45 protein-coding genes, 3 pseudogenes and 1 riboswitch (2 of these 49 only partly in view) are annotated in these 57,671 nt (G+C 63.5%); of the genes and pseudogenes, 28 read left to right on the top strand and 20 right to left on the bottom strand.

The features are described 5' to 3' along the window. The 4 genes from dnaE to MPSD_RS11820 form a co-directional block, all read right to left on the bottom strand. Positions 1-2,135: the 5' portion of a DNA polymerase III subunit alpha gene (dnaE, locus tag MPSD_RS11835; RefSeq protein WP_020787720.1), read on the bottom strand. It extends 1,408 nt beyond the left edge of the window; only the first 2,135 of its 3,543 coding nucleotides appear in the window; it begins with the start codon at positions 2,133-2,135; its stop codon lies beyond the left edge, outside the window. 66 nt (positions 2,136-2,201) lie between these two features. Beyond that, complete coding sequence (locus tag MPSD_RS11830) at positions 2,202-2,633, bottom strand: type II toxin-antitoxin system Rv0910 family toxin (RefSeq protein WP_086084705.1); 432 nt, start codon at positions 2,631-2,633, stop codon at positions 2,202-2,204. Positions 2,634-2,752: 119 nt separating this feature from the next. Then, positions 2,753-3,556, bottom strand: a complete 804-nt coding sequence (locus tag MPSD_RS11825) for an SDR family NAD(P)-dependent oxidoreductase (RefSeq protein ID WP_012394116.1) — start codon at positions 3,554-3,556, stop codon at positions 2,753-2,755. Positions 3,557-3,560: 4 nt separating this feature from the next. Continuing rightward, positions 3,561-4,577, bottom strand: a complete 1,017-nt coding sequence (locus tag MPSD_RS11820; protein ID WP_086084706.1) for an SDR family NAD(P)-dependent oxidoreductase — start codon at positions 4,575-4,577, stop codon at positions 3,561-3,563. A gap of 238 nt (positions 4,578-4,815) precedes the next feature. Between MPSD_RS11820 and MPSD_RS11815 the strand changes: the two genes are divergently transcribed. The 3 genes from MPSD_RS11815 (at position 4,816) to MPSD_RS11805 (ending at position 7,009) form a co-directional block, all read left to right on the top strand. Beyond that, on the top strand, positions 4,816-5,226 hold the full coding sequence (locus tag MPSD_RS11815; protein ID WP_011739673.1) for a group I truncated hemoglobin: 411 nt from the start codon (positions 4,816-4,818) through the stop codon (positions 5,224-5,226). 83 nt (positions 5,227-5,309) lie between these two features. Beyond that, entirely contained in the window at positions 5,310-5,945 is a 636-nt protein-coding gene (locus MPSD_RS11810; RefSeq protein WP_015356027.1) for a lysozyme inhibitor LprI family protein, read from the top strand. A gap of 338 nt (positions 5,946-6,283) precedes the next feature. Then, on the top strand, positions 6,284-7,009 hold the full coding sequence (locus tag MPSD_RS11805; protein ID WP_165601442.1) for a class I SAM-dependent methyltransferase: 726 nt from the start codon (positions 6,284-6,286) through the stop codon (positions 7,007-7,009). A 7-nt stretch (positions 7,010-7,016) separates the two neighbouring features. Here MPSD_RS11805 and MPSD_RS11800 read toward each other — a convergent pair whose 3' ends face one another. Then, the gene (locus MPSD_RS11800; RefSeq protein ID WP_020787725.1) at positions 7,017-7,928 is read right to left on the bottom strand and encodes an RluA family pseudouridine synthase; all 912 of its coding nucleotides are present in this window, start codon (positions 7,926-7,928) and stop codon (positions 7,017-7,019) included. 14 nt (positions 7,929-7,942) lie between these two features. After that, on the bottom strand, positions 7,943-8,533 hold the full coding sequence (gene lspA, locus MPSD_RS11795) for a signal peptidase II (protein ID WP_020787726.1): 591 nt from the start codon (positions 8,531-8,533) through the stop codon (positions 7,943-7,945). A 75-nt stretch (positions 8,534-8,608) separates the two neighbouring features. Here lspA and MPSD_RS11790 point away from each other — a divergent pair, with 75 nt between their 5' ends. Continuing rightward, on the top strand, positions 8,609-9,565 hold the full coding sequence (locus MPSD_RS11790; RefSeq protein ID WP_036427383.1) for an asparaginase: 957 nt from the start codon (positions 8,609-8,611) through the stop codon (positions 9,563-9,565). On the opposite strand, the gene MPSD_RS11785 is transcribed toward MPSD_RS11790, so the two are convergent. Next, positions 9,530-10,942: a DNA polymerase IV gene (locus MPSD_RS11785; RefSeq protein WP_086084708.1), complete on the bottom strand. Its 1,413-nt coding sequence runs from the start codon at positions 10,940-10,942 to the stop codon at positions 9,530-9,532. The two genes, MPSD_RS11790 and MPSD_RS11785, sit on opposite strands and share 36 nt — an antisense overlap. Before the next feature lie 66 nt (positions 10,943-11,008). Between MPSD_RS11785 and MPSD_RS11780 the strand changes: the two genes are divergently transcribed. Continuing rightward, positions 11,009-11,581 carry a class I SAM-dependent methyltransferase gene (locus MPSD_RS11780; RefSeq protein WP_164497857.1) on the top strand — a complete coding sequence of 191 codons (573 nt, stop codon included), beginning with the start codon at positions 11,009-11,011 and terminating at the stop codon, positions 11,579-11,581. Positions 11,582-11,636: 55 nt separating this feature from the next. Then, a pseudogene (locus tag MPSD_RS11775) lies at positions 11,637-12,688 on the top strand (hypothetical protein). Between the two features lie 4 nt (positions 12,689-12,692). Here MPSD_RS11775 and ileS read toward each other — a convergent pair. Beyond that, entirely contained in the window at positions 12,693-15,893 is a 3,201-nt protein-coding gene (gene ileS / locus MPSD_RS11770) for an isoleucine--tRNA ligase (RefSeq protein WP_086084709.1), read from the bottom strand. A gap of 444 nt (positions 15,894-16,337) precedes the next feature. Here ileS and MPSD_RS11765 point away from each other — a divergent pair, with 444 nt between their 5' ends. The 5 genes from MPSD_RS11765 to MPSD_RS11745 all read left to right on the top strand — a co-directional run bounded on the left by MPSD_RS11765 (position 16,338) and on the right by MPSD_RS11745 (position 21,555). Further along, a complete protein-coding gene (locus MPSD_RS11765) occupies positions 16,338-16,604 on the top strand; it encodes a hypothetical protein (protein ID WP_015356035.1) in 267 nt (88 codons plus the stop codon). Beyond that, positions 16,592-18,100 (top strand): condensation domain-containing protein, encoded by a 1,509-nt coding sequence (locus tag MPSD_RS11760; protein WP_036426667.1) that lies wholly within the window; start codon positions 16,592-16,594, stop codon positions 18,098-18,100. Before MPSD_RS11765 ends, MPSD_RS11760 begins: the two co-directional genes overlap by 13 nt. 14 nt (positions 18,101-18,114) lie before the next feature. Then, entirely contained in the window at positions 18,115-19,488 is a 1,374-nt protein-coding gene (locus tag MPSD_RS11755; protein WP_012394103.1) for a hypothetical protein, read from the top strand. Positions 19,489-19,551: 63 nt separating this feature from the next. After that, on the top strand, positions 19,552-20,796 hold the full coding sequence (locus tag MPSD_RS11750) for a glycosyltransferase (protein ID WP_020787734.1): 1,245 nt from the start codon (positions 19,552-19,554) through the stop codon (positions 20,794-20,796). Positions 20,797-20,820: 24 nt separating this feature from the next. Beyond that, positions 20,821-21,555: a GAP family protein gene (locus MPSD_RS11745; protein WP_012394101.1), complete on the top strand. Its 735-nt coding sequence runs from the start codon at positions 20,821-20,823 to the stop codon at positions 21,553-21,555. A 117-nt stretch (positions 21,556-21,672) separates the two neighbouring features. On the opposite strand, the gene MPSD_RS11740 is transcribed toward MPSD_RS11745, so the two are convergent. Beyond that, positions 21,673-22,422: a glycosyltransferase family 2 protein gene (locus tag MPSD_RS11740; protein WP_012394100.1), complete on the bottom strand. Its 750-nt coding sequence runs from the start codon at positions 22,420-22,422 to the stop codon at positions 21,673-21,675. 164 nt (positions 22,423-22,586) lie between these two features. Between MPSD_RS11740 and MPSD_RS11735 the strand changes: the two genes are divergently transcribed. Continuing rightward, positions 22,587-23,195 carry a class I SAM-dependent methyltransferase gene (locus MPSD_RS11735; protein WP_020787735.1) on the top strand — a complete coding sequence of 203 codons (609 nt, stop codon included), beginning with the start codon at positions 22,587-22,589 and terminating at the stop codon, positions 23,193-23,195. A 45-nt stretch (positions 23,196-23,240) separates the two neighbouring features. On the opposite strand, the pseudogene MPSD_RS11730 reads toward MPSD_RS11735, so the two are convergent. From MPSD_RS11730 to MPSD_RS11715, 4 genes and pseudogenes are all read right to left on the bottom strand, one after another. Further along, positions 23,241-24,022: pseudogene (locus MPSD_RS11730) on the bottom strand (glycosyltransferase family protein). A gap of 242 nt (positions 24,023-24,264) precedes the next feature. Then, the gene (locus tag MPSD_RS11725) at positions 24,265-24,498 is read right to left on the bottom strand and encodes an Rv1535 family protein (protein ID WP_011739657.1); all 234 of its coding nucleotides are present in this window, start codon (positions 24,496-24,498) and stop codon (positions 24,265-24,267) included. A 285-nt stretch (positions 24,499-24,783) separates the two neighbouring features. Beyond that, positions 24,784-24,953, bottom strand: a riboswitch (M-box (ykoK) riboswitch). A gap of 177 nt (positions 24,954-25,130) precedes the next feature. Continuing rightward, complete coding sequence (locus tag MPSD_RS11720) at positions 25,131-26,264, bottom strand: nitronate monooxygenase (RefSeq protein ID WP_086084710.1); 1,134 nt, start codon at positions 26,262-26,264, stop codon at positions 25,131-25,133. Positions 26,265-26,396: 132 nt separating this feature from the next. Beyond that, a complete protein-coding gene (locus MPSD_RS11715) occupies positions 26,397-26,960 on the bottom strand; it encodes a carboxymuconolactone decarboxylase family protein (protein ID WP_020787739.1) in 564 nt (187 codons plus the stop codon). 333 nt (positions 26,961-27,293) lie between these two features. On the opposite strand from MPSD_RS11715, the gene pks2 reads away from it, so the two are divergent. The 3 genes from pks2 (at position 27,294) to MPSD_RS11700 (ending at position 36,178) form a co-directional block, all read left to right on the top strand. After that, positions 27,294-33,509, top strand: coding sequence for a sulfolipid-1 biosynthesis phthioceranic/hydroxyphthioceranic acid synthase (gene pks2, locus MPSD_RS11710; protein ID WP_232022876.1), 6,216 nt, complete (start codon positions 27,294-27,296; stop codon positions 33,507-33,509). Positions 33,510-33,562: 53 nt separating this feature from the next. Then, positions 33,563-34,219: a class I SAM-dependent methyltransferase gene (locus MPSD_RS11705; protein WP_086084712.1), complete on the top strand. Its 657-nt coding sequence runs from the start codon at positions 33,563-33,565 to the stop codon at positions 34,217-34,219. A 339-nt stretch (positions 34,220-34,558) separates the two neighbouring features. Further along, positions 34,559-36,178 carry a hypothetical protein gene (locus MPSD_RS11700; RefSeq protein ID WP_036426671.1) on the top strand — a complete coding sequence of 540 codons (1,620 nt, stop codon included), beginning with the start codon at positions 34,559-34,561 and terminating at the stop codon, positions 36,176-36,178. On the opposite strand, the gene MPSD_RS11695 is transcribed toward MPSD_RS11700, so the two are convergent. Genes MPSD_RS11695 through rfbH form a run of 3 tightly spaced genes read right to left on the bottom strand, consistent with a single transcriptional unit; the run spans position 36,145 to position 39,004 of the window. After that, the gene (locus MPSD_RS11695; RefSeq protein ID WP_020725029.1) at positions 36,145-36,645 is read right to left on the bottom strand and encodes a GtrA family protein; all 501 of its coding nucleotides are present in this window, start codon (positions 36,643-36,645) and stop codon (positions 36,145-36,147) included. The genes MPSD_RS11700 and MPSD_RS11695 overlap by 34 nt on opposite strands. Beyond that, positions 36,642-37,658, bottom strand: a complete 1,017-nt coding sequence (rfbG, locus tag MPSD_RS11690; RefSeq protein ID WP_012394086.1) for a CDP-glucose 4,6-dehydratase — start codon at positions 37,656-37,658, stop codon at positions 36,642-36,644. Before rfbG ends, MPSD_RS11695 begins: the two co-directional genes overlap by 4 nt. 2 nt (positions 37,659-37,660) lie before the next feature. Further along, entirely contained in the window at positions 37,661-39,004 is a 1,344-nt protein-coding gene (rfbH, locus tag MPSD_RS11685) for a lipopolysaccharide biosynthesis protein RfbH (RefSeq protein WP_020787744.1), read from the bottom strand. A 177-nt stretch (positions 39,005-39,181) separates the two neighbouring features. On the opposite strand from rfbH, the gene rfbF reads away from it, so the two are divergent. The 7 genes from rfbF (at position 39,182) to MPSD_RS11650 (ending at position 46,852) form a co-directional block, all read left to right on the top strand. Next, on the top strand, positions 39,182-39,958 hold the full coding sequence (gene rfbF, locus MPSD_RS11680; protein WP_015356050.1) for a glucose-1-phosphate cytidylyltransferase: 777 nt from the start codon (positions 39,182-39,184) through the stop codon (positions 39,956-39,958). A gap of 8 nt (positions 39,959-39,966) precedes the next feature. After that, positions 39,967-40,911, top strand: coding sequence for a glycosyltransferase family 2 protein (locus MPSD_RS11675; RefSeq protein WP_020787745.1), 945 nt, complete (start codon positions 39,967-39,969; stop codon positions 40,909-40,911). After that, positions 40,908-42,728 (top strand): thiamine pyrophosphate-binding protein, encoded by a 1,821-nt coding sequence (locus MPSD_RS11670; RefSeq protein ID WP_020787746.1) that lies wholly within the window; start codon positions 40,908-40,910, stop codon positions 42,726-42,728. Before MPSD_RS11675 ends, MPSD_RS11670 begins: the two co-directional genes overlap by 4 nt. 165 nt (positions 42,729-42,893) lie before the next feature. Next, positions 42,894-43,697: an aldolase/citrate lyase family protein gene (locus MPSD_RS11665; RefSeq protein WP_223161481.1), complete on the top strand. Its 804-nt coding sequence runs from the start codon at positions 42,894-42,896 to the stop codon at positions 43,695-43,697. A 137-nt stretch (positions 43,698-43,834) separates the two neighbouring features. Next, the gene (locus MPSD_RS11660) at positions 43,835-44,524 is read left to right on the top strand and encodes an SDR family NAD(P)-dependent oxidoreductase (protein WP_015356054.1); all 690 of its coding nucleotides are present in this window, start codon (positions 43,835-43,837) and stop codon (positions 44,522-44,524) included. An 11-nt stretch (positions 44,525-44,535) separates the two neighbouring features. Further along, entirely contained in the window at positions 44,536-45,603 is a 1,068-nt protein-coding gene (locus MPSD_RS11655) for a 3-dehydroquinate synthase (RefSeq protein WP_223161484.1), read from the top strand. Further along, the gene (locus MPSD_RS11650; RefSeq protein WP_020787748.1) at positions 45,575-46,852 is read left to right on the top strand and encodes an FGGY family carbohydrate kinase; all 1,278 of its coding nucleotides are present in this window, start codon (positions 45,575-45,577) and stop codon (positions 46,850-46,852) included. The genes MPSD_RS11655 and MPSD_RS11650 overlap by 29 nt, the downstream gene beginning before the upstream one ends. Positions 46,853-46,904: 52 nt before the next feature. Here MPSD_RS11650 and MPSD_RS11645 read toward each other — a convergent pair whose 3' ends face one another. Next, on the bottom strand, positions 46,905-48,473 hold the full coding sequence (locus MPSD_RS11645; RefSeq protein ID WP_036426673.1) for a glycosyltransferase family 87 protein: 1,569 nt from the start codon (positions 48,471-48,473) through the stop codon (positions 46,905-46,907). Between the two features lie 518 nt (positions 48,474-48,991). Continuing rightward, positions 48,992-50,194, bottom strand: a complete 1,203-nt coding sequence (locus tag MPSD_RS11640; protein ID WP_420811904.1) for an ISAs1 family transposase — start codon at positions 50,192-50,194, stop codon at positions 48,992-48,994. 308 nt (positions 50,195-50,502) lie between these two features. On the opposite strand from MPSD_RS11640, the gene MPSD_RS11625 reads away from it, so the two are divergent. After that, positions 50,503-51,198 carry a WbqC family protein gene (locus tag MPSD_RS11625; RefSeq protein ID WP_036450817.1) on the top strand — a complete coding sequence of 232 codons (696 nt, stop codon included), beginning with the start codon at positions 50,503-50,505 and terminating at the stop codon, positions 51,196-51,198. A 105-nt stretch (positions 51,199-51,303) separates the two neighbouring features. On the opposite strand, the gene MPSD_RS11620 is transcribed toward MPSD_RS11625, so the two are convergent. Further along, entirely contained in the window at positions 51,304-51,597 is a 294-nt protein-coding gene (locus tag MPSD_RS11620) for an antibiotic biosynthesis monooxygenase family protein (protein WP_012394074.1), read from the bottom strand. A 219-nt stretch (positions 51,598-51,816) separates the two neighbouring features. On the opposite strand from MPSD_RS11620, the gene MPSD_RS11615 reads away from it, so the two are divergent. The 4 genes and pseudogenes from MPSD_RS11615 to MPSD_RS11600 all read left to right on the top strand — a co-directional run. Further along, positions 51,817-53,703, top strand: a complete 1,887-nt coding sequence (locus tag MPSD_RS11615; RefSeq protein WP_020787753.1) for a DCC1-like thiol-disulfide oxidoreductase family protein — start codon at positions 51,817-51,819, stop codon at positions 53,701-53,703. Positions 53,704-54,034: 331 nt separating this feature from the next. Further along, positions 54,035-54,670 (top strand): class I SAM-dependent methyltransferase, encoded by a 636-nt coding sequence (locus MPSD_RS11610; protein WP_174524145.1) that lies wholly within the window; start codon positions 54,035-54,037, stop codon positions 54,668-54,670. Further along, positions 54,667-55,332 (top strand): acetyltransferase, encoded by a 666-nt coding sequence (locus MPSD_RS11605; protein ID WP_036426678.1) that lies wholly within the window; start codon positions 54,667-54,669, stop codon positions 55,330-55,332. Before MPSD_RS11610 ends, MPSD_RS11605 begins: the two co-directional genes overlap by 4 nt. 141 nt (positions 55,333-55,473) lie before the next feature. Continuing rightward, positions 55,474-56,061 (top strand): annotated as a pseudogene (locus MPSD_RS11600) (aminotransferase class I/II-fold pyridoxal phosphate-dependent enzyme); the annotation flags it as partial. A gap of 2 nt (positions 56,062-56,063) precedes the next feature. Here the strand turns inward: MPSD_RS11600 and MPSD_RS11595 are convergent. Beyond that, positions 56,064-57,266, bottom strand: a complete 1,203-nt coding sequence (locus MPSD_RS11595; protein ID WP_420811903.1) for an ISAs1-like element IS2404/ISMul1 family transposase — start codon at positions 57,264-57,266, stop codon at positions 56,064-56,066. A gap of 171 nt (positions 57,267-57,437) precedes the next feature. Here MPSD_RS11595 and MPSD_RS11585 point away from each other — a divergent pair, with 171 nt between their 5' ends. After that, positions 57,438-57,671 carry the 5' end (the start) of a DegT/DnrJ/EryC1/StrS family aminotransferase gene (locus MPSD_RS11585; protein WP_020787759.1) on the top strand. Its footprint extends 327 nt past the window's final position, so only the first 234 of its 561 coding nucleotides appear in the window; its start codon is at positions 57,438-57,440; its stop codon lies off the right edge, out of view.

The following is a 57,671-nucleotide window of genomic DNA, read 5'->3' as shown; positions in this document are numbered from 1 at the left end:
TAGACGATCAGACCGTAGGTCTCCGAGAGGATTTCGCGCAGCGGCTCCTCCAGCTCGGGGTGGATCGGCTTGACCGCCTGGCGATTGTTCTTCCGGTCGGCATAGTCGTTGTGGGCGTTCATGCCCATCGGGCCTGGCCGGTACAGCGCCAGGACAGCGACGATGTCATTGAACTCGGTGGGTTGCATGCGACGCAGCAGGTCGCGCATCGGCCCGCCGTCGAGCTGGAAAACGCCCAGCGTCTCACCGCGTCCCAACAGCTCGTAGGTGGGCTTGTCGTCGAGCGGCAGCGATTCCAGGTCGAGGTCGATTCCCCGGTTGGCCTTGATGTTCTCGATCGCGTCGCCGATGATCGTCAGGTTTCGCAGGCCCAAGAAGTCCATCTTCAACAGGCCGATCGCCTCACACGACGGGTAGTCCCAGCCGGTGATGATGGCCCCGTCTTGAGGCCGCTTCCACAGCGGAATGGCCTCCGTCAGGGGTTCGCTGCTCATGATCACCGCACACGCGTGCACGCCCGCATTACGGATCAGGCCTTCCAGCCCGCGCGCGGTCTGGTAGATGGTGCGGACGTCGGGGTCGGTCTCGATGAGGCCGCGAACCTCCGCGGCCTCCTTGAACCGCTCGTGGGCCGGGTCGGTGATGCCGGACAGCGGAATGTCCTTGGCCATGATCGGCGGCGGCAACGCTTTGGTGATTCGGTCGGCGATCGCGAACCCGGGCTGGCCATAGTGGATACGCGCGGAATCCTTCAGCGCCGCCTTGGTCTTAATGGTGCCGAAGGTGATGACCTGGGCGACTCGATCCTGGCCCCACTTGTCGGCGGCGTAGCGCACCATCTCGCCGCGACGGCGGTCGTCGAAGTCGATATCGATATCGGGCGCTGACGGGCGCTCCGGGTTGAGGAACCGCTCAAACAGCAGACCGTGCGGTATCGGGTCGATGTTGGTGATGCCCATCGCGTAGGCCACCAGCGAGCCGGCCGCCGAACCACGCCCCGGTCCCACTCGAATGTCGACCGACCGCGCATAGTTGATCAGGTCGGCCACGATCAGGAAGTACGACGGGAAACCCTTGTCGCAGATCACCTTGATCTCGTACTCGGCCCGGTCGATGTAGTCCTGGCCGAGACCGGACGGGAAACGTCGCCGCAGGCCCGCCATCACCTCGTGATGCAGCCACGACGCCGGATCGTGCCCCTCGGGCACCGGGAAGATCGGCATCCGGTCACGCGGGGTCCATATGTCGGCATAGGACTGCACTCGCTCCGCGATCAGCAGGGTGGAGTCGCAGGCGCCCGGGATGTCGTCGTCCCAGAGTTGGCGCATCTCGGCGGCGGACTTGAGGTAGTACCCGTCACCGTCGAACTTGAACCGGTTGGGGTCCGAGAGCGTCTTGCCGGTCTGAACACACAGCAGCGCCTCGTGGTTGTGCGCGGCGTCGCGAGTGACGTAATGGCAGTCGTTGGTGGCCAGCGGTGGAATGTCGAGCTTGCGGCCTATCTCGATCAGACCCTCACGGACGCGGCGTTCGATGGACAGTCCGTGATCCATCAACTCGAGGAAGTAGTTGTCGGCGCCGAAAATCTCCCGCCACTTGGCGGCCGATTCCAGCGCTTCGCGGTCATGGCCCAGCCGCAGCCGGGTCTGCACCTCACCGGAGGGGCAGCCGGTGGTGGCGATGATGCCCTCGGCGTGCTCGGCGACAAGTTCGGCATCCATGCGCGACCACTTACCGAGCTGACCCTCGAACGAGGCCAGTGACGACAGCTTGAACAGGTTGCGCAGGCCGGTCGCGTTCTCGGCCACCATCGTCAGGTGGGTGTAAGAGCCGCTACCGGATACGTCGTCGCCCTTCTGGCTGGGATCACCCCAGGTGATGCGACGGGTATCGAAACGAGAGCCGGGAGCTACATACGCCTCGACGCCGATGATCGGCTTCACCCCGGCCTTGGTTGCCGAGTTGTAGAACTCGCTGGCGCCGAACATGTTTCCGTGGTCGGTCATCCCGATCGCAAGCATGTCCAGCCGTTCCACCTCGGCCAGCATGGGGGTGATCTTCGCCGCACCATCCAGCATCGAGTACTCGGTGTGGTTGTGCAGGTGAACAAAGGACCGCGAAGAAGAACCGCTCATAGGCACGCCAGTCTAGGACCGACCACCGACAGCGTTCGGGCGTGTCGCCAACGTGTCGTGTGGCAGCTATCCATACAGCTCGACAAACTGCTTCAGCGACTGCTCGACATCCCCCTTGACGGCGCGCGCCGCAGCCGACCCGAGCGGACCGAACAACGCGCCCCCGCCCAGCTCGAGGCGCAACCCGAGGGTGGACCCGTCCGCGTTTGGCTCGACGGTGAAGCTTACGCCGTACTTGGCTCCGCCCTTGCCCGATCCTGACATCGTGACCTCGCGCGGCGGATCCCACTTCGTCACCGTCCACGTCACCCGGTTGCGCATGCCCTTGGCACGGGCCACACCCTCGATCTCGACGCCCTCACTGAGCTGCTCGGGTAGCTCGCTGCGCCACCCCTCGTGGATCACGAGCCATTCGCCCAACTCCGACAGATCCGAAACATGGCCCCAGGTGTCCTGCGGAGGGATCGGGACATCGGCGGTCATCTCAACGGAAGCCATCGCATGAGCCTAGCCGTGCGGCAAGGCACGGCCGCGCGAAGCACCACCCGCGCAAAGCACGCCGGCGCCCCGGGCATTGGCGTGCCGCAACCAACACCGCGGGGCCGTCGACACGGCGGTCAGTGGCTGGGACCGCCGCGCAGTTTGTTCCCGATCCGGATCGCGGGCAGCAGCACGCTGCGTGGTAGGTACCTGCCGCTGGTGCTGACGAACTTGGGCACCACGCCGGGCACGACGGTGCGCTTGCCGGTCAGCATCCCCTCGATCGCGGCTTCGGCGACGTCGTGCGGAGACACCTGCGCCAAGGGAATGCTGAACCGCTCGGCACTGGCGATCTCGGCCCACTCGGTGGGCACCGGTCCCGGGCACAGCGCGGTGACCGAAACTCCCGTACCGTGCAACTCCTCCTGAACGGCTTCGGAGAAGGTGAGCACGAAGGCCTTGGAGGCCGAGTACACCGCCATGAAGGGAATGGGCTGGAAGCCGGCAATGGATGCGATGTTGAGCACCGCACCGGCACCGCGCTCCACCATGCCGGGTAACGCCGCGCGGGTGAACTCCATGAGGGCCAGCGCGTTGAGCGTGACCTGCTCGCTTTCGCGTTCGGGTGGCAGCTCGCAGAAACGGCCGCTGGTGCCGAAGCCGGCGCTGTTACACAAACCGGCGATCGAATCGCTGCGGAGCCGGTCAGCGAGCTGAGTTCTGGCTTGCGCATCGGACAGATCGAGGGGCAACACCTCAACGGCGATCGAGAACTTGTCCCGTAGATCGTCGGCCAGTTCCTCGAGGCGCTCACGGCGCCGCGCGACCAGCATTAGCGGAAAGCCCCGGCCGGCAAGGCCGCGGGCCAACTCGACACCGATGCCGGATGAGGCGCCGGTTATTACGACAGTGGCCTGTTTGTTTGGTTTCGGAAGGCTCATAGTCTCACCAATGTATCCCTCGGGTCGCCTGGACGAATGTTTCGCTTCTCTTATCGAGTTCTGTTGTACTAGACTGCGATTCACTGCCCTTGGCGGCAGAGGAGTCACTGAACATGCCGAACGCGCGGTTGCGCACCCGGTCCATGACGGCCAGGTTGACGGCGTCTGCCACGGCCGCGAATTGCCCGAACGGCGAGCTGGCCCGCCGCGGCCGATGCACGATCGCGTCGGTGATGACCCCGGCGGCCTGCTCGGGCGTCAGGGTCGGGAATTTGTCGTAGATCGTCGTCGGGCTGATCATCGGCGTCCGCACCAGCGCCATGTGCACGGTGGTGAAGCGAACCCCTTCATTGATGGTCTCGGCCTGCAGCGCGTCGCAGAGGCTGTCCAATGCCGCCTTGCTCGCGATGTAGGCGCCAAAGCGCGGTGCGCGGGTCTGCACACCGACCGAGGAGACGTTGATGATGTGCCCAAACCCGCGTTCCCGCATCCCGGGGATGAACTTGAGGATGAGCTGCACCGCACCGAGGTAGTTCAGCTGCATGGTCCGCTGATAGTCGTGAATCCGGTCGTAGGACAGCTCCAGCGAGCGTCGAATCGAGCGGCCCGCGTTGTTGATCAGGATGTCTACACCGCCCAGATCGGCCAGCACCTGATCGGCCATCGCCGCGATGGCGTCCATGTCGGACAGATCGCACGGGTAGACATGCGCCGCACCGCCACCGGCCCGAACGTCATCGGCCACCTTTTCCAGGTTTTCCCTGGTGCGCGCGACCAGCACCACCGTGCCGCCCGCTTCGGCGATCTTGTGCGCGGCCGCCTCGCCGATCCCCGATGACCCACCGGTGATGAGCACGACCTTGCCCTCTACCGCGTCGCCGAGTTTGCGGCCCTGGACGACGTCGAGCAAATTCCTTAAATAGAAGGGCCGATAGCGCCCCGCCGAGTTGGGCGTGTTGACGATGTTCGACATCGCCGCGAACGGCTTCTCGACCAGGTTGGTGAGGTCACCTAGCTTCATGTGAAGTTGCTCCTGAGGGCGGTGTGGATAGTGTGACGTGGGTCATAAAGCAAACCTAGGACATCCATCCTCGAATAGATACGACTTGCCGTGACGCGAGCGCCGCCACGGGCCGGCCGGCCGAGACCCAGCAAACGCCTGGATCCGCGGTCGATGAGCAATCTGCTTGTTACCCGAGGCAATGCGCGCGTGACGGCACTCTAATCGATGCGCAACTGCCCCATGCTGCCCTTGCAACATGGGACTACTGTCACGCTTTCGTAAACGTGCGCCGGTCAGCATCTACGACAAGATCGGCGGGTATGAGGCGATCGAAGCCGTCGTCGAAGACTTCTATGTACGTGTGCTCGCCGACGATCAACTCGGCGGCTTCTTCACCGGAACGAATATGAACCGCCTCAAAGGCAAACAGGCCGAGTTCTTTGCGGCAGCCCTCGGCGGACCCGAGCCCTACACCGGCGCACCGATGAAACAGGTCCACCAGGGCCGCGGAATCACCATGGCGCACTTCAGCTTGGTAGCCGGGCATCTGGGCGACTCACTGACCGCAGCAGGGGTCCCTTCTGAGACCGTCACCAACATTCTCAAGCTCGTGGCACCGTTGGCCACAGACATCGCCTCGGGCGAGACCACGACCGCGGGAGTCTGATCCCCCGCCGGAGCCCGCAGGAATTGCGCCCGGTCTGGCGTGTCGCGCTTTGCACGCCCTCCGCAATCCGGTAGTCAGCACATATGAGACTTATCGCCCTCATCGGGGCCGCCTTGGCGTTGAGCGCCTGCAGTTCAGCAACAACGCATTCGACTCCCGATTCGCCGGCCGGCACCACGAGCGGCTCGCAGCCGACATCGACGGCCGCACCGCTGCTCGACTGCACCAACCCCGAAGATGACACCCAGCGACTGGTCTGCAACGACCCCCAGTTGACCGAACTCGATCGCCGGCTCGACACCGCCTACCAGCAGGCGCTGGACCGTCCCGGCACCGACAAAGCGGCGCTGACGCTGGCCCAAGGTCACTGGGCGGAGACGCGTGACCAATGTGCGCAGAACCCTGACATGCGCACCTGTCTGCAGGAGTCCTACCAGACCCGGTTGGCGCAGTTGGCCATCGCGGACCCGGCCACCGCGGCTCCGCCCGTGATCAGCTACCGGTGCCCCGCGGAGGACGGCCCATTGACTGCACAGTTCTACAACGAACTCGATCCCAAGACGGCGGTGCTGACCTGGCGAGGCGACCAGTACATCCTGTTCGTGCAGCTATCGGGCAGTGGTGCCCGGTACGGCCGTCAAGGCGTCGAGTACTGGGAGCACCAGGGCGAAGTGCAGCTCGATTTCCACGGCACCAAATTTGTCTGCACCACGACCTGAGGCCCCTCACGCCCGGCGCTAGGCCGCGGGCGGGCCGGGCGCCCGATCCGGATCACCGCTCGTGGTCGACGGCACGGGTTGCTTGCGGCGAAAATGCCTAGCATGCGCCGTGCATTCAAAGTCCCGGCGGCAGAGGCCGGGCGGGCCCCCGTGCCCGACCGGGATTTCTCCCGCCCGCACGGACGCCCGTGCGCCGCCGTCGAATCGTGGCCACCGCATGCCGCGCTGGCATCCAGACGCCGGCATCCGCGCGGCACGCTCGTCGAGGCCCGCATGCCGCAACGGCGGCCCCGGTGACGGCCGCCCAACGCTCATTTGAGGAACTCGTGGCCGAAGCCATGGCGGCGCCGGTCGTGGGATGGGATTTCTCCTGGCTAGAAGGCCGAGCGACAGAAGAACGACCGTCGTGGGGGTACCAGCGGCTGATGAGCCAGCGATTGGCCCGCGCGTCGGCCGCCCTGGACATCCATACCGGTGGCGGCGAGGTGCTGTCCGGCGCGCCGAAGTTTCCACCGACCATGGCCGCGACCGAATCGTGGCCGCCGAATGCGGCGCTAGCCACCCAGCGGTTGCGCCCGCGCGGCGTGGTGGTGGTCGCAACGCGCGATGAGCCGCCGCTGCCGTTCGCCGATGAAGCGTTCGACCTGGTGATCAGTCGCCATCCCATCACCGTGTGGTGGAGTGAGATTGCCCGGGTGTTGCGTCCCGGCGGCACCTACCTCGCGCAGCACCCCGGGCCGGCGACGGTAGCCGAACTCGTGGGACACGTCATCGGACCGCCGCCCCAGCTGTGGGAGCGGCTAGAGCCCGCGGCTCAGCGTGCCCAGGCCCAGGCGGCCGGGTTACAGATCGTGGAGCTGCGCATGGAGCGGCTCAGGGCTGAATTCTTCGACATCGGCGCGGTGGTGTACTTCCTGCGCAAGCTGATTTGGACGGTGCCGGATTTCACGGCAGAGCCGTACTTTCAGCGACTGGTCGAGTTGCATGAACGCATCCAGGTCGACGGACGCTTCGTCACCCACCCGACGCGGGTGTTGGTGGAAGCGCGAAAGCCGACCGAGTGAGCATCGCTCACCCCTCGTCGCGGAGCACATCCAGGGCGTGCTGCAGATCTGGCGGATACGGACTGACAATCTCCACGCGCCGGCCATCGGCGGGATGCGCGAAGGCCAGCGATCTCGCATGCAGCCATTGACGTTGCAGACCCAACCGTTTGGCCAGTTTCGGGTCGGCCCCATAAACGAGGTCACCACAGCACGGATGATGCAATGCCGCGAAATGCACCCGGATCTGATGAGTGCGCCCGGTTTCCAAATGCACGTCAAGCAGGCTGGCCGCCACGAAGGCCTCGACGGTGCCGTAGTGGGTGAGGCTATGCCGGCCGTTCTTGGTGACCGCAAACTTCCACTCGCCGCCGGGATGCCGACCGATCGGTGCGTCGATGGTTCCGATGGATGGATCTGGATGTCCTTGCACCAGAGCGTGATAGCGCTTGTCGACGGTGCGTTGTTTGAAGGCCCGCTTGAGAACCGTGTAGGCGCGTTCGGACAGCGCGACCACCATCACCCCGGACGTCCCGACGTCGAGGCGATGGACAATGCCCTGCCGCTCATGTACGCCGGACGTGCTGATCCGGTAGCCGGCCGCCGCCAGGCCACCGAGCACCGTGGGCCCCGTCCAGCCCACCGACGCATGTGCTGCCACCGCGGCCGGCTTGTCGACGGCGACAATGTCGTCGTCGGAGTACAGGATCGTCATGCCCTCGATCTCGACGGGGGTGTTCTCCGGCGGCGGCGGCGCCTCCGGCAGCTGGACGTGCAGCCAGGCCCCCGCGGTCAGCCGATCGGATTTGCCCGCCGGCACACCGTCGAGTTCGACACCACCGTTCTCGGCGATGACGGCCACCGCGCTGCGGGACAGACCCAGCAGACGGGCCAGCCCCGCATCAACACGCATTCCTGCCAATCCCTCCGGAACCGGCATCGAGCGATCGCCCGTCAACGCTCATCGGCCTTTCGCCGGCCCACGGTGTCGAAGTCGAAGCCGAAGATCGATAGGATTACCAGCAGGATGGCGCCACCGACCACCGACGGATCAGCGACGTTGAACACCGGCCACCAACCGACCGAAAAGAAATCGACGACGTGCCCGCGCAGCGGCCCGGGCGCCCGGAAGAAGCGGTCGACCAGGTTGCCCATTGCGCCGCCCAGGATCATCCCGAGCCCCACGGCCCACCAGGGCGACACCAGCCGCCGGCCCATCCAGAAGATTCCGACCACCACGCCCGTCGCGATCAAGGTCAAAACCCAGGTGTAGCCGGTCGCCATCGAGAAAGCGGCACCCGAATTGCGCACCAATGTCCAGGCCACCGTGTCACCGATGATCGATACCGGTTGGCCGGGAGGCAGCAGCTTGACGGCCAGCACCTTCGTCACAACGTCCAGCGCCAGCACCACCGCCGCGACCGACAGCAATAGCCGCAGCCGCCGTGGCGGCGGCTCCGGCGCGGAAACCTTGGGTTCCTCAGTCACCCCGGTCTCTCCCGCTGTCGTCAGTGGATCGGCTGATCCGGTTGGTTCGTCAGACACTCCCCCATCATCCCTCAGCTTTGTACCGGTACCCACATGCGGATGCCGATGACATGGGTGCGAGATGATCCCACCATGGCCCGCCTCACCGTTATCGCCACCGGAGGAACGATCTCGACCAGCACGGGCACCGACGGAGTGCGCCGACCGTCTCGTAACGGTGCGCAGCTCACCGCTGCCGTGAGCGGGGATCTGGATGTCGAAATTGTCGACTTGATGGCGCTGGACAGCTCGCAGCTGGTGCCGGCGGACTGGGATCGCATCCGCGCCGCCCTGCACGCCATCACCGGGCGCGGCGCCGACCGCCCCAATGGGCCCGATGGGGTGGTTATCACCCACGGCACAGACACGCTTGAAGAGACCGCGCTGTGGTTGGACCTCACCTATTCCGGCAGCACCCCGGTGGTGTTGACCGGGGCCATGCGCAGCTCCGATGCCGCCGATGCCGATGGTCCAGCCAACCTGCGTGACGCGCTTATCGTGGCCGGCGATCCCGCGGTACGCGACTGTGGGGTATTGGTGTGTTTTGCAGGTCGGGTGCTCGAGCCGCTAGGACTTCGCAAGGCGGCAACCGATGACCTGAGCGGATTCGCCGGCGAACTTCTGGGCACCGTCACCGACGAGGTGACGCTGCGGCGCGCGAAATCGCGGCCATATCTCGGCGACGTTCTGGCCGCCGATGCACCCCGGGTCGATATCGTCGCGGTCTACCCCGGAAGCGACGCTGTAGCACTGGACGCATGTGTGGCCGCCGGCGCGCGCGCCATCGTGCTGGAGGCCCTGGGGTCGGGCAATGCCGGCGCGGCCGTGATCGACGGGGTGCGGCGGCATTGCGGCAACGGGGTGGTGATAGCGGTCTCCACCCGTGTTGCCGGCGCTCGGGTCGGCGCCGGCTACGGCCCTGGCCATGATCTGGTGGCCGCGGGCGCGGTGATGGTGCCACGGCTGCCGCCGTCGCAGGCGCGGGTGCTGCTGATGGCCGCGCTGACAGCCGAGCTACCCATCGTCGAGGTCATCGACCGCTGGGGTTGAGGTGTCAGCGGCATTCTCGACCCGCAACTGGCCGACAAAATCCGGCCAATCCAGGCTGTCCACCGGGTTGGCGGCGGTGATGTCGCTGGTCTCGATGGGAAAGGTCCGCGCTGGCCCGGGGCCTGAACCACGAGTCTCGAACCTCACGGTGACCACTCCGTGACCCGCTCCTTGTACCCAGCCGTGACCAAGCTCCCGGTGGGTGACGTCGTCGCCGATTCGCCACACGGCACCGGCTGGGGTGCTCGACAACGCACCATGCGAGGGGTAAAAGTCCTGATGGGCTTCTTCTGACGTCTCCGCCGCCAGGTCCAGATCCGGGAACAGCGATTCCTGGCGTACCTCGCTCAGCCCCGAGAAACCCACGCCCAGCAGGCGAATGGGCCCGATCTGGACCGGATCCAGCAGCAGCCGGCGGGCCAGCGCCAACAGTGCTCCCACATCGGTTGTCGCATAGGGCAAGGTCGCCGAGCGAGTCAACGTGCCCATGTCAGCCTTCTTCAGCTTCACCGTGACGGTGCGAGACCCGCGACCGTCGCGCAGCAACCGCTGATGAGCGTGCTCGGCAATCGGATCAAGCGCGTCGCGGAGCTGATCGAGAGTGGTCAGATCGATGGCAAAGGTCGACTCCGCGCTGATCTGCTTGGCTTCCGCGCGCTCGGCAACCGGCCGGTCGTCGATGCCGCGCGCCAGCCGGTGCAGCGCGGGCCCGACGGTCGCGCCAAGGATGTTGGCCACTTCAGCGTCGGCCAGCGCCGCCAACTGTCCGACCGTCTCGATCCCGAGGCGATGCAGCTTCTCCTCGGCAACTGGACCGATGCCCCACAACCGGCGCACCGGCAAGCCGCCCAGCAGCAGCTGTTCTTCCTTACGGGCGACGACCCGGATGCCGTCGGGCTTGGCCAGTCCAGAGGCGATCTTGGCAATTTGCTTACCCGAGCCGGCACCCACCGAGGCGATCAGGCCGGTTTCGTCGCGCACCCGTCGCCGCAGGTCTTCGCAGAACTGTTCCACCTCCGCCGTAGCGGCCCCACCGAGTTGTGGTGGTTCCCCGAAGGCCTCGTCGAACGACAGCTGCTCGACGACGGGAACCAGGCCTCGCACGGTGTCGAACACCCGGCGACTGGCCACCCCGTACACGGCGCCGCGCGGCGGCAACACCACTGCGGTCGCACCGATCAACCGCCGAGCCTGGTGCATCGGCATGGCCGAACGGGCCCCGAAAACGCGCGCCTCATAGCTGGCGCCGGCGACCACACCGCGCCCACCCATACCACCCACCAGCACCGGCCGGCCCATCAAGGTTGGTCGGGTGAGCTGCTCAACCGAGGCGAAGAACGCGTCCATGTCCAGGTGCAGCACCCAACGGGACTCCACAACCGGCAATACTATTCGGGACTAGTCGGGGCCCGCCGGAGGCGATCTCGACTAACGTCGGTCAGTATGGCAATGAACCTTGTGCATAGGTTGTGCTGCGACTCTGACCGCTGGGCAAATGAGGTCAAGGGCCAGGTATTGCCCTGGGTTCTCGCCGATGTGGACCTCGGTGACAACGCCCTCGAGATCGGGCCGGGCTACGGAGCCTTTCTTCGGGTGCTGGTGGACAAGACGCCAAAGCTCACAGCGGTCGAAATCGACCCAGCCATGGCGCGGCGTCTACAAGAGCGCTATGGGGAGCAGGCACGCATCATCAACGGCGACGGCACCGACACCGGGCTGCCCGCCGAAGAGTTCAGCTCGGTGGTGTCTTTCACCATGCTGCATCACGTCCCTACCACTGAACTGCAGGATGAACTGTTCGCCGAGGCCTATCGTGTGCTGCGCCCCGGTGGTGTCTTCGCCGGGAGCGACGGGATTCCTTCATTACTGTTCAGCATCTTGCACTTTCGCGACACCTGCAATCCGATTCCACCGACGGACCTCCCGGATCGCCTGCGCGCAGCGGGATTTCACGATGTCGAAGTTGAGGTTCAGGCCGGCAGGCAACGCTGGCGTGCACAGAAACCCAAAGCCTGACTTATATCGAAAAGATATGTCAAATAAGGGTATTGAGAAACGGTAAGGAACCACGGTGTGTCCGTCCGATAGCGAGTCAACTACCTTCGGCCGGTCCGGTGATGACTTCGTGGCAGGAATCTGTCAGCAGGTCCAGGCCTGGAGCACTCAGCCCGCTCTGACGGAATTGGTCGAAATGTTCGGCGGCTCCCCACCCGCCGGCGACCTCCCGACTCGACTTGCGCTGCTCGACGAATTCAGCAAGGTGTGGGACTACCGGGGCGGGCCCGGGCCTCCGCCACCGGCCGGTTACACAGTCAGGACGCGGCCGGCGCGGTCAGATGGCTGATCCCGCGCCTGGACCTGCCCGCCACCCAACTGGAACAGATCACGGCGTTGGCCAGCGAACTGGGTCTGGTCACAGCCACCACGCCCGAGGGCGCGGACTTCGATCACCTCTTGGTGATCGGCGGTGGACGCTATACCAACCAGCTGCGGGTGGGCTACGCACGAGAGATGGCTACCGGCCGGCGCATCGGCCAGGTGGTGCTGGCGGCAGCATCACGCCAGCTACTGGAATCCGAACTGGATGCGGTAGCCGTCTGCGCGCCGGGGGCACGCACGGAGTTCGAGCTCCTGGTGGCAGCAGCAAAGGACGTACTGGGGCTGGACACCGGTGAGGTGACCGCGCACATACGACAACGGGTGGATAACCCGCAACGCGACCGGGCGGTGTGGAGTTTTCCACCGGAGGGCAACGGCCTCGGCGTGCCGGTCATGTTGTTGGAAACCCCGTCGCCCGACCCGGACAACCGTCGAGCCAACTCCGCCGATACCTACACCTTCGCCGCCCAGACGGCGCGCATGCACCAGTCGACCTGCCTGCTGGTGACCGGCCAGCCGGTGGTGCCCTACCTGCACTTCGAGGGGCTCCGCACGCTGGCTCTACCGTTGCGGATTCACCTGGAGTCAGCGGGGTTCGGCATCGACCGCTACAACCGGCTCAGCAACCTGGACCAACAGCATCCGGCCAAACTGCTGCAGGAGGTCCGCTCGACGATCCGGTCCGCCCGCGCCCTGATGGATCGGGTAGCGATCACAGGGCGCGGCCCAACCAGCGCCGGCTGACGTCTTAGGCCTGCTCGCGCCCGGACACCCCTGCTCCGCCAGATTTCGCGATTGCCACCCGCACCCCGTCTCCGATCTCGACGCCATCGTCGGGTTCACCGAATTCGAAAGTGGTGGCCAGGATTTCGCCGGCAATCAGATCGCGGTGAGTGCGCGCCCACTCGGCGCGCTCCCCCGGTACCGAGATCAGCACCTGGATGCGGTCGGAAACGTCGAGCCCGGTGGACTTGCGCAGCTCCTGCAATTCCCGGATGCGGTCCTTGGCCCAGCCCTCGGCCTCGAGTTCGGGTGTGACGGTTCCGTCCAGCACCACTAGGCCCGCACCGCCCGGCAAGGCCGCCGTGAATTCCGGGTCGGCGGCCACCAGCCGGGAGCTGTACTCCTCGGGCTGCAACACCGCCGGACCCGCCGTCAGGGTGCCGTCGGAGTTGACAACCCCTTCGCCGGCTTTGACCGCCTTGATGGCAGCTTGCACGTCCTTGCCCAGCCGGGGACCGGCAACCCGAGCGTTGACGGTCAGTTCGAACCGGCCGTAGGTGCCGATCGCATCTGTCAACTCGATCTGCTTGACGTTGAGTTCGTCGGCGATCAGGTCGGTGAACGGCTTTAGCGCTTGTGGATTCTCGACTGCCACGGTCAATTTCAGCAGCGGCAAACGTACCCGCAGCTTCTTGGCCTTGCGCAGCGAAGACGCGGCCGAGCACACTTCACGGACCTGGTCCATCGCGGCCACCAGTTCTGCGTCCGCGGGGACCTCGCCAGCCTGCGGCCAGTCCGTCAAATGCACTGAGCGCTCGCCGGTTAGCCCACGCCAGATCACCTCGGTGACCAGCGGCAGCAGTGGTGCCGCCAACCTCGCGGTGATCTCCAGCACGGTGTGCAGTGTGTCGATGGCATCGACATCTTCCTGCCAGAACCGCGAACGCGACCTTCGGACATACCAATTCGTCAAAGCCTCGGCGAACTGGCGCAGCTGTTCACAAGCCCCCGAAATATCGCAGACCTCCATGGCCTGGGTGAGGTCATCGCGCAGCACCGCGAGCTTGGCCAGGATGTAGCGATCCAGCACATGATCCGAATCGGTGCGCCAGGTACCGACTTTCGGTGCGTACAGAGCCAAGAAGCTATAGGCATTCCAGAATGGCAGCAGCACTTGCCGTACGCCCTCGCGGATGCCCTGTTCGGTGACGATCAGATTGCCGCCGCGCAGAATCGGCGATGCCATCAGGAACCACCGCATGGCGTCGGAACCATCCCGGTGGAACACTTCGGCGACGTCCGGGTAGTTGCGCAACGACTTGCTCATCTTTTGGCCGTCAGAACCCAGCACAATGCCATGCGCTACACAGGTTTTGAACGCCGGTCGATCAAACAACGCGGTGGCCAGCACGTGCAGGGTGTAGAACCAGCCGCGCGTCTGTCCGATGTACTCGACGATGAAATCGCCCGGGTAGTGGGCGCCGGCGTCGCCGGCCGCCCCGCCCAAGAACCAGTCCCCATTCTCGAACGGGTAGTGCACCTGTGCGTACGGCATCGATCCCGAGTCGAACCACACGTCGAGCACGTCAGGAATGCGTCGCATCGTGCTCTGCCCGGTGGGATCGTCGGGATTGGGACGGGTGAGTTCGTCGATGTAGGGCCGGTGCAAGTTGGTGGGCCGGACGCCGAAGTCGCGCTCCAACTCATCCAAGCTGCCGTATACATCGATCCTTGGATACGCGGGATCATCGGACTTCCAGACCGGGATCGGAGTGCCCCAATACCGGTTTCGTGAAATGGACCAGTCCCGGGCACCCTGCAACCACTTACCGAACTGACCGTCTTTGACGTGCTCGGGGTAGCAGGTGATCTGCTGGTTGAGTTCAACCATCCGCTCCCGGAATTTAGTCACTGTGACGAACCACGAGGACACGGCGCGATAGATCAGCGGGTTGCGACACCGCCAGCAATGCGGATACGGGTGCTCGTAGGTCTCATGGCGGATCAGCACCGCACCGTTGGCCGCCGCCGGACCGCTCTGATTCTTCAGGTCACGGATGATCTGGGCGTTGGCATCAAAAACGTGTTGCCCTTGGTAGTCGGGCACTGAGGAGTCGAAGCGGCCCTTGGCATCCACAGGTGTCACCGGCTCGATGCCGACCGGGCTGGTAACCGCCATGTCGTCCTCACCATAGGCGGGTGCCATGTGCACGATGCCCGTACCGTCTTCGGTGGTCACGAATTCGCCCGCCAACACCGCAAACGCGTTTGGCGAATCCACGAAATACGCAAACGGCGGCAGATAGCGTATGCCCAAGAGGTCGGCGCCACGATAGCTGCCAATCACCTCCGGCTCTTCGCCGAGTTCGCGCGTGTAGGCCGCTAGACGCGCCTCGGCCAGCACAAGGCGGCGATCCCCCACGCGTACCTGCACATACGTCACATCCGGGTGCACGGCCACGGCGAGGTTCGACGGCAGAGTCCACGGCGTGGTCGTCCACACCAGCAGGTAGGCCCCGGCCAGCTCCCCCTGCGGTTCGCCGTCAACCACCTTGAATCCAACCGTAAGCGCCGGATCCTGGCGGCTTTGGTAGACGTCGTCATCCATCCGGAGCTCGTGATTGGACAACGGGGTTTCGTCACGCCAGCAGTAGGGCAACACCCGGTAGCCCTCGTAGGCCAGCCCCTTGTCCCAAAGTTGCCGGAACGCCCAGATCACCGACTCCATGTAGCCGAGATCGAGCGTTTTGTAGTCGTTGTCGAAGTCGACCCACCGAGCCTGGCGAGTAACGTACTGCTGCCATTCGTCGGTATAGCGCAAAACCGACGCGCGGCAGGCATCGTTGAACGCGGCAATCCCCATCGCGTCGATCTGGGATTTGTCGGTAATTCCCAGCTGACGCTCGACCTCGAGTTCGGCCGGCAGCCCGTGGGTGTCCCAGCCGAAACGGCGCTCCACTTTGAATCCACGCATGGTTCGGTACCTCGGAACGATGTCCTTGACGTAACCGGTGAGCAGGTGACCGTAATGGGGCAGGCCGTTAGCAAATGGGGGCCCGTCGTAGAAGACATACTCGGGCGCGCCGTCGCGGCGCTCGATACTGGCCCGGAAAGTTTCGTCACGTACCCAGTAATCAAGCACCTGGGTTTCCAGTTCCGGAAAGTCCGGAGAGCCGCCACGGTGGTCGGCGCCCAGGTTGCTGCGCGGATAAGTGCTGTCAGCCATCGGTCTCCTGTGCCAGAAATCACACGGCACGGGGACGACGGCGCGCTCAGTGCGCGAGCGCCGCGGTACCACCCCGCTTGCCGCACCTGAGTGCGGCCGCTCAATTTGGGCTGTAACGGACCCAACCGTTCGGTTCTACTGGGCTTTTAGGCTGTTCTTCCGAAAGCTAACCGGTGATAGCCGGATCAACGCTGTTGCGGCAATACTACCTGATCGCAGGCGCGCCGATGCTGGGCCCGACGCATAAATCCCCGCACTTGGCACCCAGTTCAATCCCAATGCAGCGAAAACCGAAATCTAACGCCCGCCTATCAACTAGGCTCTGCTCTACCAGCGTTTAACAAGTAAATACCCAGATGAAGGGTCCACACAGCGTCGGCGTAGTTATACCGACGGCAGAGTGGTCGTGCCTTTGCAAAGGCGCAGCCAACTAAGAGGGGGCATGTGAACACAACATTACCTGGCACGTCGAGTGCCGTCACCACCCCAGTCGGTTGGCCGGTATTGGGGGCCGGCCAAACCGACACGTCGCGGGTGATGTTGCAGCGTGGCAACACCGACTCGAGCCCAAGCGACCAAAGCCGCTATCTGAAGCCCGGCTCAACGGGGCCCCTGCAAACATCACAACCGTTTCAGGTTTTGTGGACCACCTGCAGCTCTCCGGTGCACCGCAACCTGCTGGGCGACTTGGAGGAGAAATGGTCAGAGTAGGGAAGGTCGAAGCTGGGACAATCAGCGACTGGCATCCTGAGCCGGGCACGTTGGTGTCGTGGCAGCCATCGCGTGGCTCGCTCGCCAAGGCCGCCAAAGCGCCGATAAGCCCGATGCCGCCCAGCTACATGCAGGCCCATCACCTTCGCAACTTCCGGTCCTACCGCGAGCGCGGACTGGAAATGTCGCGGTTGCTCATTTCCTCCTGGGACATCCCCGGAATTTGCGACATCCGCACCATGACGCACGTCGTCAACGCACACATGCGCCGTCACGACACCTTCCGCAGCTGGTTCGAGCACACCGAGGGCGATCACTTCGTGCGCCGGACCCTCGAGCGGCCCAACGACATTCAGTTCGTCGCCGTCGAACACGGTGAGCTGACCACCCAGAGTCAATGGCGCGAGCATCTGTTGGCCACCCCGAGTCCGCTGGAGTGGGGGTGCGTGCGCTTCTCGATCATTCAGCGTGCGGACCACTTCACCTTCTGCGTGGCCATTGACCACCTTCACTGTGACGCGATGTTCGTCGGCGTGGTGTTTGCCGAGATTCACCTGATGTACCTGGCCCTCGTCAGCGGCGGAGCTCCGCTGCGGTTGGCCGAACCGGGCAGCTACGACAACTACTGCAACCGGCAGCGTGAGCACATCTCCGGTCTCACCCTGGATTCCCCGGTCATGAACAAGTGGACCGAATTCTTCGACAACAACGACGGCTCCCTTCCCAAATTCCCACTGCCGCTTGGCGATACCTCCGCGCAGTGCGAAATGATGGGCGTCCGTCTAATGGACGAGCGCCAGACCCTGGCTTTCGAAGCCGCCTGCATGTCGGCGGGGGCCCGGTTCTGCGGGGGCGTGTTCGCAATCTCGGCCGTGGTCCAGCACGAATTGACCGGAGCCGACGAGTACTACGCGATTGTCCCAATCGACATCCGCCGCACCGAAGAAGACTTCATGACGACCGGATGGTTCACCGGCTTCGTGCCGATCACCGTTCCGACCGTGGGATCGTCGTTCGGCGAGATCGTCAAGGCAGCCCAGGGATCCTTCGACTCCGGTCGCGACCTGGCGGAGGTGCCCTTGGACTGCGTGATGGAGCTGGTGCCGTGGCTGCGTGAGGGGCAGTGGGGAGCACCCTTGCTGTTCTACTTGGACGCCGGCATTCCGCCGCTGTCCGCTATGGCGAACTCCCATGTGGAAGGTTTGCGCGCCCGCCTCTGCCACGATGGCGGCATGATGGGTCAGATTGACATCCGGGTGAACCGGCTCGAGAAAGAGACCCAGCTGACGGTGTTGTTCCCGAACAACCCGGTGGCCCGTGAGTCGGTTACCCGCTACGTCGAGGCGCTGAAGTCCGCGTTTGTTCGGGTGGCCGAAGGACGCGACGTGATACCGGCGCCCTCGCGCACCGGCAGTCAGCTGCACCTCGCCTACAGCCGGCGTACCTACGAACCCCCTGCGACGGTGTCCCCTTTGACGTCATGGCGTACCGGCTAGGCGGAAAACAAGGGGTGCTCAACGAGTCTCGGACCCGCAGCTCGTCGGCCATGACGGATAACAGGATCGCCTTTCTCGACCAGGCGGCTTTCCTGAGGCTGCGGGCTACCGGTTTCGAAACGGTCGGTCAGACTTTGTGGATTTATGACCGCGAAGCGGACATGGACGGGTTGCGGCGGTTCAACGAGAACCTTGGCTATGGGCTACTGGGGCGCCGGATCGAGCGCTCTCCGTTGCCTTTCGGTCGTCCTCGATGGGTCGCCTACCACGAAGCGCCTGACATCGACGTCGCCGCGACGCCCCGGCCGCGAAGCGAAATTACGGCGTGGTTGGACGAACGCGCACAGATTCCAGTTGACCCCGAGTATGGGCCCTGCTGGCATTTGGGGGTCCTTCCGCTGCAGGACGGCGGCACGGCGGTCAGCGTGGTCATCACCCACTCGGTGGTGGACGGTGTCGCCGGTGGCCTCGCCGTCTTCGAGGCCATCAACGGCATCACCCGGGACTTCGGATATCCGCCGCCGGGATCGCGCGGCCGGATGGAAGGCCTGCTCGTCGATCTATGGGATGCCCTTCGTGGATTGCCAGAGGTCTTCCGGGCCCTGCTCGCGTTGATCCTCATCGTGCTCAGACGCGATACCGGAGCAGCAGGCCAAACCGGCAAGCCGCCGACCGTGTCGGACGGCGCCGATGAACCGATCGTGACTCCATCGGTGACGGCGTTCTGCGATCTGGAGACCTGGGATTCCTGTGCTCTCGATCTGAGCGGGTCCAGTGGTTCGCTGTTCGTGTCCTTTGCTACCCGACTTGCCCAACTCATGGGCCGGGTGCGGGCGACAGATGGCGCCGTCACGATAATCATGCCGGTCAGCGAACGCACCAACGATGACACTCGGGCGAATGCTGTCACGGCGATCACCTTCGATCTCGACCCCGATCGCGCGCGAACCGATTTGCAGTTCATCCGCAACGAGACGAAACAAAGCCTGTCCGCGCTGAAAGACACCCCTAACGAGCTGCTCAAGCCTCTTCCACTGGTGCCCTACACACCGAAATGGTTGGCCCGGAAAATGGAAGTGCTGGCCATGGGAACGTCGGATCTGCCGGTGGGTTGTTCCAATCTTGGCGAGCTCAGTCAGGCTCTGACCCGGGTCGACGGAACCGGGGCCCGGTATTCCTCCGCGCGCATGTTCAACCGGGGAGCCACCAGACAACGCTTTGAACGGGAAAGCGGCGAGCTATATCTGTTTTCCGGGCGGCTCGAAAACTCGGTATTCATCAGCGTATCGGCTTACCAACCCGGCGCCGAGAACTCGAACCAGTACCTCAGAGGACTGGTGGAGCAAACACTTGCCGACTATTCGCTCAAGGCGGAGTTACTCGGATGACTGGGGCCGGGTAGCTGGGTCGATTGGGGTTTTAAGGACGGAAGAAGTGGTTGGGGGCCGCTGATGAAATTTGCACTGGCGATAAACGGCACGCGAGGCGATGTCGAACCGTGCGCTGCACTCGGGCGGGAACTATCGCGCCGAGGCCACGAAGTACGCGTCGCAGTACCCCCCAACCTGACCGGCGTGGCCGCGGCAGCGGGCTTGGAGGCGGTGCCCTACGGCCCCGACACCGACGAGCTGCTCAACGACGAGGACAACCTCCAGGAATTCTGGAAGCCGCAAACTTCGATCAAGTTGGTGCGCGAGGGCATATCGGATCTGCGCCAGGCCTGGTCCGACATGGCGGGAACCCTGAAAACGCTGGCAGACGGCGCCGACCTGGTCCTGACCGGCATGATCCACCAGGGCATCGCCTTGAACGCCGCGGAGTATTACGGGATTCCGCTAGCAACGATGCACTTCCTCCCGTCGCGGGTGAACAGCCGGGTCATTCCGATCTTGTCGCCGCGCTTGAACCGCTCGGTCATCTCAGCGCTGTGGTGGGTGCATTGGCGCGTGACCAAAAATCCCGAGGAAGCGCAACGACGCGAGCTTGGTATGGCCAAGGCGTCCTCATCCTCGACTTCGCGAATTCTGAAAGGCCGCTCACTCGAGATCCAAGCCTATGACGAGCTTTGCTTTCCCGGGCTGGCCGCCGAGTGGGCGGAATGGGGCGATCGCCGACCGTTTGTCGGTGCCCTGACCCTGGAAATGCCGACAGAATCCGACAACGAGGTGCTGTCGTGGATCGCTTCCGGAACGCCGCCGATCTACTTCGGCTTCGGCAGCATGCCGGTGGAATCGCCCGCCGCAACAATCGCCATGATCAGCGCGGCGTGTGCGGAGTTGGGCGAACGTGCATTGATTTGCACCGGTTCGAATGATCTGGGCGGCTTGCAGGCCCCCGAAAACGTGAAGTTGGTCTCCGGGGTATCGCACGCCGCGGTATTTCCGGCGTGTCGCGCAGTCGTGCACCACGGCGGGGCCGGAACAACCGCAGCGGGTATGCGGGCTGGCATCCCGACCCTGATCCTTTGGATCTGGATAGAACAACCGATCTGGTTGGCGCAGATCAAACGGCTAAAAATTGGCTCTGGACGTCGTTTGGCGTCGACCACAAAAGAGACATTGGTCAGCGATCTCCGCTGCATTTTGGGTCCCGATTACGTCGCCCGCGCCCGCACGATTGCAAATGAGATGAGCAAACCTGGCGAAAGCGCCACGCGGGCAGCAGATCTTCTGGAAAATGAGGTGTCGGTTAGCTGAGTCGGCGAGGGGAAGGAGGGGAAGATGTGGACCACGGTACTGATCCTGGCGGTGATGACGGCGACCGAGCCGGTGCGTCTCGGGGTTGCCATCTTCCTGGTCTCCAAGCCGCGTCCGATGGTGAACCTGCTCGCATTCTGGTTCGGCGGTATGGCGACCGGGATCGGCGTCGCGCTGGCCGTTCTACTGCTGCTGGGTGACCTCGCCAACGCCATTGTCGACAACGTCTCGTCGCTGGCGGCAACGTCGGTTGTCGGGCACCTACAAGTCGGCTTGGGCGTCGTCGCGCTGCTGGTCGCTGCCCTGGTCGCGACGGGGTTCTCGGTGCGCTCACCGGCGCTGGTCGCTTCCGGCGCCGGAGACTCGTCGACGCTGATGGTCGCGGAGACCCCGACCCGCTTCTCCCGGTTGATGGCGAGCGCTCAGGGCGCTCTCGAAGGTGGGTTTCCCTGGGCCGCCTTCGTGGTTGGCCTCAGCTCGGCCGGCCCACCGCCGGTCGAATACCTGGTGGCGCTCACGGCCATCGGGGCCTCAGGGGCCGCAATGGGCACGCAGCTCAGCGCGACCTTCGTCTATCTGCTGGTAATGCTTGCGATCATCGAGATCCCGCTGATCAGCTACCTGGTGCACCCCGGCCGCACCGAGGCAACCATGCTGTGGCTGCGCAACTGGTTGCGAGCCCACCGGCGCCAGATCATCGCCGTTGCTGTCGGCTTGGCAGGTATTGCCCTGGTCACAAACGGTATGGGCACCATCTGAGCACGGCCCGCACGGCGTGGTTCCATTCAGGATGCTTTCGGACCCGATGGTCGACTAACAGTCCAAGACTGTGCCGCCGGCGTCCGGGCGGCCAATACTCCCCGGTAGGAAAGCGATCTATCGGATGACTTTGTAGCCACGGCGCTTTTGTAGCCGCCGCGGCAATATTTCGAACGAGGCCCACTGGAAATAGAGCCGCCAGTACCCGACGGTGTCGAACCGGCGGGTCGAGGTATAGACCGTGTCCGTTGGCACATAGAAGAACTTGCCGAGCTTGCGGGCCTGCTTGATCAGCAGCAGGTCCTCCCCCATGATGAGATGCTCGTCGAATCTGAGCTCCGGAAACAGCGAACGCTTGGCTATCTGGATGGCATATGAGCCACCCAACCGGTGCAGTAGGTCATAACAGGCGAACCAGGCGCGCGCGTGCCGGCCGCCACCGAGCGGCAGAACCTTCGTGGTACCCACGGAGAGCGTCTTGCGTGATGCCCGCAACTGCGCATCGAGATCGAGGAGGAAATTGGGCTTCAGGATCGTGTCCGCGTCCAAGAAGACCACCCAGTCGCTGTGCGGTGACAGCCGGTCGATACCGAAGTTCTTTGCTGCCGATACTCCGGCCGTGTCGCTGGTGAAAACGCGGACGTTGCGGCCCTCGAACTGTCTTGCGACATCGAGGGTGCGGTCCGAGGAGCCGTTCTCCACCACGATTACTTCAAAGGACTCGGTGGGATATGAAAGGCTACTGGCGTGTTCGAGGGTGGAAGCGATGTATTCCTCTTCATTGTGTGCGGGAATGACGATAGAGAAACGCAGCTCCCGAGAGCCGGCCATATCGGTATTCCCCCCGGTTGAGGCCTCACCCAACACGAAGCGATCCTAGCAGGATCTGGTTGCTGGAACCCCGATAACGACCGGCGCGACGGGGCTATGCTCGGGGGCGCTTCGCTTTACAGGACGGAATAGCAGCCACGCACATCGCCAGAGAATCGAAAAGTGTTACTGAGTATTACCGCCCGACGCAGACGGAGATATTGCGGTTCGTTCCAACAACCGCACAACGGATCCTTGACCTCCACTGCGGGCAGGGCACGCTCGGGGCAACGCTCAAGGAGCGTACTGGCGCAGAGGTCTGGGGCATCGAGTCCGACTCACAAGCGGCCCAACAGGCCAGCGCGGCTATCGACCGGGTACTCGTCGGCACCGTAGCCGAGCGGATCGCGGAGCTGCCGGACAACCACTTTGACGTGATCGTCTGTAACGACGTCTTGGAGCGCCTGGTCGACCCGACTGCGACGCTGAAACAGCTTCGGTGCAAGCTCACGTCCGAGGGCGTCGTCGTCGCGGCGGTCCCTAACATCCGTTTCCTACCGGCTCTGAGCAAGGTGCTGTTTCGAAAGGATTTCCCGCAGGAGGATTTTGGCACCTTCGACCGCACCTACATTCGCTTCTTTACCCGCAGGAGCCTGGTGCGGTTGTTCAAGACGTCAGGCTTCGGGGTACGCCGGATCGCGGGAATCAACGCCTGGAACGGGGCCATTGGCGTAGCGCTGGCCGTACTGACCCTCGGATACTTCGCCGATGGCCGATACCTGCAATACGCCTGCATCGCGTCACCATCAGCTTCAAAGCCCACCTCCTGAGAGTTATCCCGAGAGGTTGTCGTCAGATTGAGGAAGCGGCCGAAGTCACTGCTCGAGCTGGTGGGTCGTGTACGCGATCGGGCTTCCCGGCGCCGCTTGCGGCAGCGTCCCGGGGGGAAATAGCTTGCGCCACTTACGGCCATGAACACGCCGCATTGCCCGCTCCATGGCGGAGTTGGCGCCGATCAAGTACCGAAACTTCCCGAAATGATTGTTGGCCGTTCCGCGGCCGAAATGGTTGATGTACGCCATCTCGGTTGTGTACAAACCGAACTCAGCATCGCGAGCACGCAGGGCTAGATCAAGGTCCACGCCCCACCCGTAGCGGCCGAAGGTGCGCAGGTCCATGCCTCCGACCGACCGCCAGCATTCTCGAGACAACGCAAGTGCGGTTCCCTCGACCGCACTTACCGCCCGATATCGCGGTCGGGGAATGTAGTTCGCGGCCTCGGGTTTCTGGTCATCTTCCGCGCACGGGAACCCGTGATCGATCATCGGCCCAACGATTCCGGTATCGGCGGGCAGGCGCGGATCGAGCAGGCCGGCGACGAATCCCTTTGAGATCCGGGTGTCGTTGTTGAGTGTCATCGCGTAGGAGTGCCCTTCCGAGAACGCAATTCGGAATCCGAGATCACTCCCCCCGCCCAGCCCAGGTTTTCACGCGGCGTGACAACGCGTTCATTGCCGATCTTGGGGTAGTCGCCCCGGTTGTCGACGATCAGATACTCCGCGCTCTCGCGCTCCAAGTCACCGACCAATGCATGCGTGTACTCATGCTGCCCGAACACCGGGACAATAATCAGTACGGACATGAGTTGACCGTACACTGACCGGGTCGGCGCCCAAGTCCATTCCGGAACCAGCGCCGCAGTCGACGCCAAGGGCGGGGCCGCCGCCCAACGCCGACTGCATCAACCCGGCGCGCGGACGCGGTTGTTGCGCGCCAATAGTTCCAAGGGGTTGCCAAGCCACAGAACACAGACGCCTACGTCTGTGGCGTGGCAACCCCTTGGAACCGTGCGTCAGCTACGGACTCGCTCGTAAGGCTGCGATGCTCGCAATCCATGGCTCACGCCTGGACTTCGAGCAATCCAACGCGCCAGAGTGCGGCGTAGACGTGGCGCACCGGAACGCTCAGCAACCGAGCCGCGCCGGCGACCAGCGGGTCGCCCCCGACGAAGTCGCTGCGGTTGGCCGACTTCTTCTTGGCAGCCGGAGCCGGAGGTGGCGTTCCATCGCGTACTACCGTCAGCCGCGGCGCGGGCGATACGGTTACCACTTCGTCGAAAACAGCTACGGTCATGATGCCCTCCCGGACAGGTTCGAAACGAGAATGAATTGGACTGATATGTCCCGTCCCGTAGCGATTCCGATCCAAGAGCGTTTGGTCCGCAGACCATCTGCGTGGGCAGATTCAGCTGAGGACGTCGCGCTTGGGGCCGGATCGGGACGAAACATAGCCCGGATATCGACCCGGACTGCCACTGGAACTCATGCGTCCCTCACCTCCTCACAACCACGACGCGTGCGGATAACCGCACGCTTTCCATGCGCAAAGGAGTACAGATGCCCGACGAACGTCGGAGAATCCGCACCCCACTCGTCAAAGCTTTGGCACCACACGACGTGTCCGGTAAACCGGAAGCCACCTGGGCTCAACCCTTAAGCCGGGAGGAGCTGTCCTGACCCGGGGCGTCTTTCGACGTTCGGGGTCAGTGGCCTATGTTCGTGTAGCCGCCTCACCTAACGAGGTGCTTGCCTGACCGATCATGCATGACCGGGCTGCGCGGGTCAACGTGAACCGGTGCCCGTGTCCGATTCTTTACGCTTTCCCCCGGCACGCTGACAGCTTTTCGCCAGGTTAGACGCTTCTGACCTGGGCTTTTGATACCGAAGTCGATGTATTTGAGATGGCTTTGAATCAGGTGTCGACGATCAATCGGCGAGTCGCTCCAGCCGCCCGATGGTGTCGATGAACTCCTCGACCATCTCCAGCACCACCGACCGAGTCGGCCGCACACGGTCAAGCGAACCGACAACCTGACCCACGAAATAGGTGGCCAGTTCCCGTGCCTTGGCTCCGGGTTGGACGGCAGCCTGGTTGATTCGGATCTGCGAATCGGTGATCAGCGTGGTCTGCAGCGGCATACCAAGGGGTTCGGGGGTATCGGGGCGGGCCCATTCGTCGGTCCAGGCGGTGCGCAGCATCCGTGCCGGTTTGCCCGTCATCGACCGCGAACGCACGATATCCGAGGAGGTCGCCGCCAAGAACTTGTCCTTGACCGCCGGGACCGTCTCGGCTTCCTCGGTGGTCAACCAAACCGACCCGCACCACACGCCTTCGGCTCCAAGGGCCAGTGCGGCGGCGATCTGGCGGCCGCGGGCGATGCCGCCGGCGGCCAGTACGGGTGTCGGCGCAACCGCATCCACCACCTCGGGAACCAGCACCATCGTGGCCACCTCGCCGGTATGACCGCCGGCCTCGGTGCCCTGCGCGACGATCAGGTCGACACCGGCCGCCGCGTGTCGTCGCGCGTGTTGGGTGGTCCCGGCCAGGGCCGCTACCAGCACTTCCTTCTTGTGAGCCCGCTCGACGAGATCGCTCGGCGGCGGCCCCAGCGCACTGGCAATCAGGCGGATGTCGTGGCTGAAGGCCACGTCCAACAGCGGCTCGTAGCCTTTCGGCGAGATGTTGAGCCCTCCCGCGGATCGCGAAATCCGCTCCGCTCCGGCTTCCGGGGACGGTGCGATGCCGTAGCGGGCCAGCAGTTCCTCGACGAACGCCCGATGCGCTTCCGGCACCAACTCGCGAGCCTGCACCGGGTCGATTCCTCCCTGCTCCGCCCCGACGTATTTGGGCGGCAACAACAGGTCAACTCCGTAGGGCTTTCCGCGCGTTTGCTCCTCGATCCAGGTCAGCTCGCTCTCCAGCCGTTTCGGGCTGTGAGCGGTGGCACCCAGAATCCCGAAACCGCCCGCGTTGGTCACCGCGGCGACCACGTCTCGGCAGTGGCTAAAAGCGCAGATGGGAAACTCGACGCCGAGCATTTCGGCCACTCTGGTTCGCATTTCCCGACGCTAAGAATCCCAGACCGATATGTCAATCGAATCGCATGACACTCAACGCGTTACGTGTTCAGCCTTCGCGAACTCGGCCGAAGAATTCACCCGTGCTGTTCCGCAACTGCGGCGACGTTGCCGCTAGGGCGAACAGCCATCGGGCGGCCAGCTCGCCACGCCATCCTCCAACGGAACCTTGAGGCTGTGCAGGATCGAGGCAACCATGCGCCACGCACTGATCGCGGTGACGAGTTCGGTAAGAACCGTTACGTCCCCATGCAATTCGCGCTCACACTCCGCCCAGCTCGAGGCACTCACCGCGCCGTCGCGCACGATGTCGTCGGTCGCTGCCAACACAGCACGCTCGGTCGGACCGAATCCGTTGTATTGGCGCCAATCACGCACCCCGAGTAGGTCCTGGGCGGAGACCCCCAGGCCGGAGGCAACGCGCCAGTGCTGGGTCCATTCGTAGTCGCACGCGGTAAGCCACCCGATCCGCATGATCACCAATTCGCGCAGCCGAGGGTCGAGGGCGCCATGCCAGAGCATGGTCGCGAGCAGGTCGTTGAAGGTCCGGGCCAGCCGCGGATGGTTCAGTAACGCCTGAAAGATGCTGAGCTCAGCCATGTAGTTGGGCACGCCCGCTTCGTCGGCGGCGGCCTTGGCCTCGTTGACCGACAGTAGTGGCACGCGGGGAATAGTCATAGTCTGTCACTCCGTTGGGCTCGCCGACTACCAGCACACTATGAACTATCAACTCGCGAGTCAATTGCAGACTCGTTGCGGCGCAGCACAAAACGGCCATCACATGACAAACTGCGCGCTGCCGCGGCATTGGACAGGTCCCGCGACACGCATTTCCCAAGACGCTCGCTTTGCGTGGCTGGGCGGCCGAACCGGCTACGCTGCGGATGCTGCCAACTCCAATAGACGTCAAGAGACTTACTTCAATCCAATAGACGTCAAGAGACTTACTTCAATAGATGTAGAGATCGGTCTGTGGCTAAATCACATGTCACCCCCGTAGCGGTGATCGGAATGGGGTGCCGGCTCCCCAAGGGCATCGACTCTCCGGAGAAGTTCTGGACGGCGTTGCTGCGCGGGGACGACCTGATCACCGAGATTCCCGCCGACCGCTGGGACGCCGATGAGTACTACGACCCCGAACCGGGCGTGCCGGACCACTCGGTGTCGCGCTGGGGCGGATTCCTCGACGATGTGGCCGGTTTTGATCCGGAGTTCTTCGGGATCAGCGAGCGTGAAGCCATCGCGATAGATCCCCAGCACCGCTTGCTGTTGCAGACGTCATGGGAAGCCGTCGAGCATGCCGGCATGCCACCGATGTCGCTGAGCGGCTCGCTGACCGGGGTGTTCGTCGGGATGTGTCATGACGACTACGCATTTGTCACCGACGATGCCGGCGCGCTGGGTGATGCCTACGCGTTCACGGGAACCGCGTTCAGCATGGCTTCCGGTCGGGTGTCCTATGCCCTGGGCCTGCGCGGTCCAGCCATGACGGTGGATACGGCCTGTTCGTCGAGTTTGCTTGCGGTGCATATGGCCTGTCGCAGTCTGGACGGGGGTGAGAGTGACCTTGCTCTGGCGGGTGGCTGCATGCTCATGCTCGAACCGGATGTGTTCAGCTCGGCATCCGCGCAAGGCATGCTCTCTCCGACTGGCCGTTGCCGCACCTTCGATGCCTCCGCCGATGGGTTTGTCCGCTCCGAGGGCTGCGCAGTGTTGGTGCTCAAGCGGCTTCCCGATGCCGTGCGCGACGGCGATCGAGTCCTTGCCGTGCTGCGCGGCACGGCAACCAACCAAGACGGACGCACCGACAACATCTCGACCCCCTCGCCCAACGCCCAGGTCGCGGCCTACCGAGCGGCGCTGGCTGTCGCCGGCGTCGACGCCGATACCGTTGGCATGGTCGAGGCGCATGGCACCGGAACGCCGGTTGGTGATCCGATCGAATTCAGCAGCCTGGCACAGGTCTACGGCAGCAACGGGAACCCGTGCGCGGTCGGATCGGCCAAGAGCAGTGTGGGCCACACCGAGGCCGCCGCCGGGGCGGTGGGGATCATCAAGGCCGTCCTTTCCCTCCAACATGGCCTGGTACCGCCGATGGTGCATCACACCCGGCTCCCCGATGAGCTAGCCGAAATCGACAGCGCACTGTTTGTGCCACAAGCGATTACGCCTTGGCCGGAAGGCAACGGCCGGACCCCTCGGCGGGCGGCGGTGTCGTCGTATGGCATGTCGGGCAGCAACGTTCATGTCATCCTCGAGCAAGCCCCCGAGCCGGCCGTTTACCGCAACGGCGCAGCCGGGTTGGGCGATGCGTTGCTGTTCACGGTGTCCGCCAGCTCGACAGAGGCGTTGCGGCAGACCGCCGACCGGCTCGCCGACTGGATCGACAATCACGAAGTATCGCCGTCGGATTTGGCCTACACCCTGGCACGCCGACGGTCCCATCAACCGGTGCGAGCCGGACTCATCGCCGGCGACCGAACCGAGTTGGCCCACCGATTACGCGAGGCAGCCGCCGGCGATACCCCCTATCCGGCCGCCGTCGGCCGCGACGATCTCGGCCCGGTGTGGGTGTTCTCCGGGCAGGGTTCGCAGTGGGCGACCATGGGTGCGAGCTTGCTGGCCAATGAACCGGTTTTCGCCGCTACCGTGGCCGAGCTCGAGCCGCTGATCGCCGCCGAGTCCGGCTTTTCGGTGACCGAGGCGATGACGGCGATGGAGACGGTGACCGGCATCGACCGGGTGCAACCAACGCTATTTGCCATACAGGTAGCGCTGGCACAGGCAATGAGGTCATACGGGGTCCATCCCGGGGCGGTCATCGGCCACTCCCTCGGCGAGGTGGCGGCTGCCGTCGTGGCCGGGGCGTTATCGCTGGCCGATGGGGTGAAGGTCATTTGTCGCCGCTCCCGGCTGTGCACCCGGCTCGCGGGTAGCGGCGCGATGGCGTCGGTGGAGCTGCCCGCCGCACGAGTACGCGAAGACCTGGTCCGTCATCGGGCCAAGGACGTTGTGGTTGCGGTGGTGGCTTCGCCGCAGTCCACCGTGATCGGCGGGGCCACCGACACCGTGCGCGAGCTGGTCGCAGCCTGGGAAGAGCGCGAGGTGATGGCTCGTGAGGTGGCCGTCGACGTGGCATCTCACACCCCGCAGGTCGAGCCGATCCTCGGCGAACTTTCCGAACTACTGGCGGATGTCGAGCCGCTGGCGCCGCAGGTCCCGTACTACTCGGCGACCTCCTTCGACCCGCGCGAACGGCCGCGCTGCGACGCCCGCTACTGGGTCGACAACCTGCGTCATGCGGTGCGTTTTTCGGCAGCGGTGCGCGCGGCACTTGACGACGGCTACCGGGTTTTCGGCGAGTTGTCACCGCACCCGCTGCTGACCCGCGCTGTCGAGCAGACCGCGGCAAGCCTGGATATCCCCGCCGCAGCCCTGCCGGCGATGCGACGCAACCAGCCGCTGCCCCACGGGTTGCGTGGCTTGGTGGCCGACCTGCACAGCGCGGGCGCCGCGGTGGACTTCGCAACGCTATGCCCCGACGGGCAATTGGTGGATGCTCCGCTACCCGTGTGGGCGAATCGTCGTCTCCTGCTCACAGCGGCGGATACCAGGCGACACGGATGCGCCAACAGCGTTGCAGCGCACCCTCTTTTAGGGGCGCACGTCGATCTGCTGGAGGAACCGGTGCGGCACGCGTGGCAGTCCGAAATCGGCGCCGCCACGCCCCCCTGGTTGGGCGATCACCAGGTGAACAGTGTGGCCGCGCTGCCGGGGGCCGCATACTGCGAAATGGCGCTCACGGCTGCCAATACGGTATTCGGCGATCTGTCGGAGGTCGGCGACATCGGCTTCCACGAGATGCTGCTACTCGACGATGAAACCGCGGCAGGCGCTGTCGCTTTGCTCGAGGCACCCGGGATCGCCAGCTTCGCTGTGGACACAGTTCGCGGCGGCGAAAAGGTGCGCCGCAGTACCGCACTACTGCGTGCGGTCGAGCGCGACTCGCAACCGGCGGGCTATGACATCGAGGCGCTGCTAGCCGCCCATGCCTGCCGTCTGGACGGAGACGAACTGCGGGAATGGTTCGGCAAGACCGGAATTCACTATGGCCCCGCGTTCACGGGCCTGGTCGCGGCGCATGTCTGTGAACGCGGCAGCGATGCGGTGCTCGCCGAGATCAGCTCGCCGGGTTCGATGCGCACCCAACAGGCCGGCTATCTGGTCCACCCGGCATTGTTGGACGCCTGCTTCCAGTCGGTTCTCGCGCACCCGGTTGTGCGGGAAATGGGCAACGGCGGCTTGCTGTTGCCGTTGGGTGTGCGTCGGCTGCGTTCCCATGCATCGACCCGCGACGCACGCTTCTGCTACACGCGAGTGACCGCCTGCGGCCATGACGCCGAAGCCGACATCGACGTCTTGGACGAGCATGGGACCGTGCTACTGGCGGCGCGCGGCCTGCTGATGGGTACCGGGCTATCGGAGCTGGCCGACCAGGATCGCTTGATGAGTCGGCACCTGCTGGGCACGGAATGGCAGCAGCGCGAGCTGCCCCAGCCCCAAGCGCCAAACCCCGAAAGCTGGCTGCTGGTCGGGATTTCAGAAACCGCCGATCGACTCACGACGCGGCTCGCCGAGGCGCTGAAGTCGCTTGGCACCGACTGCATCACGACGAGCTGGCACCTGCAGGCCGACCACATCACCGACGCTGAGCGGTTCCGCGATCAGCTGCGCGACCACCGGTTCGCGGGCGTGGTCGTCATGACCGGGACGGGCTGCAGCAGCCCCGTGACCAGCGATTACGTTCGGCATGTGGTGCGTGTTGTTCGGGAGTTGCCCGAGATTATGGGTGAGGCGCCGCGGTTGTTTGTGGTGACGCGGGGTGCGCAGACGGTGTTGGGTGGTGAAAGTGCCAATTTGGAGCAGGCTGGGTTGCGTGGTTTGTTGCGGGTGATTGGTGCTGAGTATCCGCATTTGCATACCACTCATGTTGATGTTGATGAGCACAGTGGTTCTGAGGTGGTTGCGCGTCAGTTGTTGTCGGGCTCTGAGGAAGACGAGACGGCGTGGCGTTGTGGCCAGTGGTATACGGCGCGGTTGTCGCCGATGCCGTTGCGTCCCGAAGAGCGCAAGACCACGGTGGTGGAGCATGACACTGAGGGGATGCGGTTGCAGATCCGCACGCCTGGGGATTTGCAGACGATGGAGTTTGTGGCTTTTGATCGGGTCGCGCCGGGGCCGGGTCAGATCGAGGTCGCGGTCAGCACCTCCAGTATCAACTTCGCGGATGTGTTGGTCAGTTTCGGTCGGTATAACTCCCCCGATGGGCAGATGCCGCAGTTGGGTACCGATTTCGCCGGTGTGGTGACCGCGGTGGGTCCCGATGTCACCGATCATCAGGTTGGTGATCGAGTCGGTGGGATGTCCCCGCATGGTTGTTGGGCCACTTTTGTCACCTGTGATGGCGCGCTGGCTACCCCGATCCCGGCGGGTCTGACCGACGCGCAAGCGGCCGCGGTGACCACCGCGCACGCGACCGCCTGGTATGGCTTGCATGATCTGGGCCGTATCCGTGCTGGTGACAAGGTGCTCATCCATTCCGGAACCGGTGGGGTGGGCCAGGCCGCGATCGCGATCGCGCGCGCGGCCGGAGCCGAAATCTATGCCACCGCGGGCAGCCCCAAGCGTCGCCAAGTGTTACGCGACATGGACATTGAGCATGTCTATGACTCACGCAGTATCGAGTTCGCCGAGGCCATCCGCGCCGACACCGACGGCTACGGGGTCGATATCGTGCTCGACTCGCTGACCGGCGCCGCCCAGCGCGCCGGGCTGGAGTTGCTGGCCTGGGGCGGGCGGTTCGTCGAGATCGGCAAACGCGACATCTACGGCGACACCAAGATGGGCCTGTTCCCGTTCCGGCGCAACCTGTCGTTTTACGGTGTCGATCTGGGGATGCTCTCGATCACCCATCCCCGACTGATCCGCGAGCTGTTGACCACGGTCTATCAGCACACCGCCGAGGGCGTGTTACCCATGCCCCAAGACACCCACTACCCGCTGGCCGAGGCGGCCACCGCGATCCGGGTGATGGGCGCCGCCGACCACACCGGCAAACTGCTGCTCGACATCCCCAGCAGCGGACGCAGTGCGGTGATCCTGCCCCCCGAACAGGTACCGGTCTTGCGCGCCGATGGCTCCTACATCATCACCGGCGGCCTGGGCGGGCTGGGACTGTTCCTGGCCGAAAAAATGGCCACCGCCGGGGCCGGACGCATCGTGCTCAGTTCCCGCTCAGCACCGAGCCAAAAAGCCCTCGAAACCATCGAACTGATCCGCTCGATCGGCTCCGATGTCGTGGTCGAATGCGGCGACATCGCCCAACCCGCCACCGCAGCACGGCTGGTCGCCAACGCCACCGCCACCAACCTGCCCCTACGCGGAGTGCTCCACGCCGCCGCGGTCGTCGAAGACGCCACCTTGGCCAACATCACCGACGAACTCCTCGACCGCGACTGGGCCCCCAAGGTCTACGGCGCCTGGCACCTCCACCAAGCCACCACCGACCAACCCCTGGACTGGTTCTGCTCCTTCTCCTCCGCAGCAGCCATGCTCGGCTCACCAGGCCAAGGCGCCTACGCCGCCGCCAACAGCTGGCTCGACGCCTTCACCCACTGGCGCCACAACCAAAACCAGCCCGCCACCGCCATCGCCTGGGGCCCCTGGGCCGAAATCGGCCGCGCCATCGCCCTGGCCGAAAGCAGCGACGCCGCCATCGCCCCCGACGAAGGCGCCTACGCCTTCCAAACCCTGCTCCGCCACAACCGCACCTACACCGGATACGCTCCGATCATTGGTGCACCGTGGGTGACCGCCTTTGCCGAACGCAGCAAGTTCGCCGAAGCGTTCAAGGCCTTGGAGCAAGGCCGTTCGGGGTCCAGCAAATTCCGTAGCGAGTTGGACGCGCCGCCGTTGGATGAGTGGCCCGGGCAGCTGCGGCGAATGGTGGCTGAGCAGGTCAGCCTGATCCTGCGCCGCACCATCGATCCGGACCGTCCGCTCTCCGAGTACGGGCTCGACTCCCTAGGCAACCTCGAGCTGCGCACCCGGGTGCAGTCCGAGACCGGAATACGGATCAGCTCCACCGACATCACCACCGTACGAGGCCTAGCGGACCACCTGTTTGCCCAGTTGGCGCCGGAAGAAGCCGCAGCATCGTCACAATGAGCACTGAAAGTAGATGCGAATCAGGGCTATTCGCCCTTCGGGACGGATAAGTCATGCGTATCTTGCCGGAGACAACGAGCGTCACCGAGTACTACGGTCACAAGCGGCCGGAGATGTTGCGATTCCTACCGGCCGACGCGCAATGCGTGCTCGAACTCGGTTGTGGTGAGGGCGTGTTCGGTGCCATCGTGAAGCAGAGCACCGGCGCGGAAGTATGGGGCCTCGAGTACAACGAAGAGGCAGCCCAGCGTGCCGGCGAACTGCTCGACCATGTCCTTGCCGGCGACGCCAGCACCCGAATTGCCGAGCTACCCGACAACTACTTTGACGCGGTCGTCTGTAACGACGTGTTGGAGCACCTGGTGGATCCGCTGGACACGCTCAAGCGGCTCAGACCCAAACTCAAGCCCGATGGCGTCGTTGTCGCCTCGATCCCGAACATCCGCTACTTGCCCGCGCTGGGCAAAGTAGTTTTCCGAAGGGACTTCCCGCAGGAGGATTTTGGCATCTTCGACCGCACGCACCTGCGCTTCTTCACCCGCAGCAGCATGGTGCGAATGTTTGAGGACGCTGGGTTTTCGATGCAACGCATCAAAGGCATCAATCCTTTCCTGAGGCCTTTTGGTGCGTTGTTCGTCGCTTTGAGTCTGGGGCACTTCGCCGATGGGGTCTTTCTGCAGTACGCGTGTGTGGCTACTCCAGCCTCTTGAGTGTGGATGAGATTTTCGACTGGGCCGATGTGTACGCGCCGGACGGTGTTGTCCGGGAGATGGTTTGCTCCAAGCACAGCAAGATCGCATCCGACTCCGCGCTCAAAAACGTATGCTCGGACCATGAATCACGCTGTGCCGCCCAGCGACGACACAGATGAACCGATGAACTCGTTCGGTGCGCACGTCATCGGGCCGGCGTAGCGGCATGACCAGCTCCCGGTTCAGGCGCACCGAATCCGTCGGTGTCGAGCCGGTTTTGCCGGCGCTGTCAGAGTTCCTAGCGAAGCATTTCGCGTGACCGTGGTCTAGGCGCAACGTCGCTGCGGATCCGACGCCATGGCAGGCACCGACGACCACCTCCCGAAGGAGCAGATCATCAGCAGCGTCCGCGTACGGTCAGCCCTCTTGTACATCGCCATTGCGGTGGGGTTCGTACTAGCCACAGCGGTCCTGCGTGGCCAGCAGATCAGCGAATGGAATTACCTCAACCCCGATGAGGCCGAGCTGTTGGTTCAGGCACGCGCAGCACGTCACTCACCAGTTCCGTTCAGTACCTGGATAACCGGGACCACCGGCCCGTATTGGACGTTGTTCCTCACCGGTCTTGCTGTCTTCGGTGCACCGTTGACCCTCACCTTCGCCCATTTCTTGGCCGCAGCATTGCTGGGGCTCACCGCCGCCGCCCTTCTCGTCGCCGCTTCCCGCGTCATCGGATTCGGTCCCGCGTGGGTGGTCACTGCCTTGTGGTGGTTTCCCTTCGCCGTGATTTTCCCGGTGGGCGACCCATTGGACTTCGGCGCGCTCGCCACCGAATACCTACCGACATCGCTCGTCGTGACATCGGCACTGGTGAGACGCGAACAATTAGCGGCGCGGCCCTGGCTGTTCGCCGTTGTCGGCGCGCTAGCCGGCGTCGCGGTCGGCTCAAAGTTCCAGGTCGCGCCCTTAGCCGTCGCATTCGCCGCGGCACAAATGATGGTGCTGCACACCCACACCAAGCGCACGGTCGTATCGATGGTTTGGTGGGCGGCGGGCGCGGTGTTACCACTTGCGGCGATCGTACTGACGATCGTGGTTTCTCCCGCGACCAATTGGGTCCTCGTCGATCAGACCCTGTCGTTTTTGGGGTCCTATGCGGGCGGCCCCACCGCGATGCAGAAACTTCTGCACACCTGGGACACGTTCACCTGGCCGGCGGGCTACATGCTGGTGCTGCTCGCCGTAGTGATCTGGCTGGGCCGGCACAGCGACAGGCGGTCGAAACTGGCCCGCGTCGTCGTGATCGGGGGCGGACTGGTGTGCACTCTGATCGGCGGCATGGGCTTCCCCCACTACCTGATTCTGCTTTTCGGAGCCCTCGGCCTGGCCACAACAATGCCAATCAAGCCTGGCGCACAACTGGTTCCCCAGCGTTTGTCACCAGCTCTAGTGGCCAGCGCGGTGGCCGTGGTCACGGTCGTCATGCTCGTGGTCGGCTATGCCATGAATCGGTGGCGACCGCTGTCGCCGCAACAGGCGGCCGCCGCGTTCTCCGCGAATTCGGTCCACCGCAATTCCAGCATGGCCCGTGCCTGCCCGCCCGGCTCGTCCGCCCTGGTTTGGGGCTGGGCGCCCGAGATTTTCGTCGAACAGGACTGGCAGAACACCGTCCCCTATCCCAACGTGCTCGGGATGGCGATCAACCCCGCCATTCGCGAGTCCGCCGAGCCGATCATGCGCGCCGGAATCGACCAGGCAAGTTGCGTCGTCGACGCCACCAACGTCAAACGCCCCCAATGCCCACCCCTGCGCTCCGAGCACCCGCTGGGTTACTGCCTTCCGCCGACGGTGACGCTGGCGCGAATCTATCCGCAACTATCCGAACTGGTGCGCCAACAGTTTCACACCGTCCCCATCATCGATGGCTGTGACGGGTGCACGTTCTATGTGCGCTCCGCATTCGAGGCGTCGTCCTGAGTGTCGGCGGCACTGCGGCGAAACGAGAAGTGCCGGTGGCCGAAATAGCTGAGGAAGGTGCTCACCGCGATGATGACTGCCTGCGCCGTGATGCGTGGGATGCCCATCTCGACCAGCACCGGTAGGGCCACAGCGTTCATGCCCAGCGACGTGAGATACACGCTTTCGAAACGCGCCAGATCGCGCAGCACATGTCCGCGCACGTGGAACACGAATCGCCGATGCATCACGAAGGCGAACAGCACGCTCAAGACATGCGTAATGCCAAGTGTCACCAACGAGCCCGCGACCTTGCCGAACCTGTGGTCGACGAATTGGCCCACGCTCTCCGAGCAGGCGACGAAGATCGCAAATCCGACGACCGTGTTGATTCCGCCCACCACCAGGAAGGCCACTCGCTGGTCGCGGAAGAGCCGGATCAGCGGCCCGGGCGGCGCCGGTTCCGGTGGCAGGTCGAATTCGGTCATTCCAGGCTTTCGAATGCGGCGATCTGGTCTCGGGTGACGGCGAGCGGATCGGCACCGCCATGCACCTGGCGCTCCCAATCGATTGTCCAGGCCACCGCATCGCGGAAACCTAGCCGATTGCGCCAGCCCAGCTCCGCCTGCGCCTTGGCGGCATCGAGGGCCAGCAGATTCGCCTCGTGTGGGTGATCTCCGTCGTCGAGATCCCAGTGTGCGCCGCCGCCCCATAGTTCGGCAGCCAACGAGGCCACCTGGCCTACCTCTACGAAGCTGTCGCGGCCCGGCCCAAAATTCCATTGGCCCAGACCGGATCCGGCCAGCAGCGCGTCGGCGAGGGTCAGGTAGCCATTGAGGCAGTCGAGTACGTGCTGCCATGGCCGCACGGCGCGGGGGAATCTCAGGCGCGGAGCCTGGCCCCGCGCGTAAGCGTCCACCAGGTCTGGGAACAGGCGGTCGCGACTGATGTCGCCCCCACCGATCACATTGCCGGCACGCGCAATGGCTGTGGGGCAATTGGGGAAACTACGAACCCAAGACTGGGTCAGCAGATCCGCCATGGCTTTCGACGCGCTGTAGGGATCGTCTCCACCCAGAGGGTCGGTTTCGACATAGCCGGCCTCCTGGTTGACGTTGCGGTAGACCTTGTCGGTGGTGATGACGACATGCGCACGCACCGAAGGGGTGGCGCCCACGGCCTCGAGCACGTTGAGAGTGCCCATGGCGTTGGTCTCATAGGTGTAGCGCGGGTTGCGGTAGGACTCACGGACCAGCGACTGGGCGGCCAGGTGGATCACGACGTCCGGCGCGACCGCCTGCAACGCTGCCGTGGTGGCCTCCGACTCGCGAATGTCCACCCGCAAATCGGAGACAAGCTGGTCGGCAAGGCCCGCGCGCTTGAACAGGCCGGCCTGCTCGGAATCGAGTGCCAGACCGGACACCTGGTGGCCGCGACTCAGAAGGAGCAACGCCAGCCAGGGTCCCTTGAACCCGGTATGGCCAGTAATCAGGTAATGCACGGCTATCGCGCGGCCTCGGCCATGTACTCGCGGATCGAGTCCGCCACAAAATCCAGCATCGGCTTGGTCAGACCCGGGAAAGTGCCCACCCAGAAGGTCCGATTCATCACGATGTCGGTGTTGGTCAGGTCGCCGACGATCCTGAAGTCAACATTGCGATACGCCGGCTGCTTCACGAGGTTGCCGGCGAACAGCTGACGGAAACCGATCTTGCGCTCATCGAGGAAGCGCATGAACTTGGTGCGTTCCACCGGGTGCGCGGGATCGAGAGTAATCGGGAAACCGAACCACGACGGATCCGAATTCGGCGTGGCCACTGGCAGGATCAGACCTTCGACGCCGGACAGTCGCGCGCTCAGGTAATCGAAGTTCTCCTTACGCGCCTGCACGAATCCGTCGAGCTTTGCTAGCTGAGACAGCCCCAGCGCGGCCTGCATGTCGGTGGCTTTCAGGTTGTACCCGATATGGCTGTAGATGTATTTGTGGTCGTAGCCCTTGGGCAGATCGCCAAGCTGCCATTCGAACCGCTTCTGGCAGGTGTTGTCGTTTCCCGGCGCGCAGTAACAGTCGCGCCCCCAGTCGCGGAAGGACTCGACCTGCTTGCGGACCAACGCCGACTTGACGAACACCGCACCGCCCTCGCCGGTGGTGATGTGGTGTGCGGGATAGAAGCTCACGGTCGCCGTGTCGCCGAAGCTTCCGGTGCGTTTGCCGTCATAGGTCGAGCCGAGCGCGTCGCAGGAATCCTCGACCAGCCACAGACCGTGCTTGTCGCACAGCTCTTGGACGATGTCCAGATCGAACGGATTACCCAGCGTGTGGGCCATCATGATCGCCCGAGTCTTCGGCCCGACCGCTTCGCGCAGGCGCTCCGGGATAGCGTCGTAGGTGCCCAGCTCAATGTCGACAACAACGGGCCGCAGCCCGTTCTGGATGATCGGGTTGACCGTGGTGGGAAATCCGGAGGCCACCGTCAGCACCTCGTCGCCGGGCTCCAGCGGCCGCTTTCCGAACCGCTTCTTGTTCTTCCCCAGCTTTGGGCTGGTCAGGGCGCTCAGGGCACACAGGTTGGCGCTTGAGCCACTATTGACGAAGACGGCGTCACGGGCGCCGACGTAGCGGGACAGCGCCCGTTCGAAGAGCGGATGGAACCGGCCCGCGGTCAGCCAGCCGTCCAGGGACGCGTCAACAAGTGCAGCGAAGTCCTCGGGGTCGAGCACCTTGCCCGACACGGGGACCGGCGTGGTCCCTGCCACGAACTCCGACGTCGCGAGCTTGCGCTTTGCGTAGCCACGAACGGCCGCGAGGATATCGGCACGATCCTCCTCGAGCCCGTTGTCCCCCAACCCATCGGTATCGAGTCTTGAAATGAGATCTCCTCAAGCGTTTGGAATTCATACCGTACGTCGCGACCTCGAAACGCCACCCTGCGTCTCGCGACATTGCTAGTGTGTCACCTGCGCGACGCTGCGTCAGCGAAACCGCTTCGGGGGAATGCTTACTTTGAGATTGGAAGATCCATCATGAAAGCCGTGCTCCTCGCGGGTGGTCTCGGAACTCGTATGCGTGAGGAGACCGAGTTCCGACCCAAGCCCATGGTCGAGGTAGGTGGCCGGCCAGTGCTGTGGCACATCATGAAAGTCCTGGGGCACCACGGAATCTCCGACTTTGTTGTCTGCACCGGCTACAAGAGCGAGTACATCAAGGACTACTTCTCCAACTATGGGGTGTCCAATCTGGACTTCACCATCACCCTCGGCGACCAGTCGAGCATCAAGTATCACGGCTCGCACGACGAATTCAACTGGCGCGTGACGGTGGCCGACACCGGCTTGAGCACGATGACCGGCGGCCGAATCAAACGGATACACAAGTACGTTGGCGATGAGCCGTTCCTGTGCACCTACGGAGACGGTATCGCCGACGTCGACATCCCCGCACTGCTGAAGTTCCACCGCTCACACGGCAAGATCGCCACGGTGACAGCCACCCAGCCGATGAGTCGGTTCGGGGTCATCGACCTGGAGCAGGACGGCGCGGTGGCCAAGTTCCGGGAGAAGCCCAAGACCGAAGACTGGATCAATATCGGCTACTTCATTTTCGAGCGCGGAGTCTTCGACTACCTCGAAGGCGACGAAACCGTACTCGAGGACCAGCCGTTGCGGCGCCTGGCCGAAGACCGCCAGATCGCCGCGTTCCCGCACCACGGCTTCTGGCAGCCGATGGATACCTTTAGGGAGTCACAACTGCTGAACAACCTCTGGAACAGCGGGAATCCGCCGTGGAAAGTATGGGAGTGAGCGTGGGAGTGGGTGCGGGAACGAAGAAAAAGATCGCCGTCATAGCCCCTGCTTACAACGAGAGCGAATGCGTCGAGGAGCTGGCGCGCCAACTGGCCGCCATGTTCGATTCCGAGCCCGCATACGATTTCGAGGCGATCATCGTCGAAAACGGCTCGACCGACGACACGATGGAAAAGCTGCTCGCCATCAACGCGGCCGACCCTCGGTTCAAGATCCTGCAACTGGCGCGCAACTTCCGGATGGACGGCGGATTGACCGCTGGCCTCATCGTGGTTGACGCCGACGCGGTTGTCCTGATGACCGCCGACCTGCAGGACCCACCCGACTTCATCCCGGACATGATCCGGGCGTGGGAGCAGGGTTACGAGAACGTCTACGGCGTGGTCACCGAGCGCGGTGGTGTCGGCCCCATCCGCCGGATGAACTCCCAGCTGTTCTACTGGCTGGCCGGCAGACTCACCGACGATCGAATTACCAGTAACGCCAGCGATTTTCGCCTCGTTGACCGGAAAGTGTACGAGGCGGTCCGGTTAATGGACGAGCGCAACCGGTTCGTCCGGGGGCTTTTCTCGTGGGTCGGCTTCAAATCGATTGGGCTGCCGATGAAGCGGGCGCCCCGCTTCGCCGGCGAGTCCAAGGCCTACACCTTCAAAGTGATGGACCTGGCCGGCAAGGGAATTCTCGCGCACTCCTACGTGCCGCTGAGACTCATCACCCTTACCGGTTTCCTCTTGAGTGCCGTTGCCGCTATCGCGGTGTTCGTGCTCGCGGTGCGCTTCGTCTTCTACGGCGTCCCCTTCCCCGGCTTCGGTTCGCTGGTAAGTCTGATGCTGGTCGGCTTCGGGGTGATTACCCTGCTCTTAGGGGTTGTCGGCGAGTACCTCGCGCTCATCTACGAGGAGGTCAAGCAGCGCCCCAACTTCGTCGTCACTCGAAAGGTGGGCATGTGAGCCCAGCCCCCGCGGAACCCGCCAAGTATTCCGACCAGCTGGTCGACTGGCTGGTGGGTGCCGGCTACACGCACTGCTTCTTTGTCGCGGGCGGCAACATCATGCACCTACTGAACTCGGTACGCACCCGAATGGTGTGCGTACCGTTCGTGCACGAGGTGGCCGCCGCGATCGCCGTGGAGTACTTCAACGCCTCTCGCGACGAGGGAAGCGGCCGCGCCCTGGCCCTGGTGACGGCTGGCCCCGGCCTCACCAATGCAGTGACCGGCATTGCCGGTGCCTGGCAGGAGAGTCGCGAGCTGTTGGTGTTGGGCGGGCAGGTCAAGAGCAGCGACCTGAGCCGTGGCGCGGTGCGCCAGCGCGGCATCCAGGAAATCGACGGCGTGGAACTGGTTAGCAGCGTCACCAAGCGTGCGCTGCGGATCGAGCGCCCGGTTGGCCGCGATGCCATCTTGGACGCCGTGCTCGACGGGCGCACGCCGCGACAGGGCCCGGTCTTCCTCGAAGTCTGCCTGGACACCCAGGCGGCGCTCCCCTTGGCTGGGCAGGATCCGATTGCCGTCCCGGAGGCGGACGCCGTACCAGAGGTTCCCGCGACCGACGTCGAACACGTCGTCGAGTTGGTGCGCGAGTCGCAGCGCCCCGTCGTCTTGGTCGGCGGCGGCGTGAGCCGTGATGCGGTCCGCACACTGGGTGAACGCACGGCGGCCGCCGGCATCCCCATCATGACCACATGGCATGGGGCGGACCGGGTTCCCAGCGAACACCCCAGGTATTCCGGACGCCCGAACACCTGGGGACAGCGCGCCGCCAATCTTCTCGTGCAGCAAGCCGATCTGGTGATCGCCATCGGCACCCGATTGGGGCTACAGCAGACCGGATTCGCCTGGGAAGAATTCGTGCCGATCGGGCGGCTGGTGCAGGTTGACATCGACGCCGCCGAACTGACCAAAGGACATCCACGAGTCGACCTTGCGTTGCATGGCGACGCCGACCGGTTCCTGGACGCCCTGTACTCCGCCGATCTGGGTGATCCCGACCGGTGGCAGCCGTGGCGGGAATTCATCGCGTCGGTGCGCGCCCAGTTGCCGCTGAACGACCCGCAGAACGTCACGGCACCCGGATACGTCAAGCCCTACGAATTCGCGATGCGGCTCGCCGAAGTCGCCGAACCGGATGCCATCGTGCTGCCCTCCAGTAGTGGCGGCTCGTTCACCGTCGCCATGCAGGCGCTACAGCAGCGGGCCAACCAAAAGCTGGTCTCGAACAAGTCGATAGCGGCCATGGGCTACGGGCTGTCCGGGGCGCCCGGGGCGGCCCTGGCCAACCCGGGCCGCCAGGTGTTGTTGACCGAGGGAGACGGCGGGTTCGCGCAGAACCTCCAAGAACTGGGCACGCTTGCGGCAACGGGCGCCAAGGTCAAGGTCTTCGTACTCAACAACAACGGGTACGCGTCGATCCGGATGACGCAACGGAACTACTTCGGCGGCGCCTGGATCGGCTGCGATGGGCAAACCGGGTTGGGCCTGCCGGACTGGGCGGACCTGGCGCGGGCATACCGGATTCCGTTCGCACGAGTCGATGCCGCCGGCGGACTCGATGATCCGTCCATCCGATCGCTGCTGGACGCGGACGGTCCGGCGCTCATCGAAGTTCCGATCGACCCCGATCAGACCTACTATCCCAAGATCAGTTCGGCCGTGCAGGCGGACGGCTCGATGAAGTCGAACCCACTGCACCGGATGAGCCCGGACCTTCCCACTGACGTCGAGGAGCGGGTAACCGTGTACCTGGGCGCGGTGCTACCGCAAGCCTGAACCACCACCGCATGCGACCGAAGGGTAAATACTTGTATCCGCCGCCGCACAAAACTGAGCTCAATTGCCCGCTCCGAGGCGGGTTTTACTGCGCAAATGCCCACGAGGCTGCGTGACCGGCAGTTATACTCTGCACACTCAACGCGAGGCTTTACCAGGGGAGGCATGGTGAACAAGACCGAACGGCAGATGGCCGAAATTCTGCGCGTGGGTAAGGAAAAACACGGCGTAGTGAGCGTCAAGGCGGAGTTCGAGGCCGAAGGCACTCGCATCGACGAGTTGCTTCGTCTGGTCGACATCGCCCGCTCGGCGGGTCTGCCGCTGACGGTCAAGGTCGGCGGTTGCGAAGCCATGCGTGACCTGTTGGAGGCCAAGCAGATCGGTGTGCGCTACATCGTCGCGCCCATGGTGGAGTCCGCCTATGCGCTGTCGAAATACATCGCCGCCAAGAACGCCGTCTATGACGAGGACGAGGAACTCGACACCGACTTCTTGTTCAACCTGGAGACGATCACGGGTTACAACAACCTCGACGAGATGCTTGCGCTGGCCAACAAGGGCCGTGGCGTGCATGGCATCGTCTTCGGCCGGGTGGACTTCACCGGATCGCTCGGACAGACCCGCGAGACCATCAACTCACCCGAGATCACCAAGTATGTGACCACCGTTGCCGAGAAGGCGAAGCAGGCGGGTCTGGACCTGGTCCTGGGCGGCGCGATATCCAGCGACACCCTGGACACCATCCGCGAGGTCGCCAACGTGCACCTGACCCGGTTCGAAACCCGCAAGGTCGTGTTCGACGGCTCGGCCGGCACGCTCGCATCGATATCCGACGGCCTGCTCAACGCGGTCCACTTCGAGTTGCTGTGGCTGCTCAACAAGCGCGACTACTACGGTCACATCACCGATGAGGACGCCAAGCGCATCGAGATGCTCGACGCACGCTGGAAGGTCCTCAATCACCACTGAGGCACCCTTGCAGCGACCACGATTGGCAGGCAACGGGCGGCCAACGGTTTTGGGCGCGTGCCAGAAGGGGAAAGCGAGCGTGACCGAGTCCGGCCCGGCTGCGCTTTCCTTTTCGTGCCCGCGGATTGCGACAACGCATGATTTCTAGGTCCTCTGCCGGGGGTCCGTCCAGGGCCCTGGTTACCGGCGCCGCGCGGGGAATCGGCCGCAGCGTTGCCGACACCCTCGAGTCCAAAGGAATCACGGTCCTCAGGCCTGGCCGTCAGGAACTCGATCTGTCGATACCGGAATCGGTTGCCGACTACCTCACCGGCCTGGACCAAGTGGTCGACATCCTGGTGCTCAACGCCGGCATCAACAATCCCGAACCATTGCAGACCCTGTCGGCCGACAACTGGTCGAGCACGCAGCAGGTCAACGTCACCGCCAATCTGCTGCTCCTGCAGGGGCTGCTCCCCCGGATGGCGGCCGCCGGGTTCGGCAGAGTCGTCGCCGTGTCGAGCGTCTATGCACATCGGGCCCGCACCGGCCGGGTCGCCTACAGCGCCTCCAAGGCCGCGATCGAGGAAGTGGTGCGGTCGGTTGCGGTCGAGTACGGCCCCTACGGAGTGCTGGCCAACTGTGTCGCTCCGGGCTTCGTGCTCACCGACCTCACCTACCAGAACAACGACGCCAAACAACTCCAAGCCCTGGCCGAACGTGTTCCGGTGGGCCGGTTAGCCGAACCCGAGGAGATTGCTGTTTTCATTTCCTGGCTGGTGTCCGCGGAGAACTCCTACATCACTGGCCAGTCGATACCGATTGACGGAGGTTTCTTGTGCGTGTGACCCAGGATCGGATGATCATCAAGTCCGAGCAGGGTGATTATCCTGTGGATTTCGTCGGGGAAGTCAAGCTGGTTCCCGAGCTCATCGATGTCGGCCCGGAAACCCTGGTGATCATCGACGAAGCGCTGGTGGACCTCTACGGCGACGCTTTGGGGCCGTTGTCGGAACGCCCGACCTATCGAGTGGCAGCCGACGAGGAGAGCAAAACCCTTTCTGGCGTAAGCCTTTTCGTCGACTGGCTGCTGGAGAACAAGGCAACCCGGTCCGCCCACGTCGTCGCGATCGGTGGTGGCGTCATCCAGGACATCGCTACCTTCGCCTGCCACATCTACTACCGCGGTGTGGGATGGACATTCGTTCCGACCACCCTGCTCAGCCAGGCGGACAGTTGCATCGGAGCCAAATCCAGCATCAACGTGCTCCCCCTGAAGAACCAGCTCGGGGTGTTCCACTCCCCCAGCCACGTGATTGTTTGCTCAGAGTTCTTGACGAGCCTGCCGCAGATCGAGGTCGACTCCGGCTACGGAGAGATCTACAAGCTCGCGCTCACCAATGAGGGCGCCTTCTTCGACCAGCTCGCCGAGGCCCTGACCCATGGCGGCCACCGCAACCCGCGGGTGCTGGAAATGATCCGCAACGCCCTGGAAAGCAAGCGGCTCGTCATCGAACAGGACGAGCACGAGTCCGATCTGCGACGGGTGCTCAACTACGGCCACAGCTTCGGCCATGCACTCGAAGCGCTCACCCACAACGAGGTTCCGCACGGACTCGCGGTGATGTGGGGCATGGATCTGATCAACTTTCTCGGAGTGAAATGGGGATTGACCAGTCCCGCGACTGCAGCCCGGGTGCGCACTGTCCTTGACGCCAACACCGACTACGCGATTGGCGCCATCCCGTCGGCCCGCGAGTTGGTCGACACGCTCAAACGCGACAAGAAGGTGCGCAAGGGCGTCATGTATTTCGCCGTGTTGCACGACGAGGGCGATCTGCGGATCGTGCCGAAGCCGCTCGACGAGGCACTTGTCGCCGAGGTCGCGGAATACCTGGATGGCGACCCCCTTTTCGCTGCTCGTTGACCTCGGCGCCACCTACGTCAAGGTCGCGGTGCTGCGCCCCGACGAGGGCGTCGTCGCGGAGCGCAGGTACCCGTTTCCCCCGTTCACGTCGCTCGACGGGCCGTACCGCACCGTCGACCCCGCAGAGGTCCTTGCCGCGGTCGAGGCGGCGATCGCCTCAGGGTTGCCGCCGGCCGCCACCCCGCAACGGATCCTGCTAAGCGGCCAGATGCACGGTTGGACGTTGACTGATGAACACAACGTCCCACACCTTCCGCTGATCACCTGGCAGGACAACCGAGCACTACGTGTCCACAACGGGATTGCGCAGCTGGATCGGTTGCGGCAAAGCTTTGCGCCGGACGTCTGGCATGCGGTCGGCAACGAACTACGCTCCGGCCTGCCCGTGGCGGGCATTTTCGCAACCGATCTTTCGGCTTTCGACGGTCGTGTCCGCGTGCATAGCCTGCTGTCCTGGGTGGCCGCAGCGCTGACCAAGAAGCCGGACTTCGTAGCGCATGTCACCGATGCCGCCGCGTCCGGAATGTTCGACCTGACCTCCGGATCGTGGTCGGAGCGGCTCACTACGTCCGTCGGCGGCTCACGCATGCTCTTACCTCGCGTGTCATCGTCATTGGCAGCGGTCGGCGTCCACGAACGTTCGGGTGCCACCGTCTACACCCCGGTGGGTGACCAGCAGGCCGCGTTCCTGGGGGCAGGACTGCGCGCCGGCGTCACAGCCTGCAATATTGCGACTGGGGGGCAGGTCGCCCGGCTTGCCTGCGCACATGCCGGTGACCGGTGCCAGACCAGGCCCTACTTCGGCGGAATGTTGCTGCACACGAGGACACATCTGCCGGCCGGGCGTGCGTTGACCCACGGTATTGCGTTGCTGTCACGCGGTCGTGCGGACGACGAGGCCTGGCGTTGGGCCGCCAACGCCGCCGCCGCGCCGGCCCGAACCGAACTTCCCCGCGCTCACCCCTCGTTCCATACCGTCGCCGGGGACGGCTGGTCGGGTATCACTGACGCAACCAGCCCCGAGGACCTGGTCCGGGCACTCGTCGCCGCGGTCGCCTCGCCATACGTCGAGGGGGCAGTCGATGTCGGATTCCAACCGACTGATGAGCTTCTGTTCTGCGGCGGAGTAGCGCAACGTTTCGCTCCCCTGCGCACGGCAATTCAGACGTCCCTGCAACTGCCGGCGCGGGTTGCCCCCGAAGGTGACATGGCCCTGCGTGGGTTGGCCGTACTTGCCGGCCGAATCTAGGGATCCGGAAATATCGGCACGCCCGGCAAACGCCCCGGCGCGCCCACGGTAGCTACCGCAGTTGCCTAGCCTCCGAAGCGGATTGAAGATTTCTGGCGATGGCAGAAAGCTTTTGAGCGTCGCTCACAGTCTCATTCGCATTTTCCGCCGCTTCTCGGGCCGATACCACCGGCCCGATTTCCTCCGATACCGATACGGGGGACGGATCTTCGGAGACGTCGCGAACCGGTCTGCGCGCGTACGACACAATGATCACCGCGCACGCGAGCAACCACAAAGCCGGCGTGACCACCGCCGTGGTCGTGATGACCGGACTTGTGCCAAACGCTGTGAGCACTCCGGGCTCGCCCGCAACCGGCACTGGGAAAGATGGGCCGGGGACGGCGATGTGGGCAATGCTGAAGGCCGTAGCGACGCTGACGCTGACACCGACGGCCCGACGACCGTGGCCGATGCGATCGAAAATTCCCGCCCCAGGCGGCCCCTCGGGGTCCCGGACGATCAGCGCTGCGACCGCCAAGACGAACACCAGGTAGTAGCGGTACGTCACGGCTGGGAAAAGTGAGGCGGCGGCCAACAGCACGATGCCCACCATGACCGGCGGAATGCGCCGCCCGAGGACCATCACCGCCCCGACGACCAGCGCCAGAACGCCATACCCGATCAGGCCACGCAGACCGCCAAGGTAGCCATCCGGCAAGGTGCCGCCGGTCTCGAGAACCTTCAACCCGTCGGGGATCCACAACAGGGCCTTGCCGAAGGACACATTTCCGACGCTGATTGCCTCGCTAAAGGCGCCGTAGCCCAGGGCATTGTGGATCGACTGTGTGATCGTCCCCGGGAAGTTACTCGGCCACAGCAGATACGCGCTCAGGTTCGCTACCACGGCACCGACCACCGCGATCCCACCCAACCGCCACTTTCGTGCCGCGAACAGCACGACGGCGAGCACAACGAGCTGCGGTTTGAGCAGGGCGGCCAGAATCACCATCCCAGTGACCAGGCCCCAGCGCTGGCGGCATAGCGCCACCAGGAAAACCAGTGCGATCGGCGCCAGGAACCCGGTGGAGTTGCCCCGATCGACGGCGACCCATGCCGGGATCGCGGCCACACCCAACGCCAAGAACGTCACCAGGCGCTTGAGACCACGCGCGCCCCGGACGGCCCACAGGGCTGGGGTGAGAACCGCGACCACCAAAGTCATCAGGTAGCAGAACAGTCCCAGCTGCGGCCAGTGCAACCACTTACCGAGGAGCCCGAAAATCAGGAATGGCACCATGGCCGCTGGCGGGTAGGGGTTGCCCGGCCAGTTCGGTGGCCCCAGATGTTCCCAAGGGTCCGGCCGGAGCGCAGCGGTCGCTTGCCACGCATAATCACTGAAGCAGTGCCGGCCGACGTTCATGTCCCAATCAAGCCAGCAGTCCTGCGGAACATAGAGCAGCGAGCTGAACACGTCGATAGAGAAGTACTGGACGTAGATGAACCCCGTCACCAGCGACACCACCGATGTCCACAGCACGATGCCGAGCAGGAGCGTGCGCTCAGACTGCTCCGTCAGTCCGTGGATCTGCTGCCGGAACGCCGTGATCAGGTCCCACGGAACCTCCACAGGTCGACTCACGTGTGCTCTCCATTCGGATCCGAAAACTCCGCAAGAGCGGGTGCCCAACGCACCCCCCTAATCGGTAGGCTAGTGCGCACGTTGTGCTGCCGCGGAGGATTGGGCAAATCTTGTTGCGGTGTAGCAGCCATGTTGGCAGTCACCGCTCCGACGATGTCGTGCACGTCGACGGTGCAATCGGCGTGCAACGCCGGTGCAATGCCGCCGCAATGGCGATGCGATACCGCCCCAAACAGCGCACCCCGAGGAACACGACGCACCGCCACCGGTGGGCGCCGAGCCGCCCACCGCGGAAAATCCAGGAAAATTCGATCCGGAACCCGGGTATACAGCACTTCCCAAATGGGTGCAGAAAAGTGGCGAATGACGTAACACAAAGCTTCATCGTCGGGCGCCGAAAAGACGAACCACATCACCACTTTTCGCACCCCGCATTGTAGAAGGCATGATTCGGTGGTATACTTTTTCCGAAATTTTGGGAGTCGGTAGCCTTTCCCCCAGGGCTCCGGCGTTGTTGATTAGCAGGCTTGTGAGCTGGGGAATTGTGGATTGAGGAGGTCTAGGCGGCGGTTGGCGGTCAAAGCGGTGATCCGGCAGGCTTCGGCGATGTTGTCGGCGCCGTTGAGGCGGTGCAGATTGATCGCGGTGTTGCGTAGCGTTGCTAGGACCTGTGCGCCGTTTCCGGTATGTGCCCTTTGACGGTCTTCGTCGAAGGTGACGTCGCGTATCCAGTGCAGGCTGTTCTCGATTCCCCAGTGTTGACGCATCCAGGTCATGATCGCGGTAGGGCGGGCGTGCTCGAACGGCAGGCTGCAGATGGCATAGACCACCTCCACGCTGCGCTGGTCGGTGGCGGTGATCAAGCGTTCACGAGTGATCCGGATGATTTGTTTTGCGTAGGGGAAGCCGATTCCTCGTGCAGCGGTGATGATTTGCGGGGTGCGGGTCTCGACACGGCCGTGGCCGCGGGAGTCGTCGGTAGCGGCTGTGGGCACCTCGGCCCAGGGCAGCGCGGTGATACGCGCAAATATTTTGGCTTGGCTGGACTTGACGATCATCAGGTAGTGCGACTTCAAGGTGGCGCAGATCAACTTCGCGGTGACGACCTGGGTATGCATCGCATCCACGGTGACCAGCCACCGCAAGCTACCCGGCAGCAGCGTGAGCAGGGCACGTACGCAGGGAATTTCATTGCTTTCCTCGGCGACAGCGAGTCGACCGAGCACCAATCGGGCACGGTGGGCGAACACCGACACGAGATGCGTGGCTGTCGCTTTGGCGCGTAAAGCACCACGCAGCATCTTGCCGTCCAACGCGATCGGCACCAATCCACTGGGGTCGCTGCTGGCCACGTGTGCAGTGAAGTAACTGCCCATCCTGGCGTTGAGGTCGGCGGGGTCTAGCCGAGACAAAACAGCGCGGAAGGTCTTCTCACTGGGCCGCCGGAACCGGACCCCTAATTGGGCCAACACATCATCGGGAGCGGTGGCCGCCCATGTGGCAAAACCAGCATAGCCGCGCATCCCCGCGGCAGTGGCCAGAACCGCGATCGCCAACAAAGCCACCAGCGAATACCTCCGACCGCGTGGGCCCCTCGGGTCTGGCACCGAGGCCAACACATCGAGAAACTCCGATCCGATGAGCTCGCTGCGCTCACCAGGACTCCAGCGGTCGAACACCTCTGGAACCGACGACACACGCAATACTGAAACGGTAGGCACGGGCAACTCCAGACCAACGACGAACAGTAACCAACTCGATCGTTCTCCAGATAGCCCGTGCCTACACTCCGGCCCCAATAGCGCGGCACCAAAGATCATCAACCCAGCTCACAAGCCTGCTAATCAACAACGCCGGAGCCCTGGACCAACGACGAACAGTAACCAACTCGATCGTTCTCCAGATAGCCCGTGCCTACACTCCGGCCCCAATAGCGCGGCACCAAAGATCATCAACCCAGCTCACAAGCCTGCTAATCAACAACGCCGGAGCCCTGGCCTTTCCCCTGTTTCACCTTGGAGCAACTTCGTTGAAGAAAGTCGCGATTGTTCAGTCGAATTATGTTCCGTGGCGAGGATATTTTGACATGATCGCATTCGTAGATGAGTTCATCATCTACGACGATATGCAATATACGAAGCGGGACTGGCGGAACAGGAACCGAATCAAGACGAGCCAGGGCCTGCAGTGGATAACGGTACCCGTGCAGGTCAAGGGACGTTTTCACCAGAAGATTCGGGAAACGCTGATCGATGGCACCGACTGGGCGAAGGCACACTGGCGAGCTCTGGAGTTCAATTATGGCGCGGCCCCCCATTACGCAGAGATCGCCGACTGGCTTGCGCCAATTTATCTCGATGAACGGTATGAGGACCTCTCGTCACTCAACCGGCGTCTCTTGGAGGCGATTTGCGGTTATCTCGGGATCGTGACACGTCTGACGAATTCGTGGGACTACACATTGGCCGAGGGTAAGACGGAAAGGTTGGCCGACCTCTGCCAACAAGCCGAAGCGACAGAATACGTATCAGGGCCTGCAGCCCGCTCTTATGTCGATGAGCACGTTTTCGACGAGCTTGGCATTCAACTCACATGGTTCGACTACGAGGGCTACCGCGACTACACGCAATTGTGGGGCGCGTTCGAGCCGGCCGTAACGATTCTGGATCTACTCTTCAACATGGGGCCCGAGGCTCCCGACTATCTGCGGTATTGCCGCAGGTGAACCGCCCATCGTCGGCGCGCTCACGAGCACGGCGAACCCAGTTGCGGTCAGCAGAAAGCAGAAAGCACTGAGAAACAACGGCTTACGCGCCGAGCACTGCTCGGCTTATGCCGTATCGATCTGCTCGTAGTGCTCCACGGCGGGAAACGGGTCATAGAAGCCATGCAGCATCGAGCGCCACTGCGCGTACTCAGCCGATTTCCGGAACCCCTCGGTGTGGTGTTCCAGCGTGTCCCACTGCACCAGCAGTAGATATCTGCCCCGATGCTCCACACAGCGCGACAGGCTGAGCTGTTGGAATCCCGGCATCCGAGAAATGACCGACTTGGCTGACCCAAATGCCGACTCGAACTCCGCTTCGTGGCCAGGTATTACGTTCAGCACCGCATGCTCCAACATCACCGACACAGTCTCACCCACGCCGTCAATCCCAATGGGACCGTAGCTGAACTGCGGATCAGACGATGGTCGTCTCGAGGCGCGATCGGTCATCGGCACCCACACGCCGACAGAGCAACCCGTGCTCGGCCGCACCCGGCTCTGGCTCGGCTGGACTCGCCAATGGCGATTCGCCAGTACTGAAGAACCACATATGAGAATCGAGTAAAACTCTTATCCATGACTCCCTACGTCTACGCGCTCTTCTTCCTCACGCTGATCGGCGCTTTCCTGCTGGTGCGGTTCTGCCGACCGGTGGCAGTACCGCTCGATGCCTGGATCACAAGGGTCGGGCGCAAAGCACTTCCGTCGAGCGCGGGAGAGGAACCGAAGTTCGCGATGATTCGGGTAGGTTTCGGGGTCGTTCTGTCCTGGCGCGCAACCGAAGTGTTGTTACGTCTGGCCCCGGCTGACTACCGCGATCCGCAGATTCTGCTGTTCGCCATCCTGAATCTCGCCGCGGGCATCGCCGTCCTGCTAGGCGTCCTATGCCAATACACTCTGATCTTCCTCGTGGTCATTCAATGGCACCACGGTGAACTTGTGCTCGGTACCAGCACGCTGAGAAACGACGTCGCAGCGATCCTCGCCGTGCTGTTACTGCTGGTCAACAGCGGTCGGACCTTCTCGGTAGACGGGTGGATCATCAAGCGCTTCCCAAGACTGCGCGCTGCATTGCTCTACTACGCCAGCCGACCAACGCCTGCGAGCATCACGACCGCAAAATGGCTGGCGCCCTTCTCCTTCTGGCTCGTCTGCCTCTATTCACTTGCGGTGCACCTAAATGAACCCGCCTGGAAGACCGGCACCGCCGGTCCCCTGCTGTTCACCAACAATTTCATGACCGGCCCGCACGAACTCATGGCCCATCTCTTCGCCGACAACCAGTGGGCCGTGTTCTTCGCGCGGATGGCTTTGTGGTCGATGTTGCCGTGGTATGCCCTGCTGGTACCGTGCGTGCTGATCGGGTCCCTCGCCCGCGTCTATGCAATCGTCTGGGGCTTATCGTTTTTCATCTTCAGCCTGGTATTGCTGAAACTCGGTTGGCTCCCCCAGATCGAGCTTCTGCTTTGGGCGGGGATCTTCTGGTCACGAGCGGGAATCACCGCACCGGGACAACTCTCGGTGGTCTTCGATGACAAGAGCAAGCTGTGTGACCGAACGGTTCAGGCGGTACGGGCGGTCGACATCTTCGACCGCGTCAAGCTGGTGAACGCCAGTGAGAACCTGGAACTGCTTCAGTCGCATGGCATCAGCGATGAGCGGGCGCTGGCAGATCCGCACGGTATCGATGAAGTCACCGGCGGCGTGGTCTCGGGGTACGACTGCTGCACCAGGGTGACCCGAAACGTGGTTCTGCTTTGGCCGGCGTACCCCATTCTGCTCTTCGGCAAGTGGTTTCGCCTCGGAACCACCACGTACGGCTGGATCGCCGGGCGTCGACACACGCTGTTGGGTGCCTACACGAAGCCATCCGGTAAACGGCCCGCGCGTTCACTCGACGTTGCCAGCGATGACTTTTCGCAGCTGACCGTCACACACGCCATGCTGCTGCACGCCAGTTTTCTGGCCGTGTTCTTTGTGGTTGCCATCCCCGCTCCCTACATCGGACATCAGGGCCGACCCAACCCGCTGGCCGAGGGCGCACACATCTACGGCATGGCACCCATCAACGTGTTCAACGAAAATGATCTGCGCTTGGCCGAGAACTGGTTTACTTTGTCGCTGCTGACCGACCACGGCGAGACGCTGATCCCCGTCTTGGCCGAGGATGGATCGCGACTGGGCTACCACGCGTCAGATCGTGTCTATTTTGGGAAGACCGCGCAATGGCGTCGACGCCATATCGGCCAGTCGGGCTGCTTCTTCACGGAAGATCAGGCCGAGATGCGTTATCTGGTAAGTATCTATCTACGCAAACAGGATCTCCCGGCGGGCGAGTACCGGGTGCGCTATCGGCAGTACTTCGAGCCCCTGCCGGCTCCCGCCTTGATCACCCGAAACGAGTACGCGCGCCAGCCGCGCGAGATGCGTTGCACTGAAGTCTTTTCGGTGAAGTGGCCCTAAGCGGCCTGGCTCCGGCACGCCAGCAACCAGCACACCTGCCGCGCAAGTTGCCCGTTGCGTGATGACGCGGACAGCTCGGCGAGGTGTGTTCGTCCGCTCGAGGTCACATTGTCGGTGGTGAAAGTTGGCCGCACCGGAGTGGACATCTACCACCTTCGCGTCAATCGGTGAGCTCGATCGCACCGGTTCAGCGCAGCGAGCAACCGGTGAGCTCCATCCGGCTGGTTTGCGGGATGGTCATTTTCTTCGCCGGAGTCGTCATCACCGCGTATCTGTCGAAGGTATATTCCGAAACCAAGCAGCGAACCCTACGCACTCGTGAGGGAGGTTCATGGCGGAAGACGCAACGACCATGCTCGGCGATGTGGCTCGCTACTACGCATCCAAGCTCGAAGAACATGGCACCACGGCGCGCGGCGTCGATTGGAACGGCGAGGCAAGTCAGACTCTGCGCTTCGACCAACTGTTGCGCATAGTCGATGTGGCAGGCCGATTCTCGATCATTGATCTGGGTTGTGGCTATGGGGCACTGCTGGACTACCTCGACGCGCGTGGCCTCGAAGCAGACTACACCGGCATCGACGTCTCCCCTGAAATGGCACGCGCAGGGGCAAGACGCTTCCAAGGCCGGACGGATGCAGACTTCATCTGCACCACTAGCGTCGACCGGGAAGCGGACTACAGCGTCGCGAGTGGGATCTTCAATGTGCGACTCGAACGCTCGGACGCCGAATGGCGCGACTACCTCGAGGCGACGCTGGACCTGCTGGATGCGGCCAGCCGCCGCGGCTTCGCCTTCAACTGCCTGACATCCTATTCCGACGCGTCGAAAATGCGTGACGACCTCTACTATGCCGATCCCTGCGCCCTATTCGATCTTTGCAAGCGTCACTATTCGAAGAACGTCGCGCTTCTTCACGACTATGGGCTCTATGAATTCACAATTCTGGCTAGGAAGGCACCATGAAGAAACCATTGGTGATTTTCGGGAGTGGTGATATCGCCCAGCTCGCCCACTACTATTTCACGAGAGACTCCGAATACGAGGTCGTAGCCTTCACCGTCGACCGGGACTACGCGAGCGAGTCCGAGTTCTGCGGCCTACCCTTGGTGGCCTTTGACGAGGTCACCCAACGCTTCCCGCCGGAATCTCACGCCATGTTCGTGGCGCTGGCCTATGCCAAACTCAACGGCGTGCGCAAGGAAAAATATCTTGCCGCCAAGGCTCTGGGCTACGAACTCGCCAGCTACATCAGCTCCCACGCCACCGTGTTGAACGACGGGCGGATCGGCGATAACGTCTTCCTACTCGAAGACAACACCATTCAGCCATTCGTGACCATCGGAAACAATGTCACGTTGTGGAGCGGTAATCACATCGGCCATCATTCGACGATTCGCGATCACAGTTTTCTGGCTTCGCATATCGTCGTATCCGGCGGGGTGACAATTGAGGAGAAGTGCTTCATCGGCGTCAATGCAACGCTGCGTGACCACATCACCGTTGGTTCGCAGTGCGTGATCGGAGCGGGCGTCCTGCTGCTCGGCGATGCCGACCCCGATGGCCTCTATATTGGGCCCGCGACGGAGCGCCGTCCGGTGCCGAGTACGGGGTTACGGAAGATCTGAAAGAACCCGGTGGAGATGCATCAATACGGCAAAAGGCTACTGATCGTTAGACGACAACGGGAACTGCCCAGCATGGTCAGGCGCGCGATCGTGTCCGCCACCAAACATGCCCAACCCCTTGGTGATTGAGAGTTGGCGCACGTGGTGGAGCACAAGATTCCTTTCAATCGCCCGTACATGACCGGCCAAGAGCTCGACTACATTGCCGAGGCCCACTCTTGCGGCCACCTGGCCGGCGACGGCCCGTTCACCTACCGGTGCCACGCCTGGCTCGAACAGCAGACCGGTTGCCGCAAGGCGCTGCTCACCCCCTCCTGCACCGCCGCATTGGAGATGATGGCCCTGCTTCTCGAGATAGAGGAGGGGGACGAAGTCATCCTGCCGTCATTCACTTTTGTCTCGACGGCCAACGCTTTTGTGCTGCGCGGAGGCGTGCCGGTCTTTGTCGATATCCGGCCCGACACCCTCAACGTTGATGAAACCCTCATCGAAGCAGCCATTACGCCTCGAACCAGGGCCATCGTCCCTGTTCACTATGCCGGCGTGGCCTGTGAAATGGACACGATCATGTCGATCGCCAAGCGCCACAAGCTAGCCGTGGTCGAAGACGCAGCCCAAGGCACGATGGCCTACTACCGCGGGCGGGCGCTCGGCAGTATCGGCGACCTCGGAGCCCTCTCATTTCATGAAACCAAGAACGTGATTTCGGGTCAGGGCTCCGGCGTTGTTGATTAGCGGGCTTGTGAGCTGGGGAATTGTGGATTGAGGAGGTCTAGGCGGCGGTTGGCGGTCAAAGCGGTGATCCGGCAGGCTTCGGCGATGTTGTCGGCGCCGTTGAGGCGGTGCAGATTGATCGCGGTGTTGCGTAGCGTTGCTAGGACCTGTGCGCCGTTTCCGGTATGTGCCCTTTGACGGTCTTCGTCGAAGGTGACGTCGCGTATCCAGTGCAGGCTGTTCTCGATTCCCCAGTGTTGACGCATCCAGGTCATGATCGCGGTAGGGCGGGCGTGCTCGAACGGCAGGCTGCAGATGGCATAGACCACCTCCACGCTGCGCTGGTCGGTGGCGGTGATCAAGCGTTCACGAGTGATCCGGATGATTTGTTTTGCGTAGGGGAAGCCGATTCCTCGTGCAGCGGTGATGATTTGCAGGGTGCGGGTCTCGACACGGCCGTGGCCGCGGGAGTCGTCGGTAGCGGCTGCGGGCACCTCGGCCCAGGGCAGCGCGGTGATACGCGCAAATATTTTGGCTTGGTTGGACTTGACGATCATCAGGTAGTGCGACTTCAAGGTGGCGCAGATCAACTTCGCGGTGACGACCTGGGTATGCATCGCATCCACGGTGACCAGCCACCGCAAGCTACCCGGCAGCAGCGTGAGCAGGGCACGTACGCAGGGAATTTCATTGCTTTTCTCGGCGACAGCGAGTTGACCGAGCACCAATCGGGCACGGTGGGCGAACACCGACACGAGATGCGTGGCTGTCGCTTTGGCGCGTAAAGCACCACGCAGCATCTTGCCGTCCAACGCGATCGGCACCAATCCACTGGGGTCGCTGCTGGCCACGTGTGCAGTGAAGTAACTGCCCATCCTGGCGTTGAGGTCGGCGGGGTCTAGCCGAGACAAAACAGCGCGGAAGGTCTTCTCACTGGGCCGCCGGAACCGGACCCCTAATTGGGCCAACACATCATCGGGAGCGGTGGCCGCCCATGTGGCAAAACCAGCATAGCCGCGCATCCCCGCGGCAGTGGCCAGAACCGCGATCGCCAACAAAGCCACCAGCGAATACCTCCGACCGCGTGGGCCCCTCGGGTCTGGCACCGAGGCCAACACATCGAGAAACTCCGATCCGATGAGCTCGCTGCGCTCACCAGGACTCCAGCGGTCGAACACCTCTGGAACCGACGACACAGGCAATACTGAAACGGTAGGCACGGGCAACTCCAGACCAACGACGAACAGTAACCAACTCGATCGTTCTCCAGATAGCCCGTGCCTACACTCCGGCCCCAATAGCGCGGCACCAAAGATCATCAACCCAGCTCACAAGCCTGCTAATCAACAACGCCGGAACCCTGGATTTCGGGTGAGGGAGGCGCTTTGCTGGTGAACTCCGAAGAGTACATATATCGGGCAGAGATTCTCCGGGACAAAGGGACCAATCGCAGCCGCTTCCTGCGCAAGGAGGTGGACAAGTACACGTGGCAGGACAAGGGTTCTTCGTACCTGTCGAGCGAGCTGATCGCGGCCTTTCTGTGGGCACAGTTCGAGGACGCCGAGCGGATCACCCGCTCCAGGTTGGACCTGTGGAACTACTATCACGCAGGTTTCGAATCATTG

This window comes from Mycobacterium pseudoshottsii JCM 15466, from assembly GCF_003584745.1.
GTDB lineage: Bacteria > Actinomycetota > Actinomycetes > Mycobacteriales > Mycobacteriaceae > Mycobacterium > Mycobacterium marinum.
The sequence above is the reverse complement of the archived record's forward strand: the minus strand, read 5'-3'. Positions and strand labels throughout refer to the sequence as shown.

Excerpts from the sequence above, each read along its gene's own strand:
- MPSD_RS11830 (WP_086084705.1), bottom strand. The coding sequence starts at position 2,633 with ATGGCTTCCGTTGAGATGACCGCCGATGTCCCGATCCCTCCGCAGGAC.
- MPSD_RS11825 (WP_012394116.1), bottom strand. The coding sequence starts at position 3,556 with ATGAGCCTTCCGAAACCAAACAAACAGGCCACTGTCGTAATAACCGGC.
- MPSD_RS11820 (WP_086084706.1), bottom strand. The coding sequence starts at position 4,577 with ATGAAGCTAGGTGACCTCACCAACCTGGTCGAGAAGCCGTTCGCGGCG.
- MPSD_RS11815 (WP_011739673.1), top strand. The coding sequence starts at position 4,816 with ATGGGACTACTGTCACGCTTTCGTAAACGTGCGCCGGTCAGCATCTAC.
- MPSD_RS11810 (WP_015356027.1), top strand. The coding sequence starts at position 5,310 with ATGAGACTTATCGCCCTCATCGGGGCCGCCTTGGCGTTGAGCGCCTGC.
- MPSD_RS11805 (WP_165601442.1), top strand. The coding sequence starts at position 6,284 with ATGGCGGCGCCGGTCGTGGGATGGGATTTCTCCTGGCTAGAAGGCCGA.
- MPSD_RS11800 (WP_020787725.1), bottom strand. The coding sequence starts at position 7,928 with ATGCCGGTTCCGGAGGGATTGGCAGGAATGCGTGTTGATGCGGGGCTG.
- MPSD_RS11790 (WP_036427383.1), top strand. The coding sequence starts at position 8,609 with ATGGCCCGCCTCACCGTTATCGCCACCGGAGGAACGATCTCGACCAGC.
- MPSD_RS11780 (WP_164497857.1), top strand. The coding sequence starts at position 11,009 with ATGGCAATGAACCTTGTGCATAGGTTGTGCTGCGACTCTGACCGCTGG.
- ileS (WP_086084709.1), bottom strand. The coding sequence starts at position 15,893 with ATGGCTGACAGCACTTATCCGCGCAGCAACCTGGGCGCCGACCACCGT.
- MPSD_RS11760 (WP_036426667.1), top strand. The coding sequence starts at position 16,592 with ATGGTCAGAGTAGGGAAGGTCGAAGCTGGGACAATCAGCGACTGGCAT.
- MPSD_RS11750 (WP_020787734.1), top strand. The coding sequence starts at position 19,552 with ATGAAATTTGCACTGGCGATAAACGGCACGCGAGGCGATGTCGAACCG.
- MPSD_RS11745 (WP_012394101.1), top strand. The coding sequence starts at position 20,821 with ATGTGGACCACGGTACTGATCCTGGCGGTGATGACGGCGACCGAGCCG.
- MPSD_RS11725 (WP_011739657.1), bottom strand. The coding sequence starts at position 24,498 with ATGACCGTAGCTGTTTTCGACGAAGTGGTAACCGTATCGCCCGCGCCG.
- MPSD_RS11720 (WP_086084710.1), bottom strand. The coding sequence starts at position 26,264 with ATGCGAACCAGAGTGGCCGAAATGCTCGGCGTCGAGTTTCCCATCTGC.
- MPSD_RS11715 (WP_020787739.1), bottom strand. The coding sequence starts at position 26,960 with ATGACTATTCCCCGCGTGCCACTACTGTCGGTCAACGAGGCCAAGGCC.
- pks2 (WP_232022876.1), top strand. The coding sequence starts at position 27,294 with ATGGGGTGCCGGCTCCCCAAGGGCATCGACTCTCCGGAGAAGTTCTGG.
- MPSD_RS11705 (WP_086084712.1), top strand. The coding sequence starts at position 33,563 with ATGCGTATCTTGCCGGAGACAACGAGCGTCACCGAGTACTACGGTCAC.
- MPSD_RS11700 (WP_036426671.1), top strand. The coding sequence starts at position 34,559 with ATGGCAGGCACCGACGACCACCTCCCGAAGGAGCAGATCATCAGCAGC.
- MPSD_RS11695 (WP_020725029.1), bottom strand. The coding sequence starts at position 36,645 with ATGACCGAATTCGACCTGCCACCGGAACCGGCGCCGCCCGGGCCGCTG.
- rfbF (WP_015356050.1), top strand. The coding sequence starts at position 39,182 with ATGAAAGCCGTGCTCCTCGCGGGTGGTCTCGGAACTCGTATGCGTGAG.
- MPSD_RS11665 (WP_223161481.1), top strand. The coding sequence starts at position 42,894 with ATGGTGAACAAGACCGAACGGCAGATGGCCGAAATTCTGCGCGTGGGT.
- MPSD_RS11660 (WP_015356054.1), top strand. The coding sequence starts at position 43,835 with ATGATTTCTAGGTCCTCTGCCGGGGGTCCGTCCAGGGCCCTGGTTACC.
- MPSD_RS11655 (WP_223161484.1), top strand. The coding sequence starts at position 44,536 with ATGATCATCAAGTCCGAGCAGGGTGATTATCCTGTGGATTTCGTCGGG.
- MPSD_RS11650 (WP_020787748.1), top strand. The coding sequence starts at position 45,575 with ATGGCGACCCCCTTTTCGCTGCTCGTTGACCTCGGCGCCACCTACGTC.
- MPSD_RS11620 (WP_012394074.1), bottom strand. The coding sequence starts at position 51,597 with ATGTTGGAGCATGCGGTGCTGAACGTAATACCTGGCCACGAAGCGGAG.
- MPSD_RS11615 (WP_020787753.1), top strand. The coding sequence starts at position 51,817 with ATGACTCCCTACGTCTACGCGCTCTTCTTCCTCACGCTGATCGGCGCT.
- MPSD_RS11610 (WP_174524145.1), top strand. The coding sequence starts at position 54,035 with ATGGCGGAAGACGCAACGACCATGCTCGGCGATGTGGCTCGCTACTAC.
- MPSD_RS11605 (WP_036426678.1), top strand. The coding sequence starts at position 54,667 with ATGAAGAAACCATTGGTGATTTTCGGGAGTGGTGATATCGCCCAGCTC.